Here is a 57322-nt window from a genome sequence, read left to right on the forward strand (position 1 = left end):
ATATACGGTTTACAGGATGTACGATGGTGAAGACTCAAAGGTGCTTCATATAGGAGTTTCTATAAACCGGAATGTTAAAACAAAAATATTTTCTTACGGGCATTTTTATTTTATCGGCTGAAAGACAGCCGATAAAATTGGCGTGGCGGAAAATAGTATGGTTACTTTTTATATCACCTCATCCCGATGATATTGCGTACAGTTGCTTCGGGACGATTTTTAATACCGTTTGTGACCCATCCTCCGATGTGCTCGTATCCATATTTACAAGGAGTGTTTTCCCGAAATATGATAAGAATTGTCCTTCTGAATTGGAAGATGAGTTTTCACATGAAAGAGTGCTTGAAGATCAAAACTTCTGTATGTGGATGAAATTAATCATTTTTATTGCATGTTGATTGAAGATGCGCAATGGCCGTGTTATAGGGATGTTAAAGGGGAAATTTATCTGTCAAGGGATGATTTGTATAGAGCTGTTGATTTGAACTGGGGATTGAGCAGTTATGATTCTTATGGATTGTCTCCGCTTGAGAGTTTGTCTTGCGGGGCGCTTTCTATTATTTCTGCTGCATCGGGTTCCTCGTCTCATATAAGAAAAATAAAAAATAGCGCGAAGAATATTGTGGTAATTGATTATCATTCGAATTTTTGTCGAGAATATATTTCCTTACGAAAGGAAAGTCAGGAGGAGTATGGTGCATTTATGGATAAGGTTAATCAAACTGCGGCTGGTCAAATAGCGGAACGTTTTCCTGACAATGAGGATGAACAGGATGAGTTGATTAAAAATGGAAAATATCTGTCTCGTGAGATATCGTGGGAAAATATTATGCGAAAATATTTTTATCAAGACGGACAACCTTGGCATAAAAAATATCTCATGATATTAAACAAATAATGACGAAATTATTTATGAAGAGATTGTTTCTTATCTAAAACAGGCGGGAAAAATCCCGCCTGTTTTGCGTTTTAGGAAGAAGGAAATAATGTACAAACAGGAATAAAGCGAGTGCCGGAGCTGCCTTTTAAAGCATTGCGACTGCTTTGCGTATTTGCTCTAATATGGCTGAAAGTCGATTGTCACGGCGGGCAGTTTGCATATTATATGCAGTTTGCATATTCACCCACATGTATGCTTTAGTACCGGTTGCTGCCTCTATTTTTAGTGCGTACTCTGTTGTTATCGGTCGCTTGCCGTTCAATACTTCATTCAAAACTGAATAGGACACACCTATAAGTTCGGCAAATTTACGTTGCGATATTCCGCGTGCTTGTAACTCATCTTTGAGCATTTCTCCAGGATGTATAGGTTCCGAAGGTATAAGCTCATCCGGGGCATATATTTTCTTTGTTTCCATATCTTTAAATTATTTGTAATGGTTACTTATATCCAACAATTTGCAAACTTATTATCTGTTCGTTCATCACGTCTTTAACCGTAAATTCAAGACGGTACTTGCGATTTATGCGAATTGAAGAAATACCTGATTTATCACCTTGCAGGACTTCGTAATTTAACGCGTTGTTGCAAAACAGGTCCGTGACACAATTTCCAGACAAGAGCGCAAACACAGCCTTTTGATACCCTCTTACTATCTCTGGCTGGAAACGGTGTTTCTTATCGTCTGTGCGTCCTTGTTCATAAAGTTCCCTCAGATATTCCTTATCAAATTCAATGTACATAAGTTATTGCTTTTTCATTTACAACTGTCTGTGAAGTGATTATTGATACTCAGAAAAATAGATGTAAGAGGTTCTAAAAGAAATATATTGTTGATTAATAGTCTATTATGCACTTGATCGAATAAAAAGAGCTCCGCAAGGGGCTTTTTCCTTTTCTATACGAAATAAAAGCCGCACCTTTGCATCGTTGATCAACGAAACGTGAATAAATAACTTGAATTTGAATCTTTAAAAAAACGTAGTATGAGTGTAATTTACAAAGTCATTACGCGACCGACAGATCCGCGTGTCCCTAATTCTCCCAAGAGATTTTATCCGCATCTGATTACTTTAGGCCAGTCTGTCAATTTGAGATATCTCGCAGAGAAGATGAAGGATCGTTCTTCTCTTTCTGTCGGTGATATCAAGAGTGTGATTCAGAACTTCGTGGATAAGATGAAGGAACAGTTGCTGGAAGGTAAGTCGGTGAATATCGAAGGTTTAGGAGTATTTATGTTGGCTGCCCGTTCGAAAGGTGCGGAGCTGGCAAAGGATATCACTGCTAAAAGTGTGGAGAGTGTTCGTATCTTTTTTCAAGCGAATAAGGAACTGCGTGTCACAAAGACTGCAACGCGGGCAGATGAGAAGCTGGACTTGATCAGTCTGGATGAATATCTGAAGAAAATCAGTGTTACTGTAGCACCGGAAGATCCGGATGATGGTGGTGATGAAGGTGGTGGCGACGATGGGGGAGATGACGGAGAAACACCTGACCCGGCCGCTTGATTAATTGGCAACTCACAATTGGCTGTCTGGTAGTTTGTTTAATGTTTAATTTTAAAAGTAGAATGTCTATGAAAAGAACTTGGAGTATGATTTTGAAAGTGATTATTGCTGTTGCCGGTGCGATTGCCGGAGTGATTGGTGTACAGGCGGCAACGATGTAGTAGGTATCTTGTAGTTAAGATATAATTAGGTATGAATGACAGGCGGGAAAAATCCCGCCTGTTTTGTGTTTTGATAAGAAGATAAATAATGTGTAGTTGATAAGGATCTTATTTATTTTGCGAATTTATTCTGCTGACTTATGCAAATTATTAGCTATCTTTGCAAATTACAGAGATATAGATGTAATAGATAAATGGATATGGAAATACCTGAAGATATGAAGGTCGATTTTGAAGGGGACGAAACGTTAAATCCTTCTTTGGAAACAACTGATGAAAACGTTGATGACATATATCCGGACGCTGTATTGAACATTGCCCGCGAAACGGCATCTGTCTTTCAATTGAAGCGTCGCTGGGAAAAAGAACCGTCTATGCTGGATTTGACACCTCCATTTCAACGCAATATGGTTTGGTCTCCCAAGCAGAAAAGTGAACTGATAGAATCCATCATTATGGGAATACCATTACCGGCTTTTTATGTAAAGGAGAATCCGGAGGGCGTATATGTGGTTGTAGATGGAAAACAACGTTTGGGGACGCTTTTTGATTTTATTGACAATAAATTCAAATTGGAAAAATTGTCCATATTAAAGAACCATGTCAAGCGTTATTTCTCAGATCTTTCACCTATCGAACAGAATAAAATAGAGGACTATACTTTGACAATCAATGTCATTAAGGCTCCTACAAGCGATCGGGTTACATTTGACCTTTTTGACCGTGTGAATAGGGGCGGTACGAATTTGAATAATCAAGAAATGCGGAATGCTCTATACCAAGGTACTTCTACCAGATTGATTGATGAATTGGCGGAGAATGATAATTTTTTGCGTGCCACAGAATATACGATTCCTTCCAAGCACATGAAGGACCGATATCTCGTTATTCGTTTTTTGGCTTTCTATTTATGGAACGAACATCTGTCTGTAGATATTGAAGCTGGTCAAAGTCTGGAATATAAGAGTAATTTGGAGGATTTCCTAGGCAAGACGATGTCTTTTCTCAATGGACTCAAATATCAGGACGAATTGATAGGGAGGTTGAAAGTTATATTCGATGAGTGTATGTGCCATGCGGCCGAATATGTAATACCTCTTGGCGGTTTCAGGCTTCCATCAGATGAGGGAAGGCAAAAAAGGCCTATAAATATGGCTTTTTTTGAGAGCTTTAGCTATTTGATAGCAAAAATGGACAATATAAATAAGGATGAAATCTGTAAGGCATATTCTTTGATGCTGGGTAACACTGAATATGTGGATTCACTCACATATTCAGTTGACAGCCGCAAACAGACTCATTTGCGTTACGAGATGATAAATAGTTATTTACGTAAAAACGAACAAAATGTTGAACGGGTATAAAATCAGAGACTACAAGTCATTTGAAGAGAATAATTTTGATTTAGGCAGGTTGAATCTTTATTCTGGCGCTAATTCAGCAGGAAAGTCCTCGGCCATACAGGCATTGCTGAATGCAGCAGACAATCTTCGTGAAGAACCTCAAAGCCATCGGGCGGTAGCACGTCATACTCCGGTTGTCACTTTCAATGAGACCCGCAATTTTATTACAAATGCTAAAAGTTACGAGATAGATTTCTTAGAAGAAGGAAATGAGGTTAATATAGTCTTTACACCAGGTGATGATGCGTTTAAAAGCATAAATGTCGAACAGGATAAGAAGCCGTCAGAGCGTTTATATTCAATGTTGCATAATGCTTTATTCTATTTGCCTGCTATGAGAACCGGGCGTTTGGATAATTCTACCATTAATCCGAATGCGGAACAAAATCCGCTGGGACTTAACGGTGAGTTCGTGATTGACTTTTACCAGAACAATCGGACGCAGCTCTTACCGGAATCTCTGTGGGCAGGAAAGGAAACGAAGACTTTAGAAGGGCAGGTAAATCTGTGGCTGAACAAACTGACGGGATATCGTCTAATTGTAGATTTTGAGGGTACACAATATAGAGTGAAGTTTGAGACAATCGGTGGAAAGCAACTTTTTCCATACCATGTCGGCACAGGCATCAGTTTCATAACTGAGGTTATCATTGTTTGTTTGGCTCTTCCGGAGGACAGTATTGTTATTATTGAGAATCCGGAGATTCATCTCCATCCGTCGGCACAAGCCGATTTGATTGATTTTCTGGCAATGGTAGCAAAGTCCGGTCGTCAGGTGATTGTAGAATCTCATAGTGATCATTTGTTTAATGGCATCCGTCGCTTGTTACACAAAAACGAGATTTCATTGGAGGATGTCCGTGTTTTCCATTTTATACGGGGGAAGGATGGATTGACAAAAGGGGAACGAGTGGTCCTCAGCCAACAAGGGGGAATACAGAATTATATTCCTGGCATGTTTGAGCAATTTGACAAGGATCTTGATGATATATTAAGTTGATAGGACATGGATTGTATATTGAATGAACTATCATTAAACGGGCAATATAAGGACATTGACGATTTTGAAAAGTCGGGAGTGAAGCCATTGTCTGCTGTGCTTCATGATATGTCTGTTTTGGGGATAGATCTACTTTATAAGAAGAGTGATTTTTATAATAGTAATGTAACCTCTAATGAGACTTTTTACAGTATAATATTTAGTCGGGCTGCCAAGGTAAATGACAGCATGAGGCGTATGAAAAGCCAGCTGGCAAAACTGCAGAACGAGCCATTTTGGGATGAGGATGTACAGCATGATGTGACTAAAATATATCTTTTGGTAAGGAAGGGGTCTGATGATACGGAGGTTACTTTGACATCGGTGGCGGAGGCACAAGCAAGACGGGCTTGTTTGATATCGTTTGCCAAATCTGAGTTTTTGTCTGATGAGTTTGATGTTAAGATTAAAGAAGATAATACAACGGATAGTGTTCCGAATGTGTGGGAAGGTGGCCAGCTTGGAGAGACTCTTTTGCAAAGGGGCGACATCTCATTTGAGTCTTATTGTAGTAACATAAGGTTTAGCAAACTGAATTTTGACAGTTTGGATGCAAAAAATGGATTTAATCTTGTTTCAAGTGAAAATATCGGTTTGTTTAAATCTGCTTTTAATAAATTTGAAAGTTTGTCATGGCAGCAGATAGTTACTGATGACGGACTGGATTATAAGGAATTCAGTAAGAATAAAAAAACAGGTACTTATTTCTCTGATGATGAATGGCGTGCTGGTGTTCATAAATTCCGTATTGACCAGAAAATCCGTTGCTTTGGAAATACCATAAATGGTGTTTTTTATGTTTTGCGTTTTGATCTCGATCATAAATTGAGCGATTTGGGCTGATACTGGTTTTGAATATGTTCCATTGATTTTAGAGGAATGTGGTATTTAACAAAACTGAAATAATAATCAAACTCGTTGGCTGAGTACTGGATTTTATCTACCTTTGCACCTTAATTTAATGCGTTTTTAAGCTAGAAAAAACATGATTCGAAAAATAATAAAAGCTCTTTGGATTTTATTGGCAATTGGAGTAGTGGCTGTGGTCACTATATTTGTTTCCATCTCGAAAGGTTGGATAGGATATATGCCGCCTGTCGAGGAGTTGGAGAATCCGAGTTATAAGTTTGCGACGGAGATTTTCTCTGAGGATGACAAAGTGCTGGGTACTTGGTCTTACAGTAAGGAAAATCGCGTATATACTGCTTATAAGGAACTCTCTCCAAATATAATTAATGCATTGATTGCTACGGAAGATGTTCGTTTCGTCGAACATTCGGGTATTGATGCCAAAGCATTGTTCCGTGCATTTGTAAAGCGTGGTTTGATGTTTCAGAAAAATGCGGGTGGGGGTAGTACTCTGTCTCAGCAGCTTGCCAAGCAGTTGTTTACGGAAAATGTTGCCAGGAATACTCTTCAGCGCCTTTTTCAGAAACCGATTGAATGGGTGATTGCCGTGAAACTTGAACGGTATTATACCAAAGAGGAAATTCTGAGCATGTATCTTAATAAGTTTGACTTCCTGAATAATGCTGTTGGTATCAAGACGGCTGCACACACTTACTTTGGCTGCGAACCGAAAGATTTGAAACTGGAAGAAGCGGCGACTTTGGTCGGTATGTGCAAAAATCCATCGCTTTATAATCCGGTACGCTTCAACGAACGTGCTCGCGGACGTCGTAATGTGGTGCTCGAACAGATGCGCAAAGCAGGATATATCACAGAAGCTGAACGTGATTCGTTACAGGCTCTTCCGTTGAAGTTGACTTATAATCGTGTAGACCATAAAGAGGGGTTGGCTACTTACTTCCGCGAATATCTTCGTGGTGTAATGACTGCACCAAAACCGGTAAAAAGCGATTATCGTGGTTGGCAAATGCAGAAATTCTACGAAGATTCTCTTTCTTGGGAAACAAATCCGTTGTATGGATGGTGTGCGAAAAACAAGAAGAAAGACGGAACGAACTATAATATCTATACTGATGGTTTGAAGATTTATACCACCATTAACTCACGTATGCAGCAGTATGCTGAGGATGCCGTAAAAGAGCATTTGGGGGATTATCTGCAACCGGTATTCTTCAAGGAAAAAGAGGGAAGCAAGAATGCTCCTTATGCAAGATCGTTGCCGGAGAAACGGGTGGAAGAATTACTGACTAAGGCAATGAAGCAGACTGACCGTTACCGTTTGATGAAGGAAGCGGGAGCTTCGGAACAGGAGATTCGGAAAGCATTCGACAAACCGGAAGAGATGACTGTCTTTTCATGGAAAGGGGATAAGGATACGATTATGAGCCCGATGGATTCCATCCGTTATTACAAGTCTTTCCTGCGTACAGGATTTATGTCAATGGACCCGATGAACGGACATGTGAAGGCTTATGTGGGAGGACCGAATTATGTGTATTTCCAGTATGATATGGCTATGGTAGGACGCCGTCAGGTGGGATCTACTATCAAACCTTATTTGTACACTTTGGCTATGGAGAATAATTTCTCTCCTTGCGACTTGGTGCGTCACGTAGAGCAGACATTGATTGATGAAAACGGAACTCCATGGTCACCACGTAATGCCAACAACAAGCGTTATGGAGAAATGGTAACTTTGAAATGGGGATTGGCTAATTCCGATAACTGGATTTCTGCTTACTTGATGGGTAAGCTGAATCCATATAATTTGGTGAGACTGATTCATAGTTTTGGTGTACGTAATAAAGCTATCGACCCGGTTGTTTCTCTTTGTCTCGGTCCTTGTGAAATTTCTGTCGGCGAAATGGTGAGTGCTTATACTGCTTTTGCCAATAAGGGGATTCGTGTAGCTCCGTTATTTGTCACTCGTATCGAAGACAGTGACGGGAATGTGATTTCTACATTTGCCCCCCAAATGGAAGAAGTGATCAGTGTTTCGAGTGCCTACAAAATGCTTGTTATGCTTCGTGCCGTTATCAATGAAGGAACGGGCGGACGTGTGCGTCGCTATGGTATCATTGCTGATATGGGTGGAAAGACAGGAACAACCAATGACAATTCCGATGCTTGGTTTATGGGATTCACGCCTTCGCTGGTATCCGGCTGTTGGGTAGGGGGGGATGAACGCGATATCCACTTCGGTAGAATGACATATGGTCAGGGAGCTGCTGCCGCACTGCCTATTTGGGCAATCTATATGAAGAAAGTATATGATGATCCGACTTTGGGATATGACCAGCAAGAAAAATTTAAACTTCCTGAGGGATTTGATCCTTGTGCCGGTTCGGAAACTTCAAATGGTGAAGTGGAAGAAATTGGATTGGATGATTTGTTTAACTAATCTTCGTTTCCAATCATGCATAAGTGTATTATCTGTATTGGAAGTAACTATAACCGGAAGGAAAATCTGCTTTTTGCACGGCAAAAGTTAGCGGATTTGTTTCCTTCCATTCGCTTCACGTCCGAGCAGGAAACACAACCTTTGTTTTTCAAAAGTCCGGCGTTGTTTTCCAATCAGGTAGCGCAGTTCTTTTCCGAATCAGAGGAAGAGAAAGTGAGGAAGGAACTGAAAGCGATTGAACAGTCTGCCGGCCGTCGTCCGGGAGATAAGAAAGAAGAAAAAGTTTGCCTGGATATTGATTTGCTTACTTTTGACGACCGGGTGCTGAAACCCGAAGACCTGAAAAGGGAGTATATCTTGAAGGGATTAGAAGAATTAAAATAGATTCAGATATGAAATTTCTCGGAATAATACCTGCCCGTTATGCATCCACGCGTTTCCCAGCGAAACCGTTGGCTATCCTGGGTGGGAAAACAGTGATACAACGTGTATATGAACAAGTAGCAGGTGTCTTGGATGATGCTTATGTAGCCACTGACGATGAGCGGATTGAAGCGGCAGTAAAAGCTTTCGGCGGTAAGGTAGTTATGACTTCTGTCCATCATAAAAGCGGTACGGACCGTTGTTACGAAGCCTGTACCAAGATTGGTGGTGATTTTGATGTCGTAGTCAATATACAGGGAGACGAGCCTTTTGTCCAGCCTTCGCAGTTAAATGCTGTAAAAGTTTGTTTTGAAGACCCGACTACGCAAATTGCTACATTGGTGAAACCTTTCACTGCCGATGAACCGTTTGCCGTACTCGAAAATGTGAATTCACCGAAAGTGGTAGTCAATACAAACTGGAACGCACTTTACTTCAGCCGTTCTATTATCCCTTATCAACGTAATGCTGAAAAACAGGATTGGCTGAAAGGACATACTTATTATAAACATATCGGTTTGTATGCTTATCGCACGGAGGTGTTGAAAGAGATTACCGATCTGCCGCAATCTTCTCTTGAAATAGCCGAATCATTGGAACAGCTTCGCTGGCTGGAAAACGGATACAAGATAAAGGTCGGTATCAGTGATGTGGAAACGATTGGAATTGACACTCCTCAGGACTTGGAACGTGCAGAGGAATTTTTGAAGAACAGGGGATAATCTTATGAATCGAACGATACAGCCTGAAATACAAACTCTGAAAAATTTCCGGGTACTTACTCCTGTTCGGACTTCTTTGCCGAATGGTATTCCGCTGACCGTTATCAATGCCGGTGAGCAGGATGTGGTACGTATGGACATACTTTTTGCCGGAGGTCGTTGGCAGCAGTCGCAGAAACTGCAAGCTTTGTTTACCAACCGGATGCTTCGCGAAGGTACTGTGAAATATACGGCAGCTACCATTGCCGGGAAACTGGATTATTATGGCTCGTGGCTTGAACTGTCCAGCTCTTCGGAGTATGCTTATATTACGGTTTATTCGCTGAATAAGTATTTGGCGAGAACGTTAGAAGTAGTGGAATCCATGATTAAAGAACCACTCTTTCCTGAAAAAGAACTGCGGACTATCTTGGATACGAATATCCAACAGTATCTGGTTAATACATCCAAAGTAGATTTCCTGGCGCATCGCAGTCTGTTGAAGTCTCTTTACGGGGAACATCATCCATGTGGAAAAATAGTAATGGAGAGGGATTACCATACCATTACTCCGGATGTTCTTCGTGATTTCTATGAGAGGTATTATCATTCGGGCAATTGCTCTATTTTTCTTTCCGGCAAGGTGACGGAAGATATTATCCGTCGGGTAACGGATACTTTCGGAGTTCCGTTCGGACAGCATCAATTACAGATGCCGAAAGTAAGTTTTCCTTTTGCTGCCGTTCCCGAAAAGAGGATTTTTACAGAGCGTGAAGATGCTATGCAGAGTGCGGTGAAAATGGGATGTACCACTGTCACTCGTGAACATCCGGATTATCCGAAACTGCGGGTGCTGATGACTTTGTTCGGCGGTTATTTCGGTAGCCGTCTGATGTCTAATATCCGCGAAGAAAAGGGGTATACTTATGGTATTTCGGCTGGTATCATGTTTTATCCGGATAGTGGGGTGTTGATTGTTTCGACGGAAACGGATAATGAATATGTGGAGCCGTTGATACAGGAAGTGTATCACGAGATAGACCGGTTACATCAGGAACAGGTGTCGGTTGAGGAACTGACGATGGTGCGTAACTATATGTTGGGTGAGATGTGCCGTAGCTACGAGTCGCCTTTCTCACTCTCGGACGCATGGATATTTATTGCTACTTCCGGTTTGGATGATGATTATTTCTCACGTTCTCTGCATGCGGTAAATGAGATTACACCTGCGGAAATACAGGATTTGGCACAGCGTTATTTGTGCAAAGAGACATTAAAAGAGGTCATCGCAGGTAAAAAGTTGTCATAATTTGCTTTCCGGTAGGGGGATTTATGGGAGAGAAATTGTATCTTTGTCCAAATTGTAAATCTAAAAAGAGTAACTACTAAAATAAATGAGGAAATATCTATATACTACACTTTTATTGGCTCTCCTTACACAAGCGGGAGCAATGGCACAAGAAAATGAAGGAAAAAAAGGCGGATTTTTCGGAAAAATAAAGGATACATTCTCTACTGATATAAAGATTGGCAACTATACTTTTAAGGATGGTAGCGTCTATACAGGTGAAATGAAAGGACGCAAGCCGAATGGAAAAGGAAAGACGGTCTTTAAAAACGGTGATGTCTATGAAGGAGAATATATAAAGGGAAAACGTGAAGGTTACGGTATCTATCTGTTTCCCGACGGAGAAAAATACGAAGGACAATGGTTTCAGGACCAGCAGCATGGAAAAGGTATTTATTATTTCATGAATAATAACCGTTATGACGGTATGTGGTTTCAGGACTATCAGCATGGTGAAGGTACAATGTATTATCATAATGGCGACTTGTATGTAGGTAACTGGGAGAATGATAAACGTGAAGGTAAAGGTACTTATACTTGGGCGAATGGAGCAAAATATACGGGTCACTGGAAGAACGACAAGAAAAACGGTAAAGGTACCATGAACTGGGATGATGGCTGTAAGTATGAAGGTGACTGGAAAGATGATGTCCGCCACGGCAAGGGGGTATTTGAGTATACCAACGGAGATAAATACGAGGGTGACTGGGCGGATGATATCCAACATGGCAAAGGTACGTACTTCTTCCATACGGGCGACCGTTATGAAGGGTCTTATCTTTTAGGCGAACGTACCGGCGAAGGTGTTTATTATCATGCCAACGGTGACAAATACGTGGGAAATTTCAAAGACGGTATGCAAGACGGCAAAGGTACTTTTACCTGGGCGAATGGAGCTGTGTACGAAGGTGACTGGAAAAATAACAGGCGTGACGGAAAGGGTGTCTACAAATGGAGCAATGGTGATGTTTATGAAGGTGACTGGAAGGACAACCGTCCGAATGGTCAAGGTACTTTAAAGACTGTCGCAGGTATGCAATATAAAGGTGGTTTTGTTGATGGATTGGAAGAGGGGCAGGGTGTGCAGGTCGACAAAGATGGCAACCGCTTTGACGGATTTTTCAAACAAGGAAAGAAGGACGGTCCTTTTGTAGAGACTGATAAGGACGGAAAGGTCATCAAGAAAGGAACCTATAAATTAGGAAGACTGCAATAAAAGATATAAAGTAAAGAAAACGGTGAACAAGTTGCGCTATGCAAGACTTGTTCACCGTTTTTTTATTAACGAAATTTGTTCGCTTAGATTATGTATTGTGAACTGATAGATTCGTTATTCATAACGCGTTTGATTGTTTCAGCAAACATGTCGGCAATACTCAACTGTTTTACTTTCGCGCATTTCTTAGTGTAAGGGATACTGTCGGTAAATACCATTTCCGTCAGACCGGACTCTTGCACACGGAAAGATGCCGGATCGGACATCACACAGTGGCTGGCAATGGCACGTACAGATGCTGCACCGGCTTCCATCATGATGTTGGCAGCTTTGGTGATTGTTCCTGCTGTGTCTACAATATCGTCAACCAAGACAACATTCTTGCCTTTTACATCACCAATGATTTGCATGGAAGCAACTTCATTCGCTTTCTCGCGTGATTTGTTACAGAGTACCAATGGCACACCAAGGTATTTGGAGAAAGTGCTGGCACGTTTTGAACCACCTACGTCCGGTGTGGCAATCACCAGTTCTTCCAATTGCAATGACTGGATGTAGGGGAGGAACACTGCTGATGCATACAGGTGATCTACCGGGATATTGAAGAATCCCTGAATCTGGTCTGCATGCAAATCCATGGTAATCAGTCGGTCGATACCTGCAACAGAAAGCAGGTCGGCTACCAACTTAGCTCCGATGGATACACGTGGTTTGTCTTTTCTGTCCTGACGGGCCCATCCGAAATAAGGGATTACGGCAACAACGCTCTTTGCAGATGCACGCTTTGCAGCGTCAATCATCAGGAGAAGTTCCATTAAGTTGTCTGAGTTTGGGAAAGTGGATTGAACCAAGAATACGTGTGCGCCACGAATTGACTCCTCGTATGAAACCGCAAATTCACCATCGGCAAAATGGGTTATGTTCATATTTCCCAAAGGGCAATTCAGGCTTGCGCAGATTTTTTCTGCAAGATATCTCGAGTTCGTTCCCGAGAATACCATAAAGGGTGCTTTTTCGCTCATTTTGTAATAGATGTTACCTATTTGTTAATTTGCCTGCAAAGGTAGGAATTTCTCTTATTATTTAGAAGGACTTATTGTATAAAAAATATTTTTCTCTCCAATCTTATCGGAAATATTTGTAGATTTGCAATAAATAATGGAGAATATCCATTATCCGTTGTTAATTATCCGATAATAAAATGAGTTCACGCTTTCCTTTATATATAATAGGTGTAGTGTTGTTCGCCTCTTTCTTTTCGTGCACTGATATGGTGCCGACCAAAGAAGTGCGTCTGATTGATTCACTGAACGGGAAAGCGTATGCTTTTCGTTACCGGAATCTTGATTCTTCCTATAGATATGCCGAACAGGCTTATCGTCAGGTAAACTTCTATAAATCGGGGAAAGCTGAAGCTTCAAATAACCTGGGATTCTGGGCTTATATGAACATGGATTTCGATCGTGCCGAAGCCTTGCACAAAGAGGTGTACAAACTGACTAAAAACGAACTCGAACTCCTGATTGCCGACATCGGGCTGATGAAAATTTGCCAGCGAACGGCAATGAACAAAGAATTTTATGATTACCGGAACAGTGCGTTGAAGCGTATGAAGCGTATCCGTGAGGAAAGTGACTTGTTCGCCGACAGGCATGAGAAGCTTCGCCTGGATTATGCTTTTACGGAGTTCTTCATCGTTTCTTCCATTTATTACTATTATCTTCAGCAACGACAGGAAGCGGTTGCCTCGCTCAATCGGATACCGGAAGATGAAGCGTTGGCAGACACGAACCAGTTGCTTTATTATCATTATATCAAGGGTTCGGCTTCTTTGGTGGAAGCTGACAAACCGGAAGATAGAAAACTCCGTGAGTTCGATCATCTTTATTATACGTGGCGGATGGCTGTTCAGAGCAATCATCCTTATTTTGAGGGAAATGGTCTGCAGGGGCTTGCCAACCTAATGATTTCTTCCAATAACTTCGATTTTTTTCAGACAAGACGGACACATGCGTTAGAACAGTTTGACTTTCCGATAGATTCACTTTTACCTTTACGTCTGGCACAACTTGCGCTCGAAAAATTCCGCGAATATGATGATTTATATCAGATTGCCGGGGCTTATGTGTCTATCGGAAAGTATCTGAATGTACATGGCCGGTATTCGGAAGCGCTGGATACATTGACGAAAGCATTAAATTGTGTGAACCGGCATCATATGCTCTATTATCATAACGAGACGGATACATTGGATAAGTTATATACGTTTGCCGAAGGGGATACAACTTACACGGGTGTACCGTGGATTATGCAGGAGAACGTAAAGACTGTCCCCGAATGGATTTCGAGGATCCGGGAACAACTGAGTGTGTCGTATGCAGGTTTGGGAATGAAGTATGCATCTGATTACAACCGGAATATATACTTGGATATTCTGAATTTTACCCGTCAGGACAAGGAGTTGGAAAGTCGTTATGTCTCACTGGAAGCCGGTTCACGGCAGATGACACTTGTTCTTTTTTTGGTGATTGTCGGGTTGGTGCTGGTGGTTATTCTTTGGTGGTTTTTCAATAAGCGTTCCAAAATAAGAAATCAGGTTGACGTGGAACGTTTGCAACAGATTCTGGGACTTTGCCGGGATATTACTTCTTCTATTCCGATGAATGTTCCGTTGATTCAGGAAGGGATAGACCAATTGTTCGGGAAAGGGCGGATGAGACTGGATATCCCCGAAGAGGGCAAAGCGGCGCTTGTTCCTATGCATCGGCTGAATCGCGATGAAAAGGCTTTGGTGCATGTGTTGGAACCTTATATTATTTGGGCGGTCGACAATGAACAGATGGTGGAAGCATTGAGTGACGAACGGATGAAGTTGGAAAAACAACGGTATATCTATGAGCAGCACATTGCGGGAAATAAGCGTCAGAATCTGATAAAGAAAGCTTGTATGGCTATTGTCAATGGTATCAATCCTTATATCGACCGTATTTTGAACGAGGTGCACAAGCTCACGGAGAAAGGATATATTGATGATGAAAAGATAAAGAAGGAGAAATATCAGTATATTGACGAATTGGTCACTACGATTAATGAGTATAATGATATCCTGGCTCTATGGATTAAGATGAAGCAGGGAACGTTGAGCTTGAATATCGAAACGTTCAGCCTTGACGAACTGTTTGAGTTGTTGGGAAAAGGACGGCGTTCCTTTGAGATGAAAAAGCAGACGCTGGAGATTGAGCCGACCGCCGTTATGGTGAAAGCAGACCGGGCACTGACTCTGTTTATGATTAATACGCTGGCGGAGAATGCCCGTAAATATACTCCGGAAGGAGGTATTATTAAAGTTTATGCACATACTACGGATACATATGTGGAGATTTCTGTGGAAGATAACGGAAGAGGAATTTCGGAAGAAGATGTGGCGTGTATCATAGGTGAGAAAGTATATGACTCGCGTGTGATTGGCATCAAGAATGCGGAGAATCCGGAAGAATTAAAAGAAAATAAAGGCAGTGGTTTCGGATTGATGAATTGTAAGGGAATCATTGAGAAATATAAGAAAACCAATGAACTGTTCCGGGTGTGTACTTTTAATGTGGAAAGTGAACTAGGAAAAGGAAGTCGTTTTTATTTCCGTTTGCCTTTGGGAGTGCGTAAGGTGCTCGGGATATTGCTTTGCTTGTTGCTTCCTATGGGAATGGTATCTTGCCAGCATGATCCGATTCAGCCTACGTTGCAGGGGGAAGATTCGATAGTGGTAGCTACGGACTCTATTTATGAGGATTTGCTGGATGCTGCGTCGGACTATGCCAATGCAGCGTATTTTGCCAATGTAGATGAGAATTACGAGCTTGCTTTGCAATATGTGGATTCTGCCATGTTGTTGCTGAACGAGCATTATGAGAAATATGCGCGTCCCGGACGTCCGCATCGTTATATGAAACTTGTAGGTACGGGAATACCTGCTGAAATCAGTTGGTGGAACGAATTGTTTGATTCGGATTATCATGTGATTCTGGACATAAGAAATGAAGCAGCGGTTGCTTTTTTGGCCTTGAAACAACTGGATGCATACAGTTATAATAATTCGGCTTTTACGGATTTGTATAAGTTGCAGGGAGAAGACCAGACATTGGAAGCATACTGCAGACAGTTGGAACGTTCGAACACCAATAAGACGGTAGGAATTATCTTGTGCTTTGTCTTGCTGGTTGTTTCTTTGGTCGGGTATTATTTTTTGTATATGAGGAAGCGGTTGCAGAATCGGTTGAATCTTGAGCAGGTGCTCGAAATAAATCAGAAGGTATTTGCGGCATCTTTAGTCAGGCCTCAGGAACAGGAGGATGCGGAAGCGCTTCAACGTGAGGAAAGTACACTCAAGGAAATACCGCAGCGTATTGTGGATGAAGCGTTCGGTTCCGTGAATGAATTGCTGGCAATTGACCGGATGGGAATCGCGGTATATAATGAAACGACGCATCGGTTGGAATATGCTTCGCGTCCCGGACAGGAAATGCCGGAAATGGTGCAGTTGTGTTTTGATTCCGGTGAGTATCTTGCCAATCAACATCTTCTGGCTATCCCATTGAGAGTGGAAGCGGGGGGAGAACATCAATGTGTCGGTGTGTTGTATTTGGAGCGTAGGGAAGGTTCGGAGCAGGAAACAGACCGTTTGTTGTTTGAGTTGGTGGCTCGTTATGTGGCTATTGTAGTATTTAACGCAGTAGTGAAGTTGGCTACGAAATACCGGGATATTGAGTCGGCACACGAAGAGACGCGCCGGGCTTCTTGGGAAGATAGTATGTTGCATGTACAGAATATGGTGCTCGACAACTGTTTGTCTACGATTAAACATGAGACGATTTATTATCCGAATAAAATCAAACAGATTGTAGGACGGCTGAACGTACAGAATCTTTCGGAAAAGGAAGAGCGCGAAGCGGTGGATACTATGACGGAATTGATAGAATATTATAAGGGTATCTTCACTATCCTGAGTTCGTGTGCTTCCCGTCAGTTGGAAGAGGTTACTTTCCGGCGGACGGTGATTCCGGTGCAGGAGCTTTTTGATGCTGCCGGAAAATATTTCAGGAAGGTAATGAAGAACCGGACGGAGAGGATAGAGTTGGAGATGGAGCCGGTGGAGGCAAGAGTAATAGGAGATGTGAATCAGTTGCGTTTTTTGTTGGAAAATCTGATTGACGAAGCGTTGACGGTTCGTGAAGACGGTGTGCTTCGTTTGCAGGCTCGCAGGGATGATGAGTATATTCGTTTTCTCTTTACGGATAAGAGACGTGAGAAGAGTGTAGAGGAGTTGAACCAATTGTTTTACCCGAATCTGGCACGCATGACTTCCGGTGAAAAAGGGGAGTTGCGCGGTACGGAATACCTGGTATGCAAGCAGATTATCCGTGACCATGACGAATTTGCGGGACGCAGGGGATGTCGCATTAATGCCGAGCCTGCTGCGGGTGGAGGATTCACGGTTTATTTCACTGTTCCGCGCAGATAAAAAAGAAAACACCTAAAAGTTATTAGATAAGGAAATGGAAGAACAGAAGTTTAAAGTTATTATTGTAGAGGATGTAAAACTGGAGTTAAAAGGTACAGAAGAGATATTCCGCCACGAAATACCGAATGCGGAAGTGATTGGCACTGCCATGACTGAGAGCGAATTTTGGCCGTTAATGGAGGCACAACTCCCTGATTTGGTATTGCTGGATTTGGGACTGGGTGGTTCTACTACTATCGGGGTGGATATTTGCCGGAATATATTCAAACGCTATAAAGATGTCCGTGTACTGATTTTCACCGGTGAAATTCTGAATGAGAAGTTGTGGGTGGATGTACTGAATGCCGGTGCCGACGGAATTATCCTCAAGACAGGAGAATTATTGACCAAAACAGATGTACAGGCTGTGATGGATGGTAAGAAACTGGTTTTCAACTATCCGATTTTGGAAAAGATTGTAGAGCGTTTCAAAAAGTCGGTTGCCAATGATGCGAAGCGTCAGGAAGCGGTAATCAGTTATGATATCGACGAATATGACGAGCGTTTTCTCCGCCATCTGGCATTGGGATATACGAAAGAGATGATTGCGAATCTGAAAGGTATGCCCTTCGGTGTGAAATCATTGGAAAAAAGGCAAAATGACCTTATCGGACGTCTTTTCCCAAATGGAGAACGGGTGGGAGTGAATGCTACCCGATTGGCTGTCCGTGCATTGGAATTACGTATTATTGATTTGGATAATTTGGAAGCCGACGAGGAATAGACAAAGGGAAACTGACGAAGAATAAACCTGAAAAGCGATGAAGACAAAATGGCGCATGCCCCATCCTGCTACGATGTTCATGCTGCTGACAATGGCAGTGGTCTTTCTTTCATGGATATGTGATATCTATGGATTGAAGGTGACATTGCCGCAGACCGGCGAAGATATTCGTGTACAAAGCTTGCTGAGTCCGGAAGGAATCCGCTGGTGGTTGAGGAACGCTATTAAGAACTTTACGGGATTTGCTCCGTTGGGCATGGTGATTATTGCCATGTTCGGATTAGGAGTTGCTCAGCACTCAGGTTTTATTGATGCATGTATCCGTATGGGGGTGGGTAACCGTAAGGAGAAGAGGAAAATTATCTTGTGGGTGATTGTTCTCGGATTGTTGTCGAATGCTATTGGTGACGGTGGATATATTATCTTGCTGCCTATTGCCGCCATGTTGTTTCAGTGGGTGGGACTTCATCCGATTGCGGGAATTGTGACGGCTTATGTCTCCGTGGCGTGCGGGTATAGTGCCAATATTGTGTTGAGTACGATGGATCCGCTATTGGCTCATACCACACAGGAAGCTGCGTTGGCTCAAACAGGCTACCAGGGTAATACGGAACCTCTTTGCAATTACTTCTTTATGAGTGCTTCGACGGTAGTAATTACTGCTATTGTTTATTGGGTGACCCAGAAATGGCTTCTTCCCAGGTTAGGTAAATATGAAGGAAGTGTAAAAGTGGAAGGTTATCGTCCTCTATCGCGTAAAGAGAGGCGTGCAATTATGATTTCTATCATTGTAGCAGCTATTTATGTAGTCCTTGTTTTATGGCTTACTTTTTCCTCTTATGGCATTTTGCGTGGTGTGAACGGCGGTCTGATGCATTCACCTTTCATTGCCGGTATCTTGTTCCTTCTCTCTTTGGGAGCGGGCATTACGGGGATGGCGTATGGCTTTAGTTCCGGTCGTTATCGCACGGACAATGATGTGATTGAAGGGTTGACACAGCCCATGAAACTTCTAGGCGTCTATTTCGTAATTGCTTTCTTTGCCGCTCAGATGTTCGCCTGTTTTGAGTATTCTCATTTGGACAAATGTCTTGCCATAATGGGTGCCGAGTTACTTTCTTCTTTTGAGCCGACTCCATTGACGGCTTTGGTCTTGTTTATCCTGTTTACGGCATTTATCAATCTGATTATGGTATCTGCTACTTCCAAATGGGCTTTTATGTCTTTCATCTTTATTCCTATGTTTGCGCAGATGGGAATCTCACCGGACGTAGCGCAATGTGCTTTCCGTATCGGAGATAGCTCGACAAATGCCATTACTCCTTTCTTATTTTATATGCCTTTGGTGCTGACTTATATGCGGCAGTATGATAAACAGATAACGTATGGTACATTACTTAAATATACCTGGAGATATTCACTGGCTATCTTGTTTGCCTGGACGTTACTGTTTATCATCTGGTATTTGCTGAAGATACCGGTAGGTTTATAATGCAAAGATGGATGGCAAAGTTCCGGTTTCATCAGCCGGAATTTTTTATTTCTGAATTATTTCCTATATTTGTAATCGTTCTTTTAAGAAAAACAACGAATGAATTTACCGGAAGTCTCTGAAAAGCTAATAGAACAATTAAATCATGGTAATATTAAGGCATTTGATAAAATCTATCATACGTACTATTTGTACTTGTGTGCAATAGCTGTTTATTATGTACATGACAAGCGTGTGGCAGGAGAAATAGTGAATGATGTCTTTGTCGCTTTTTGGCAGAATCGTCATCATATTACTCATCCGGTGCTTCCGTATTTGAGGCGTGCCATTCAGAATGCAAGTATCAGCTATCTTCGTTCTTCTTATTTTAATGAGAAACAGATGACGGAACAGATGGAGGAAATATGGGCTTTTCTTGAAAATCATATTCTTTCTTCTGATAATCCTCTGCAGGCTTTGGAACATAGCGAAATGAACACAATCATTATGAAGAAGGTGGAAGAACTTCCTGCCAGATGCCGTGCTATATTTAAAGCAAGCCTGTATGAAGGAAAATCGTACAGTGAAATCGCAGAGGAGCAGAATGTCAATGTTGCGACTGTTAGAGTACAGATGAAAATAGCATTGACTAAGCTGCGCGAATCACTTGGTACACCATATATGATAGCAATTTTGATGTTTCTCTAAAAAAAATCGCATTTCTTTTAAACGTATTTTTTTCTTTTGCGTATCTAGTTATATACACCCATAGAAAAAATACGCTTTATGAATAAGTTTTATGATATAGAGGAGTTGGAATTACGGATCAGCAATTATCTGTCCGGTAGTTGCACGGAGGAAGAAAAAGAAACTCTACTTGCCTTTTTGGCGTCCAATGAGGATGCTGCCAATACTTTCCGGGAAATGTCTGCCGTATGGGCTGTCTCTTCTGTTCCCGCATTCGCAAAGAATGAAGATATTAATCTATCACATATAAAAGAAGAAATTGCTGCTTCTGAAGTGAAAGCTACCCGAACACGAAAGTTGATCCCTGTTTGGCTGAAGGTGGCTGCCGCAATTATTTTGTTGTTAGGTTGCAATTATTTTTGGTACACTTATACTGAAAATCTAACGGAAGTATATACAAAAGCGGATTCTCCTTATGAAATTAAGGTGCCTGCCGGTTCGCGGACGAATATTGTGCTTCCCGATGGAACGGAAGTTTCTTTGAATGCAGGTTCTGTTTTGCGCTATTATCGGGGATTCGGCATTCGTGGACGTGATGTCACTTTAGATGGTGAAGGATATTTTAAGGTGGCAAAAAATGAGAAAATTCCTTTCTTCGTTAATACGAATGGTGTGCAAGTGCGGGTAGTGGGAACTGTGTTCAATGTCCGTGCTTATGATGACGATGACTATGTGATGGTATCACTGTTGGAAGGTCGTGTCAATTTATCCGCTTTGTCCGGTTCTGAGATGAAGTTATTCCCTAGCGAACAGGCTTTGTATAAAAAGAATACGGGACGTATGGAAAAGATGAAATCAAATGCAAGTACCGCCTGCGACTGGCTGGACGGTGGCTTGACCTTTGAGAATGTCTCGTTTGAGGATATTGCGCATCGACTGGAACGTAAATTCCAGGTGAAGATTAGAATTGAGAGTGAACGTCTGGGTGAGGAACATTTCTCAGGATGCTTCAACAGCAATCAAAGTATCGATGATATATTGGAAGAAATCAACGTTGAAAAGCAATATACATGGAAAGTGAGTGGCGACACAATCTTTATAACGGATAAAAAAAGGAGGTAAAATAAAAGAAAATATAGTATATGATTGGGAACATGACCGGTAGATATACGGGCGGTTCGTCGATATATAGAAAGATATTAGTTAACCTTTAATAGTGAAAAATATGAGATTAATAGTAAAGAAGATATTATTAATGCTTCTGCTTTTGTCTGTCGGAAACGTTTTGGCTGGCTACCAGTTGTCAGCGCAGGAACAAAGCAAGAGATTCAACGTAAAAGTAGATAACGTTACTTTAAAAGAAGCCATTGAGGTCATAAAGAAGTCCGGAAACTATTCTTTTCTGATTCGCAATAATGACATTGATTTGAATAGAAAGGTTTCTGTAGATATAAGTAACGGTACGATTAATGATGTAATGGGACAGTTGCTGACAGGTATGAATGTCAGTTATGAAGTGAACGGAAGCAGAGTAATCATGTTCCATGCAGTAACTCCTCAGAATGAACAGGAAAAATCATTTGTTTTGAAAGGTCGGATTACCGATCCTGCGGGGGAGGGAGTGATTGGCGCGAATGTGAAAGTGCTGAATTCTACAGAAGGTACGATTACGGATATGGACGGTAATTTCTCATTGATGGTTACCTTGAATGCCCGTCTGTCTGTTTCTTATATCGGATATGCTACTCAGGAAGTGACGGTGAAAGACCAGCGTCCTCTGAATGTAACCCTGAAAGAAGATACCCGTTTGATAGACGAGGTAGTGGTTGTCGGTTACGGTGTGCAAAAGAAAGCAAATCTGACAGGGGCGGTTAGTAGTGTGAAGATGGATGATGTATTGGGTGACCGTCCGGTAGTTTCCGTTAGTGATGCTTTGAAAGGGGCGATGCCCGGTTTGCAGATTACCGGTAATTCAGGAAGACCCGGTGAAGAAATGAGTTTCAATATCCGCGGTGTCAATAGCTTGGATAAGAATGGAAAACCGCTGGTGCTGGTGGATAACGTGGAGATGGATATTAATATGCTCGATCCGAACGATATCGAATCGGTAACGGTTCTGAAAGATGCAGCCTCTTCTGCTATTTATGGGGCTCGTGCAGCGTTTGGTGTGATTCTTATTACTACCAAGAAAGGCTCGGACGCCACTAAGCTTTCTATCAATTATTCAAATAACTTCTCATTTAGCAGACCTGCCAATATGCCACATAAGGCTACTCCGCTTCAAACGGTACAAGCTTATAAAGATATGGGAACAATCAATTATCAAAGCGGGCAGAATGTGGATACCTGGCTGGATTTATTGAAGGAGTATAATGCCAATCCGTCTGCTTATCCGGACGGTTATGCGATGGTAGGCGGACTCCGGTATAGCTTGGCGGAAACAAATCTTTTTGATGATATGATGGAGACAGGCTTCCAGCAAACTCACAATATCTCGGTAGGCGGTGGTACGAAAGATATTTCTTATCGTTTCTCTTTCGGTATGGTAAATGAGAATGGCGTCTTGAATTCGGATAAGGATACATATAAACGATATAATGTTTCTTCTTATCTTCGTTCGGATGTGTTCTCGTGGATTACTCCTGAGCTGGATATAAAATATACGAACTCTAACTCTTCATTACCTGAAACTTCCGGTGGATATGGCATATGGGGAGCAGCGGTAGCATTTCCTTCTTATTTTCCTACCGGAACAATGAATATTGACGGTGAAGATTTACCGATTAATACTCCCCGTAATTTGATTAATCTGGCATATCCGACAACCATTCAAAAGAATAATCTTCGTATTTTCGGAAAAGTGACGATTACTCCTATGAAGAATGTGAAGTTGATAGGTGAATATACATTCAATCATTTGAGCAACGAGAAAACGAAGTTTGATAAGAAATTCTATTATGCCCATGGTGGTAACTTTGTAAAAGAAGTTTCTACTGCAAATTCCAAGTACGAATATTCCAATGGTATTACTGATTATAATGCATTGAACTTTTATGCTAATTATAATAATTCGTGGGGCAAGCATGATGTTACTGTAATGGGAGGTTTCAATCAGGAAAGTAGTGATTACCGGTATGCTGAAATGTCGCGCATGAACATGATTAATGAGGATTTGCCTTCTATTTCACAAGCGACGGGGGATTATTTTGCTAAGGATAAATTCGAGCGTTATACAGTAAGAGGCCTGTTCTATCGTATCAACTATTCGTTCGCCGGCAAGTATTTGCTTGAAACGAACGGACGTTATGACGGTTCTTCCAAATTCCCGAAGAACAGCCGTTTTGGTTTCTTCCCTTCGGTTTCTGCCGGATGGCGTATCAGTGAAGAAGCATTTATGCAACCGCTGAACACTGTTTTGTCTAACCTGAAGTTGCGTGGTTCCTGGGGTAATATTGGAAATCAGAGTATCACTCCTTATGCATATATTCCCGGAATGGATGCCGAACAGGCTTACTGGACCGTCTCCGGTATCAAAGTGACTACTCTGAAACCAGCTTCTTTGGTGAGCAATAGCTTTACCTGGGAAAAGGTGACGACCATTGATTTTGGTTTTGACTTGGGACTATTGGATAACAGGCTGAATATGGTGTTCGACTGGTATCGCAGAGATACAAAGGGTATGCTTGCTCCGGGAGCTGAACTTCCGAGTGTATTAGGTGCAAGTGCTCCTTTACAGAATACGGCTGACCTTCGTTCCAAAGGTTGGGAAATTTCTGTAGATTGGAATGACCGGATAGGAAAAGTGAAATATAACCTGGGATTCAATCTTTATGATGCAAAGACTAAGATTACTAAATACAACAATGAAACAGGTTTGTTCGGTAAAGATAAGAATGATAAGGATACTTATCGTGTAGGAATGGAATTGGGTGAAATTTGGGGATATGTGACCGACCGCTTGTACACTGTGGATGATTTCGATGAGAGTGGAAAACTGAAACCGGGCATTGCTAAGGTAGAAGAATATAATCCGAACCCGGGAGATATATTGTATAAGGACTTGGATGGGAATGATATCATCAATAGTGGTACGAGTACAACGAAAGACCCGGGCGACCGCAAGATTATAGGTAATAGCACCCGTCGTTATCAGTATGGTATCCATGGAAGTGCCAGTTGGAACGGATTCTCACTGTCTTTCCTATTGCAGGGAGTAGGCAAACGGGATTTATGGGTTATGAATGACTTGTTCTATCCGCACTACGATGCCTGGACTACTGTCTATGACTCACAATTGAATTATTGGACCCCGGAGCATACGGATAGCTACTTCCCGCGTATTTATGAGAAAGCTGCCGGAAATACTGCCGCCAATACACGTGTTCAGACTCGTTATTTACAAGACGGATCATATTTGAGTATTCGCAATATAACGCTTTCTTATAATTTCCCGTCCAAGTGGATAAATAAGATTGGGATTAATAACCTGGCAGTGTTCTTTAGCGGTGAGAATCTTTATACATTCGACCATCTTCCGAAGGGACTCGATCCGGAACGTTCTGTTACGGATGATTTGGGACAGCGCGGCTTTACTTATCCGTATATGAGACAGTATTCGTTTGGTATAAACGTTTCATTCTGATTGTATCACAACTTAAAGAGTAATTATTATGAGTAAATATATACTATGTGTAAGCGTTAGTCTTTGTTTGTTGGTGTCATCTTGCTTGAACGACGAGTTCTTGGAAGTTTATCCGAAGGGACAGCAAACAGAAGGTTCAGTCTTCACGACTAATGATAATTTTAAAACGTATGCATGGGGACTGTATAATGTGTTTTTCGGATATACGTATGATACGGGACAGACGGATGAAATATTCCGTGGCGATTTCGAATCGGATAATATGATAAAAGGATTGGCGGGATATGAAGGACAATGGGCTTATGGAAAGGCAAAAGCTACGGATGAATCCAAAGATTGGGATTATGATTATATTCGTCGTGTCAACTTGATGCTTGACAATATTGATAATTCGGAGATGAATGAAACCGAAAAGGAGCACTGGAGAAGTGTGGGATATTTCTTCCGTTCTTATAAGTATTTTCAGATGCTTTCCAAATTTGGTGATATTCCCTGGGTAGAACATGCTCTGACGGAAGAGAGCCCGGAACTCTATGGAAAACGGGATAGCCGTGATTTGGTGGCTTCCAATATTCTTTCTAATCTGAAGTATGCGGAAAAACATATCGGCAGTGATATTCTGGTCGATGGGAAAAATACAATTAATATGTATGTAGTGAAGGCTCTAATTTCCCGTTTTGCCTTATTTGAAGGTACTTGGAGAAAATATCATGGTATGTCGGACGCGGATACTTATTTAAAAGAATGTGCCCGTGCTGCCGGAGACGTGATAGAGAAGTATCCGGATATCCATCCTCAATATGATGAATTGTTTAATTCGGAAACATTGGATGGTGTGACAGGAATTCTTTTGTATAAAGCCTATGAAACCGGACAATTGATGCATGGCCTGACTCGTATGGTGCGTACCGGTGAATCTTATATTGAAGCTACAAAAGATGCGGTAGACAGTTATTTGTGTAAGGACGGACGGCCTGTCAGTACGACAACAAGCAATTATGGAGGTGACAAGAATATCTACGGACAGTTCCGTGACCGCGATTATCGTTTGTATTTGACAATATGTCCCCCGTATATGGTAAAGAAGGACAAAGGACCGAGTACACCTGAATGGCAATATACGGATAATGAGGAAGATAGGGAATTTATCGATCTTATGGCTACGATTTCCGGTGAGACTTATCATCGTTTGCCGTCTTCCAACTTTAAAGGATTTACAGTCCAGGGACAGCCGCACTTTAAAAATATGAATTGGGGACAGGGATGGAATGCTTCTCAAATGGGATTTTGGGTTTGGAAATATTATAATACTCATACGGTGGCGACCAATGCCAATGGTGTAAATACAACAGATGCTCCATTGTTTCGTGTAGGTGAAGTGATGGTGAACTATGCCGAAGCTATGTGCGAACTGGGTAAACTTGACCAGCCTGCCGCTGACAGGTCAATCAATAAACTTCGTTCAAGAGCCGGCGTTGCTAAGATGATTGTGGATGATATTGACGATGATTTTGATACGGCTCGTGATCCTTCCGTTCCTGCTCTTTTATGGGAAGTGCGTAGGGAGAGACGTGTGGAGTTGATGGGCGAAGGTTTTCGTTTGGATGACTTGCGCAGATGGAAGAAAGGGGAGTATGTCAATAAACAACCATTAGGCGTTTATGTGACAGAAGCTTCAGCTAAGAAACTGAAAGTGACAGGCGGCATAGGTGCTGATGATGGTTATGTTTATTTCTACGATGCTCCGCTTGGATGGCAGGAACATTATTATTTGTATCCGTTGCCCTTGAAGCAATTGGCTCTGAATACGAATTTGGAACAAAATCCGGTATGGACTAAGTAATATTAAGTTAATAATATATACAAGACCTGTGATATTTTAGTATATTGCAGGTCTTTAAAATTTAAAGTGTAAAATGAAGAATAGAATCCCGGTAAAATACACGCTTCTTTGCGGAACGGCTTGTTGTTTCTCTTCTATGATGCGGGCGCAACAGAATATATCCCAAATGAATGTGCTTTTCATAATGGCCGATGATATGCGTCCTGAGTTGGGTTGTTATGGAGTGAAGGAAGTAAAGACACCCAATATGGACCGTTTGGCTGCAAGTGGTGTCTTATTTCAGAATGCATATTGTAATATACCTGTGAGCGGAGCGTCCCGTGCCAGTTTATTGACGGGGGTATATCCCCAATACCCGAACCGCTTTATCAGTTTCTCGGCTTATGCCAGCAAAGATTGTCCCGAGGCAATACCTGTTTCAGGATGGTTTACACAGAATGGCTATCATACAGTTTCGGATGGAAAAGTTTTTCATCATATGAGTGACCATGCAGATTCATGGAGCGAGCCGCCTTATCGAAATCATCCGGACGGGTATGACGTGTATTGGGCGGAATATAACAAATGGGAACTTTGGATGAATTCGGAATCAGGAAAGACTATTAATCCGAAAACGATGCGCGGACCTTTTTGTGAGTCTGCAGATGTGCCTGACACTGCCTATGATGATGGCAAACTGGCAAACCGGGCTATTCGTGACTTGAAACGTATGAAAGATATAGGCAAACCTTTTTTCCTGGCTTGTGGTTTTTGGAAACCTCATTTGCCATTCAATGCTCCGAAGAAATATTGGGATTTATATAAGCGCGAAGAAATTCCCTTGGCCGCCAATCGTTTCAGACCCGAAGGATTGCCTGAACAGGTTCGTAATTCGTCTGAAATATATGCTTATGCACGGGTTACGGATACGAGCGATATTGATCTCCAGCGAGAAGTGAAGCATGGATATTATGCTTGCCTGAGTTATGTGGATGCACAAATCGGAAAGGTGTTGGATGCGCTGGACGAACTGGGATTATCAGATAATACAATCGTTGTTTTGTTAGGGGATCATGGTTGGAATTTAGGCGAACATGATTTTGTAGGAAAACATAATCTGATGAATACTTCCACTCATGTTCCGCTGATTATCCGTGTGCCGGGAATGAAAAAGGGAAAGACAAAATCCATGGTGGAATTTGTTGATTTATACCCGACTCTATGCGAGCTCTGCAAACTTCCTATGCCTGGTGAGCAACTGAGCGGACAAAGCTTTGCCGGAGTTTTCAGAAACCTGAAAGCTAAGACTAAAGATGAAGTTTATATTCAATGGGAGGGTGGAGATAATGCTGTTGACCAGCGATATAGTTATGCCGAATGGATGAAAGGGGATGTGAAGAAAGCTGGCATGCTGTTTGACCACCGGATTGATAAAGCAGAAAATAAGAATCGGGTAAATGAGAAGAAGTATAAGGATAAAGTTGAATCGTTATCTTCTTTTATCAAAGTAAAGAAAACATCAATAAAGAAATAGTATGAGAACATGTTTTTTATTCTCCGTCCGTTTGTTGCCGGTTGTTTTATTTGTGCTTGGTAGTATGTCTACGTTTGCGCAACGGCAGGATATCCTGTTAAATGATAATTGGAAATTCCGGTTTTCGCATCAGGTGCAAAAGGGAACAGAAGTAAGAGTTGATTTGCCCCATACCTGGAATGCGCAGGATGCTTTATCCGGGAAAATAGACTATAAACGGGGTATTGGTAATTATGAAAAGAAACTATTTGTTCGTTCCGAATGGAGAGGCAAACGTCTTTTTATTCGTTTCGAGGGAGTGAATAATGTCGCTGATGTATTTATCAATCATCGTCATATAGGTGAGCATCGTGGAGGATATGGAGCTTTTATCTTTGAAATTACCGGAAAGGTTGAATATGGAAAAGAGAACGCTATATTAGTACGAGTGAATAATGGGGAACAACTGGATATCATGCCTTTAGTCGGTGACTTTAATATTTATGGCGGAATCTACCGGGATGTACATTTATTGATCACTGACGGAACGTGTATTTCTCCTTTGGATTATGCTTCTCCCGGAGTGCGTTTGATACAGGATAGTGTGAGTCATAAGTATGCGAAAGTACGTGCACTTGTTGAATTATCAAACGGGAATACTACTAATCAGGAAGTGGAACTTAATATCCGTCTTTTGGATGGGAAAAAGGTGGTGAAAGAAGAAATAAAGCAAGTAACCCTTCCTGCTATCTCAACTATCCAACAGGAACTTGTATTTGAAATAAATCAACCTCATTTGTGGAATGGCCGTCAGGATCCTTTTCTTTATCAGGCGGAAATCTCTCTTTCCCGAGGTGGTAAAATAGTGGATTGTATAACACAACCTTTGGGACTTCGTTTTTACCGGATAGACCCTGATAAAGGTTTTTTCTTGAATGGAAAACATTTACCTCTTCATGGTGTTTGCCGCCATCAGGATAGGAGTGAAGTCGGAAATGCCTTACGAACTCAGCATCATGATGAGGATGTGGCATTAATGCTGGAGATGGGAGTGAATGCGGTACGTTTGGCGCATTATCCTCAAGCTACCTATTTCTATGACCTGATGGATAAAAACGGTATCATTGTATGGGCTGAAATTCCTTTTGTCGGTCCTGGTGGATACAATGATAAGGGCTTTGTGGATTTGCCTGCCTTCCGTGCTAATGGAAAAGAGCAACTTAAGGAACTGATCCGTCAACATTATAACCATCCTTCTATTTGTGTATGGGGACTCTTTAATGAATTGACTGAATTTGGGGATAACCCGGTAGAATATATAAAAGAATTGAATATGCTGGCTCATCAAGAAGATGCGACACGGTCTACTACCTCTGCAAGTAATCAAATGGGAGATCTGAATTTCATAACGGATGCTATCGCATGGAACCGTTATGACGGATGGTATGGTGGTACTCCCGCAGATTTAGGCAAATGGTTGGATAGTATGCATAAAAAACACCCGGAGATCTGTATCGCTATAAGCGAATATGGTGCAGGTGCCAGCATCTATCATCAGCAGGATTCATTAACCAAGACTATACCTACCAGTTGGTGGCATCCGGAGAATTGGCAAACTTATTACCATATTGAAAACTGGAAAGTGATTTTTTCCCGTCCATATGTATGGGGAAGCTTCGTATGGAATATGTTTGATTTTGGCGCTGCACATCGTATGGAAGGCGATCGCTCGGGTATTAATGACAAGGGTTTGGTTACTTTTGACCGGAAGGTCCGCAAAGACGCTTTCTATTTTTATAAAGCCAACTGGAACCGGGAAGAACCAATGCTTTATTTAGCAGGCAAACGCAATATTGTACGCTCTCAACGCCTGCAAACAATTACTGCTTTCACGAATCAATTCGAAGCTGAATTGTTTGTAAACGGCAAAAGCTATGGTAGGGCGAAAGCAGACCAATACGCTATCATGGAATGGAAAAATGTAGAATTGCAACTAGGTGAGAATGAAATAAAAGTGATTTCTACTAGTAAGAAGTTGCCTTTGAGTGATAGCTTTTGGTGCAGGTTCTCCAACTGATTCCAAATAAAAAAGAGGTTGATTATTATAAATAATCAACCTCTTTAAGTGATTCCGAAGCGATTCGAACGCTTGACCCACGCCTTAGAAGGGCGTTGCTCTATCCAGCTGAGCTACGGAACCATCCTTATTTGCGGATGCAAAGGTAGTGCTTTTTATGAAATTTCAAAAACTTTTCGGCACTTTTTTATTCATATTTTTCTTCATAGCTCTGAATCAGTAATTTATGCAAGTATAATATTTTGTTCATTTATATGTTGTAGTATGGATGAAATGGTGAATCATAGTTTTTACGAAGAATAACTAACGTTATATAGCTTTCAAAAAGCTCAAAAAACTTAAATAGGGTTGTGTTTTTGTATTATAAGGCTTACTTTTGGACGATAAACAACTAAAAAACACATAAAGTTATGAAGAAATTTATTTTTTTATTTGCATTTTGTATTACAGTAACCAACCTTTTTGCGCAAACCGATCCTAACCAAATTAAAAAAGAAGGAAATGATGCATTCAATGCTAAAAATTATCCTGTAGCGTATGCTAAGTTTAGTGAATATTTGAAACAGACTAATAATCAAGATTCTGCAACAGCTTATTACTGTGGTATAGCTGCTGATGAAGTAAAGAAATATGCAGAAGCTGTTACTTTCTTTGATATTGCAATCCAAAAGAAATTCAACACGGGAAATGCGTATGCCCGTAAAGCTTTGGCTTTAGATGCTCTGAAGAAGACTGATGAATATGTAGCTACACTGGAAGAAGGATTAAAAGTTGACCCGAATAATAAGACAATGGTGAAAAATTATGGTCTTCATTATTTGAAAGCTGGACTTGCTGCTCAGAAAGCCGGCAAAGCAGAGGAAGCAGAAAATTGTTTTAAGAAAGTAATTCCTTTGAATCACAAGACTTATAAGACGAATGCTTTGTATAGCTTGGGAGTTCTTTGTTATAATGACGGAGCTAATATATTGAAGAAAGCTGCTCCTTTGGCAAATTCTGATGCTGATAAATATGCAGCAGAAAAAGAAAAAGCTGACGCTAGATTTAAAGAAGCAGTAGATTATCTGGAAGAAGCTGCCAAAGTATCACCGGAAAACGAGAACGTGAAGAAAATGCTTCCTCAAGTGAAAGCTGCAATGAAGTAATTTGAGTATTATAGAGAATATAAAGGGTTGCCGATAGACACATTTGGCAACCCTTTTTTATTATGTTTTTTCTAATCCGTACTTTTTTTATGTACTTTTGCCATTCCTAAAACAGAAGGATTTTTTATGCATTTATATACCAAGGAACAGGCTGTCAAGCGGATGAATGATTTTGGGGTAACCCGTTGCCCTTTTATCTTTATTATTAACTATCTACAAGATGCTTCTTACGTAGAGGATGTTTCATCTGTAGATTCTACAGAATTAATCTATAACTTAAATGGATTTACGAATCAATTAGTGCCGGATAGAAGCAACGAGGGAGCTTTATTTAAAGAAAAGTATATTCATTGGCAATCATTACCCGAGTCTTTTGAAGTTTACCGGCAGTCATTCAATATTGTTCAAAGAAATATTTTCGCAGGAAACAGCTTTCTCACTAATTTGACTTGCCGTACTCCGATAGAAACCAATCTTACTCTGAAAGACATTTATTCTCGTTCAAAAGCAATCTATAAGTTATGGCTCAAAGATTCATTTACGGTATTTTCTCCTGAAATATTTGTCAGAATCCGTCAGGGGAGAATTTCCTCACATCCGATGAAGGGGACTATTGATGCTTCAATTCCCAATGCTGCTCAATTATTGATGAATGACCCGAAAGAAGCGGCAGAACATGCTACTATTGTAGATTTGATACGTAATGATTTAAGTATGGTTGCCAATAAAGTGTCGGTATCCCGCTATCGGTATATTGACACATTGCAGACTAATCAAGGTTCTATCCTTCAGACAAGTTCGGAAATTCAGGGAGTTCTGCCGAATGATTATCAAGAGCACTTGGGCGATATTATTTTCAGGTTATTACCCGCAGGTTCTATAACAGGCGCTCCAAAGAAAAAAACAATGCAGATAATTAAGGAGGCAGAAACCTATCACAGAGGATTTTATACAGGTATTATGGGATATTTTGACGGTGAAAATCTGGATAGTGCCGTTATGATACGTTTTGTAGAACAGGAAGGAGATAGACTTTATTTTAAGAGTGGCGGTGGAATCACCTGTCAAAGTGATGTGGAAAGCGAATATAATGAAATGAAACAAAAAGTATATGTGCCTATTTATTGAGACTATCCGGATAGAGGATGGAGAGATTTACAATCTTGACTATCATACAGAACGTTTTAACAGAACCCGTGCAGCCTTCTGGAAAGGCACTATTCCGCTTGATTTGCGGGAGTTTGTCTTTCCGCAATCATTGATGGGAATTCATAAATGCCGGATTGTGTATGGCAGAGAAATAGAGGAAATTACCTACGCACCTTATCAGATGCGGAAAGTTTCTTCCTTATGCCTGGTTGCGTCAGATACTATTGACTATACTTATAAAAGTACGAATCGGGAAGATTTGAACATCTTGTATGCTCAAAGAAAAACGGCGGATGATGTCTTAATAGTGAAAGACGGTTATCTGACAGATACTTCTATTGCCAATGTGGCGCTTTATGACGGAAAGACATGGTGTACACCTTCTCATCCGTTACTTCAAGGTACAAAACGTGCCGAGCTTTTGGATAAGAAAATCATTGTAGAGAAAGATATTCCGCAGGCACATTTAGGAGAATATTCTAAGCTCATGTTATTCAATGCAATGATTGACTGGGAGCGTATCATACTGCCCATTGATGATAAACATTTAATTCTATAAACCATAATTAACTGAAATATACAGAGAATTGCTGAACAAAAGTCTCTTTTGTACTGTTATATTTATGTGTTTTTCATAGTATTAGATATAAGATTAATTAAAGAGATTGTACTTCACTTGTGAAAGCTAAAGTACGTCAGAGACAGAAGAGTCTGTTTTTTTGATAAATGTGTTAGAGCATCGGTTTACCAGGCCGATGCTTTTTTTTATGCCCTTTTGTTCCCTTTTGTAGTTTATATGAAATAAAATTTGTACGTTTGTGGGATAATAATAGAAAATGATAAAGATGAACATACCTGTTATCTTTCAGTTTTTAAAAGATCTTTCCGCGAATAATAATCGTGAGTGGTTTAATGAGCATAAGGCAGAATATGAGATAGCCCGTGCTGAGTTCGACAATTTTTTGGCAACAGTGATTGCCCGTATTTCTCTGTTTGATGAAACAATTCGGGGAATCCAACCAAAAGACTGTACCTATCGTATTTATCGGGATACCCGTTTCTCTACGGATAAAACACCTTATAAGATACATTTCGGTGGTTATATCAATGCAAAAGGCAAGAAGTCCGATCATTGCGGATATTATGTACATCTGCAACCGGATGGCTCCATGCTTGCCGGAGGAAGCTTGTGTCTGCCTTCTAACATCTTGAAAGCCGTCCGGCAATCTATTTATGATAATATAGAAGAATTTGTTTCTATTGTGGAAGACCCGGAATTTAAGAAATACTTTCCCGTGATAGGTGAGGATTTCCTGAAGACAGCTCCTAAAGGTTTCCCGAAAGACTTCAAGTACATTGATTATCTGAAATGCAAGGAATATGTGTGTTCCTATAATGTGCCCGACAGCTTCTTTACTCAACCGGATGCATTGGAGCAGATAGACAAAGCGTTCCGCCAGTTCAAGCGGTTTGCCGATTTTATTAATTACACGATTGATGATTTTGAATAATATACCTGAAATATAAACTTTAAAATTGAACTTATATGGTAGTAGATACTTTAGAAAACCTGGAGAAATATGCGTCTTTAAATCCTTTATTTGCACAAGCTATTGAGTTTCTGAAATCTCATGACCTCCAAGCCATGGAAATCGGGAAGACAGAATTGAAAGGAAAGGAACTGTTGGTGAATATTGCACAAACTAAGCCGAAGACCAAAGAAGAGGCCAGACTGGAAACACATAATGAATTTATAGATATTCAGATTCCGTTGTCCGGAACAGAAATTATGGGTTATACTGCTGCTAAAGACTGCGTTCCTGCAGATGCTCCTTATAATGCAGAAAAGGATATTACTTTTTTTGAAGGATTGGCTGAGACTTACGTTGCCGTGAAACCGGGAATGTTTGCTATCTTCTTTCCTCAGGACGGACATGCTCCCGGCATTACCCCGGATGGTGTGAAGAAAGTAATAGTAAAAGTAAAAGCATAATCTAAATTCGATTCTGATATGGAAAAGACACTTAATCTTATCAAAAATGATCCTTGGCTGGAACCTTTTGCCGATGCTATTGCAGGTCGTCACCAGTTTGTACTGGACAAGGAAGCCGAACTGACCAATAAGGGAAAACAGACTCTTTCGGACTTTGCATCAGGCTATCTTTATTTCGGACTGCATCGTACCGATAAGGGATGGACTTTCCGTGAATGGGCACCGAACGCTACACATATATATATGGTAGGTACGTTCAATAATTGGGAAGAAAAAGCGGCCTACAAGTTGAAAAAACAAAAGAACGGGATTTGGGAAATCAACCTGCCTGCCGATGCCATTCACCATGAAGACTTGTACAAACTGAATGTATATTGGGATGGCGGTCAAGGTGAGCGTATCCCCGCTTGGGCTACACGTGTAGTTCAGGATGAACAGACTAAAATATTCAGTACGCAAGTCTGGGCTCCGGAGAAACCCTATAAATTCAAGAAGAAAACATTTAAGCCCAGCACTAATCCTTTGCTGATTTACGAGTGTCATATCGGAATGGCCCAGCAAGAGGAAAAGGTCGGAACGTATAATGAATTCCGCGAAAAAGTACTTCCGCGTATCGCTAAAGAAGGATATAACTGTATCCAGATTATGGCTATCCAGGAACATCCTTATTATGGAAGTTTCGGATATCATGTATCCAGTTTCTTCGCTGCTTCTTCCCGTTTCGGGACACCCGATGAACTGAAAGCATTGATTGACACTGCTCATGAGATGGGAATTGCTGTGATTATGGACATCGTTCATTCACACGCTGTAAAGAACGAAGTGGAAGGATTGGGAAACTTTGCCGGTGATCCGAACCAGTATTTTTATCCGGGCGGTCGTCGCGAACATCCGGCTTGGGATTCTCTTTGTTTTGATTATGGTAAGAATGAAGTGGTTCATTTCTTGTTGTCCAACTGCAAATATTGGTTGGAAGAATATAAGTTCGACGGATTCCGTTTTGACGGAGTAACGTCTATGTTATATTACAGTCATGGATTGGGTGAGGCTTTCTGTAATTATGGAGATTACTTCAACGGCCGTCAGGACGATAATGCAATTTGTTACCTGACATTGGCTAATGAAGTGATTCATCAGGTAAATCCGAGGGCAATAACCATCGCGGAAGAAGTTTCCGGTATGCCGGGACTGGCTGCCAAAGTGGAAGACGGAGGCTACGGGTTCGATTATCGTATGGCCATGAATATTCCTGACTACTGGATTAAAACAATCAAAGAAAAGATTGACGAGGATTGGAAACCTTCCAGTATGTTTTGGGAAGTAACCAATCGTCGTCAAGATGAAAAGACCATATCCTATGCAGAAAGTCACGATCAGGCATTGGTAGGAGATAAGACAATTATCTTCCGTCTGATTGATGCTGATATGTATTGGCATATGCAAAAGGGAGATGAAAATTACATCGTCAACCGGGGCATTGCTCTACACAAGATGATTCGTTTGCTGACGGCTTCTACCATTAATGGCGGTTATCTGAACTTCATGGGAAATGAATTCGGTCATCCTGAATGGATTGACTTCCCGCGTGAGGGCAATGGATGGTCTTGTAAATATGCCCGTCGCCAATGGAATCTGGTGGATAATAAGAATCTGACTTATCACTATTTGGGCGACTTTGACGCAGAAATGCTGAAAGTAATCAAGAGCGTAAAAGACTTCCAGGCAACACCGGTTCAGGAAATATGGCATAATGACGGGGATCAGGTATTGGCATATGGCCGTAAAGATTTGATATTCGTTTTCAACTTCAACCCGAAACAGTCGTTTACTGATTATGGTTTTCTGGTAGAGCCGGGAGCATATGAAGTAATACTGAATACAGACAATGTGGCATTTGGTGGACACGGTTTGACGGATGACTCTGTGGTTCATTTTACGATTACCGACCCATTGTACAAACAGGCAAAGAAAGAGTGGCTCAAACTCTATATCCCTGCACGTACTGCCGTAGTGCTTAGAAAGAAGAAATAATTTCTTGTTTTGGAATAAAGAACCCTCGCAGATATTCAATGATTTGCGAGGGTTTTCTTTTTATATATTTCCTAGTTGCTTAAGAATGTACCCGGACCAAGTATGTCATGCATATAGCTGACATTACGTGTTTTCAGCAGTACCCCTTGTGGGGTATAAAACAACTGATATTTGATGTCTACATTATCTTGTCCCACCTTAATCACTATAATGGCTTGCCATTTAGGAAATTCTACCATAGTGACATCGTCCACCACCCAGCTTGCGTAAGAGCCGGATACAAATGCATTGTAAACAGTTGGTGAGAGTCGGTCGAGGCTGACAAGGTCGGTCTGTGTCATTGCCCATTGCCCCTGTGTATTGAACCATACATTCTTGGTAAATCCGTTCATTACAAAGTTCGCGCAATAATATCCGCCGTCCTGTGACCAAGCTGTACCATTTGCTGTCGGATACATTTTCTTGAATGTCCCCTGTACATTGCCGGGAGGGGTGCCTGCGAAAGCGGACATGGACAACAGCAAAAGCAGTAAGAATGCTCCAATATTAATATTCTTCATAAGTTTTGAGTTTAGAGGATTATTTATCTACTAAAACAGCCTTTGAGAATATTTGTTTGAGCGATATACATAAAATAACCCGGCCATTATGAGGGACCGGGTTATAATGGAATATATGAATCCAAGTCTTTTACTTAAAAAGTAATCTTCAGAATTTTCCCGTTGTAGGCTCCGACTGATACATCAGTCGGTTTATAGGGCAATAAGCAGATTGTTTCTTTTGTGCCAGTCATCAAGTCTATAGCCTCGCAAGATTCCGTTTGAGGAATCTGCAAGAAGTCGAAAGCATGCGAAGGTACGTTGATTGCCACATCCACCAGTTGACTGTCGAAATTGACAACGAAGAATAATAACTCATTTTTATATTTCCGCATAAAGGTATATTGCTTACGCTCGTTGAAGCGCCAGCCATTGATGTTGGCATACATTAAATCGAAGAATACCCCTTTGGTGATTGCCGCTTCCTCATTGCAAAGCGTCAGCACTTTCTGATAAATGTCATAGAGCCGTTTATGGTCTTCAGTAAGCATATTACCGTCGAATTTGCCACCGTTACGCCATCGGCGGATCGTGTCAACACTCCAATAGTCAAATATGGTTGTCCTTCCGTCTCTTCCGCTGAATCCTTCACTGTCCATTCCCATTTCTCCAAATTCCTGGCCGAAATAAATCATCATGGGATTCGTGTTCATACATGCCGAGACAATGAGTGCAGGAATCCCTTTGCGTGGATTGCCGGCGAAGAAATCAGAAGCGATACGTTGCTCATCGTGATTTTCGAGGAAGTTAAGCATTCTTTTCTCAATTCCGTTCAGGCTTTGCCAGCAATGCGTGATAGCAGCGGCAGATTCATATCCGCATGCTACATTACGTAATGTATCATATAAGCCTACTTTATCATACAAATAATCAAATTTACCACGCATCAGATAATTGCGGTATTCATTCGGATTGTAGACCTCTGCAATGAAAAGAATTTCAGGATAAGTCTCTTTTACTTGCGGAATAGCCCATTCCCAAAACTCTACGGGAACCATTTCGGCCATATCGCAACGGAAACCATCAATCTTTTTAGATGCCCAGAAGAGAAGGATATCCAACATTTTTATCCATGTGTCCGGAGTCGGAGAGAAATGGCATGTACCACCATTCTGATAATCTACTCCATAGTTCAATTTGACTGTTTCATACCAGTCGGTGATATTAGGGGTAGCATCAAAGCGATTATTGCCTGTCGCTTTGGCCGGAAACTCCCGATAAGGTTCTGCTGCGCCGTCTTTCATGTCAAACTGTGCATGGAGTTCCGCTTGCGGGATATAGTAGAAATTATTGTAAGGGCTGAAAGACAGACTTGAATCATCATTGGCTCCCAGTTCCGAAGTGCCGTCCGGTTGCGCGTCCGAATGATATTGGCGCGCTACATGATTAGGTACGAAGTCTATGATGACTTTCAATCCGGCACGATGGGTACGATGCACCAAGTTCTCAAACTCCTTCATGCGTCCCGGCACATCGTTTGCCAAATCCGGGTCAACATCATAATAATCTTTGATGGCATATGGCGATCCGGCTTTGCCTTTTACGATAGCAGGATGATCCGGGCTGATGTTATATCGGCGATAATCCGTTTGAGTGGCATGCTCGATAATACCTGTATACCAAATATGCGTACTGCCCAGCTTTTTGATTTCTCCAAGTGCCTTCAGAGTGAAATCGGCCATTTTACCACAACCATTGGTCGTTATGTCTCCATTATAGACACAATGGTTGTTATTATTTCCAAACAGGCGGGTGAATACCTGATAGATGATTATTTTCTTTTCGTCATTCATATCGAGTAGATTTTAATATTCGTATTCATTATTCTTTTCAAAGAGTAGTGACTATTTCCATATTTTGCCTTTTTCTTCCAGCAATTGGCTCAGCACTCCGTTGGCTATATTATAACCTTGCTCAAAGATTTCTTCCGCTTTTTCCAGTTCCGTATTACTATATCCGTACAAGTTGTAAGGTTCAATCAGTAAATCACACTTTTCCCTCTCGGGAAAAGTGTTGGCACGGAACATAAAATGAAATGAGCGCATGGCAATGCTGACAATATTCATTTTATAATCCTCTGCCATAATCGGGCTCACGTTGATTGCTACCACCTTGTCGCATATCCTGCGGAGAGTGGAAACCGGAAGGTTCATCATCAATCCACCGTCTACGTAGTTTGTCCCTTCAATGTTGACCGGTGCGAACATGACAGGCATACAACACGAAGCAGCTACCCGTTCGGCAATCGAGCCACGGTGAAAATGTACCATACGTCCGTGGTCAAGGTCGGTTGCCGTGATGATTAAGGGAATCTGGAGTTCTTCCAGATTCTTGGCTTTTACATTGGTGCGGAGAAAATCAATAAATTCGCAAAGGTCAAATAACCCTTTCTTGGGAATTACCAGTTTGGTCAGATCCTGAAATTTATGTCCGGAGAAGTAGTCCAGCACTTGGTGAGGTTCATTACCGTCTGCGTAGAAGACTCCCGCAAGAGCTCCGGCGCTAACTCCGGAGATGATATCCGGTTTGATGTCATGCTCTAAGAGAGCCTGCATTACGCCCAAATGAGCGAATCCTTTAATAAATCCTCCACTTAGAGCATAGCCTATCTGATACTTCCGGTTCGTCCAATTGTTCGTATATACCTCCATGAGTTTTGTTTCTTTCTTTAATTCGCCACGAATTTAGTGAATTTATTGAAAGTAGAAGGAATATAATGGATAGTTTTTACTGTGCCGGCCGGAAACTTTGTTCCGGCGCTCCATCGGTCAGAATCCGAAATCGTCTATTTCAACCTTGTGTTCCTCACTTTCTTTGAAAGGTTTCGCTTCCTTTTGTACCGGATTGCCTTCAATATAGATAGCGCGGAACGGACGGGCGGGGCAAACATATTCGCATCCGCCACAGCCTACGCAAATTTCTTTGTTTACATGAGGAATCGTAAGCCCGTCTTTGTAGGGCACCATTGCGACTGCTTGCGTGGGGCAGTGCTCGGAACAGGCTCCGCAACTGGTTCCGTCTGTATGGACAATACAATTTTCTTTAATAAAGACCACATATCCCATTTGAGTAAGATGTTTCTGCTCTACGCTTATCGGAAGAATAGCTCCGTTAGGGCAGACATCTCCGCAGGCAGTACAATCAAAGTTACAGAATCCTTTTTCAAAGCTGACGGTAGGCTGCATCATTCCTGCCAATCCATACTCCATAAAAGCCGGTTTCAGTACATGTGACGGGCATTTGCTGACACAAAGGTGGCACGATGTACATTGCTGCTGAAAATGTTCGCGGCTGACAGATCCCGGCGGAGTGATCGGATTCTCCTTTTTATATGCTTTTTTACCTTCCAGGCTCGCAACGGACTCTTTGGCTTGTGAAAGAAGTTTCGGAGCTGCTCCGGCAGTAAGTAGTCCTGCAATGAGAAAACGACGTTTGGATGAATCGGTATTTGGAGAGAGAGGTGCTTCCGAATCTTTTCCCGAACCTGACTGCCGTTTCTTTAAAGAAGGATTGTAGACCAATGCCTTTTGTTTACAAGCCCCCAGGCAGTCGAAGCAATCTACGCAACGGCTATAATCAACGGCATGTTCTTTGCTGTTGATGCACGCAGCCTTGCATTTGGTAGCGCAAAGCCCGCAGCCGTTACACCTGTCGGAGTCAATACGGACTTTGAACAATGAGAAACGGCTTAATAATCCTAATACTGTTCCTACGGGACAAATTGTGTTACACCAGGTTCGCCCGTGTTTCCATGCCATTATAAAAATGGCTACAAGCGTGATGACTGCAATGAGAAGGGATGAAATACTTAGAACAGAAGTATCTACCTGATAAAACGTATAATTGTCGAACTTGGAAAAAGTAGATTCCAATAGATTGTTTCCCAGCATATATACCGGCTTGAATACATGCACTGCAATCCGACCGTATGCGCTGTATGGGTCAAGCAATCCGACGATAAACGTAAATCCGCATAGAAAAGCGATGACAGTTACTCCGAACACACTCCAGCGCAAACTATTTTTGGCGGGACTGTAACTATACCTTTTTTTCTTTTTCCCTGTTGATTTTGACAGGCGTGCAATGACGTCCTGCAAAATTCCCATAGGGCAGATTATCGAACAATATACGCGCCCGAATAAAAGCGTTAATATAATGATAAATAATAAGATACCTATACTTAGTGAAAGCACGGCTGGAACAAACTGCAAGTGTGCCATCCGATGAAAACTGTTAGGTAATATTTCTGCGAAATCGAGAAAAAAGAAAGTAATCAGTACAAAAAAGAGTACTGATATTCCAATACGTAGCCTTCTTAACATGGTTGATTTACATCTTAATTCGCTTGACATTTAATTTGTCAATATTCATGGTTCCTACTTTCAATGCTTCTCCTTTGGCTAGATGCCCGACTGTATCCAACGGCATCTCACGCACTTGGTTGAAGAATTTGGCGGCGGCTGTGTCCACCGCTACAATATCCGGTGAGATAAACAATCCCTTCGCTAAAACGACATCCGAAGCAGAACGTCCGCGAGGACCGTTGGTCTTCATAATCCGGTAAGCGTCTACAACGTTCAGCACGGCCTTCTTTTGCAAGGTACAGATATCGGCAATACACTGTTGCAAGTCATTTTGGTGGAAGAATCCGCGATCCCATACAATTCCCATATGGTTTTTCATGGAGATAGTCAGATTGGCTCCGCCATGATTTTTCAGGATAGGAACATTGATCCATACGTCGCAGTTCAGGATTGCTTCGTGTACTTTTGCTTTCTTCATCTTCTTGCCGCTTGGGAGATCTACCGGTTTGTAATAAGACTCCAGATGTGCAGGCATCACCTTTGCTCCGGCATCTTTTGCTGCGGCTTCGATACCGCTGTTTTTGTAGCATTTCTGCCAGTCGTCGCAAGTATGGTCGAATACGGTCACTTCTTTTGCTCCGGCGGCAAAACATTGCTTCACGATTTCCGCCACTAATTTCGGATTCGTATTTCCTGCCAGTTCCGGCACTTTATCCCAGCCGATATTAGGCTTTACGACCACTTTCTGTCCCGGTTTGACGAATTGTTTCATACCCCCCAGTTCGCTTATGGCACGGCGGAACATGGCTTCCGGCTCTCCACCCATGACGGCTACCAGGTCAGGATTGGCTCCGTTTGCTTTATTGATAGTCTGAGTTAATATCTCCATAGCTTCCGATCGTTGTATAGTCAGAGCAGCGCCGGTTATAGCTACTGTTTTTAAAAAGTCCCTTCTATCCATTATTTCTATTTTGAGTTTAGAGTTTTGCAATCGCTTTTAACAGGGCATAACCACCAAACCACTGAATCAACATTCCCGGAATTCCGATACGGAAATCTTGTACCGCTGCATGGAAATTACCGAGAATCGCCCATTCGAAAGCAGTTCCTATGATCTGATAGGAGAGTACGACACCAAGAACGCTCAATAAAGAGACAGATTTCAGTGTTCGTGCGGCGAGAGCGGAAGCTCCGGCGAGCAAAGTGGATTTTATCAGTATAACCGGAAGCGCAGCTTCCGAAGGCATGGCAAACAACAGATAGTTAATGACGGGAGAAAGAATCGCAGTCAATAATCCTACGCGAAATCCATACTTATAGCCTGCAACCAATGTGAAAAAATAGATAGGCAGCAGGGTAGGGCCACCGTAAGGTGTAAGATGACATAGTTGTGGAAGTGCAATGTTGCCTGCAATAAACAGCAGAGCGAACAAGTAAGTTTTTACATTGCTGTAATTCAGCGAGTAGAGCTTGACAGATGTTTCCATTTTTGTTGATAACTTTTGTATTTAATAGAACGATAATATCTTAAAAATTAGACTTTCTTCTATTAAAAAGGTTTAATCCGGGAAAAGAACTATTTGCTTATTTTCTTAAAAATAGGACAGAAAAGTTTCAGACCCATTTGAAACATTTTGTTTCCCGGTGTGAAACGAATGGTTTCTCGGTGTGAAACAAAGTGTTTCAAGGCGTGAAACTTTTAGCTTCAAAGCACGAAACAGATTTTTGAACTATTTGGATGCCGTCCCTTTCTTTGGTACGAACAGGTTTGTCATATCTGCCTGTTCGAGAGTGAGTAATTCTATCTTTTTAGAAATACCGCCTGCATATCCTGTCAGGCTGCCGTTGCAACTTACAACCCGGTGGCAGGGAATGATAATGCTAATCGGATTGTGTCCCACCGCATTGCCTACCGCTTGCGTCGACATGGACGGCAGTCCGTTCCGGCGGGCTATTTCTTTGGCAATATCCTTGTACGTAATGATTTTGCCGTAAGGGATTTCCTTTAATATTTTCCATACGGAGAGACGGAAAGGGGTACCTTCCAAGTGTATCTCAGGCATGAAGCCGGGGTTCTTCCCACTAAAATAGCAATCGAGCCATTCTTTGGTTTGCTCGAATACGGGCAATGCTTTTTCTTCGTGTTTAGGAGACAACGAAGCGGCAAAATATTTCTGCCCGTCAAACCACAAACCTGTCAAGGAGTTACCGTCACTTGCGATTGTTATTCCGCCAATAGGGGACTGATATTTGTAAATGTATTGCATAACGTTATATATAATAAGGTGGTGTCTTTTACAAAAGTAGCATTTCATTTTTAAATAATATCTTTTTTGTCTCAGTTTTGGTGAGTAATTACTTATATTTGTCTTGATACAACTATAAAACATATTATAAATGAAGCATTTGCTAATATATATAGGACTGTTCTGCGCAATCCTGCAATTACGGGGACAAGAGAGGGTTGCTTCAAGAATTATCCCACCGGCAGGGTATGTCAGGGAATCTTGTGCCAATAATTCGTTTACGGGCTATTTACGTAATCTGCCTTTGCTGCCGAAAGGCAGCAAAGTGATGCTCTACAACGGAAAAGAAAAGTCGAACCAGTCTGCTGCCTATGCTGTAGTAGATATGGAGATTGGCAACCGTGACTTGCAGCAATGTGCTGATGCTGTGATGCGTTTGCGTGCGGAGTATCTGTGGGGGCAAAAGAGGTATGGAGATATAAAATTCAACTTCACAAACGGCTTTCCTGCCGAATATAAAAAATGGGCGGAAGGAAGCCGTATAAAAGTCAACGGTAATCAAGTGCAGTGGTATGCTTCGGGCAAAGGGACAGATTATTCCTATAAAACTTTCCGCAATTATCTCGATATGGTTTTTATGTATGCCGGAACGGCTTCTTTATCGAAAGAGCTCCAGATTGTGGCTTATACTTCTTTGCAACCCGGTGATGTTTTTATACAAGGCGGTTCTCCCGGTCATGCTGTCATTGTAATAGATGTCGCAGTTCATCCGGCTACGAAAAAGAAAGTATTCCTGTTGGCACAAAGCTATATGCCTGCACAGCAGATTCACATTCTTGTAAATCCTGTCAGCCGCAGCCTTTCTCCCTGGTATGAATTGACGGAAACCGATAGCGGCAAATTATATACGCCGGAATGGATTTTTGAGAAGAAAGACTTAAAACGCTTTAAGTAGGCGAACAGGCTAAATAAGCGAATAGGCAAAATAAGCAAACAGATGAAGTAGGCGGACGGATTTAAATGAAAGGTAGTAAGGAAATAATTAAATCTTTTTTATTTGGTTTTCTATCTTTTCGTTATCTTTGGCGATTAACAAACCGTTTTTTAATCATACAACAACGAAAAACAACCGATCATGAATCAAGAGTTATCAATGAATGCCAATAAATTGGTGGCATTTCTTAAGAAGCCGGCTTCTGAATTTACCAAAGCCGACATTATTTCATTTATTCAGCAAAACGACATCCGCATGGTCAATTTCATGTATCCCGCGGGAGACGGTCGTCTGAAAACTTTAAATTTTGTCATCAACAATCAAGCTTATCTGGAAGCTATCCTTACCTGTGGAGAACGGGTAGACGGTTCCAGCCTTTTCTCCTTTATCGAAGCGGGAAGTAGTGACCTGTATGTCATTCCCCGATTCAGTACGGCATTTGTCGATCCGTTTGCTGAAATACCTACGCTGTCTATTCTTTGTTCTTTTTTCAATAAGGACGGAGAACCGTTGGAAAGCTCGCCGGAATATACGCTTCATAAAGCTAGCAAAGCATTTACGGACGTGACGGGAATGGAGTTTCAGGCAATGGGTGAGTTGGAATATTATGTGATAGCACCGGATACGGGTATGTTTGAGGCAACCGACCAGCGTGGTTATCATGAATCGGGGCCTTATGCCAAATTCAATGAGTTCCGTACACAATGTATGTCTTATATCTCACAGACTGGCGGGCAAATTAAGTATGGACACTCTGAAGTGGGTAACTTTACCTTGGAAGGCTATATCTATGAGCAGAATGAGATAGAGTTTTTGCCGGTTCCTGTTGAACAGGCTGCCGACCAGTTGATGATTGCCAAATGGGTAATCCGTAACCTGGGATTCAAATATGGATATAATGTTACGTTTGCTCCTAAGATAACAGCAGGTAAAGCGGGTTCCGGTTTGCATGTCCATATGCGTATCATGCAGGACGGAAAGAATCAGATGTTGAAAGACGGTATTTTGTCGGAAACAGCCCGGAAGGCTATTGCCGGAATGATGGAGCTTGCACCTTCAATCACAGCCTTCGGAAACACGAATCCTACTTCATACTTCCGTCTTGTTCCGCATCAGGAAGCACCGACGAATGTTTGTTGGGGCGACCGTAACCGTTCCGTATTAGTACGTGTACCTTTGGGGTGGGCTGCTAAGAAGGATATGTGTACATTAGCGAATCCGTTAGAAACGGAAAGCCATTTTGATACCACTCAGAAGCAGACAGTGGAAATGCGCTCACCGGACGGTTCGGCAGATTTGTATCAACTGCTTGCCGGACTGGCTGTTGCTTGTCGTCATGGTTTTGAAATAGAGAATGCTCTGGAACTGGCTGAAAAGACGTATGTGAATGTGAATATTCACCAGAAAGAAAACGAAGATAAGTTGCAGACATTGGCTCAATTACCGGATAGCTGCGTTGCGTCGGCCGATTGCCTGGAACAACAACGGGCTATTTTCGAACAATACAATGTATTTAGTCCGGCAATGATTGACGGCATTATCCGTAAACTCCGTAGCTATGAAGATAAGACATTGCGTGCGGACTTGGACGGAAAACCGCAGGAGATGCTTGATTTGGTTCATAAGTATTTCCACTGCGGATAATGTAGTAACTGATTATATGAAGAGGCTGTCTCAAAAATTGAGTTCAGCCTCTTTTTTGTTCATCTTACATTTTGGAAATAAACCATTCAAAAGTTGCCTGCATCACAAGCATATCTTCTTTATTGAATAAAGAGACTTCTACATTTAGTAAAATCCGTCCCTTTGGGTTGATAGCTTCAATCACATTGCATTTAACCTCTAAAAATCTTGGGTATTATTCAGCCAGCCTATAACTGAATTTAATTATTACTCCGTTAGTTTCATGAATATACTTATTTGGTCAAAGTTAAAAGAAAAAAGTAGAAAACAGTCCATGAAGGAAGAAATGATTCGTTTTGTCTACTGGATATTGGGTTTGGTCTACAATTTTCCAACATAGATTGGCAATGCTCTATTTTTGCCTCATTCAAATTCAAAAAACAGATAAAAGAATGAAATCTATTTTATTAAGTGTGTTCGTCTTGCTTTTATTTTTATCGGAAAATGTACGGGCACAGGTAACTATTAAAACTGGGTATATCTCTTCTTCACAATATAAAGATGAGGAAGGGCAGAAAACAGGCGGGAGAGGAGATATGCGGTTTGTTGAAGGAAACGTCAATATACCTGTTTCGCAGAAAATGAATGAAAGAAAGCAGCCTACGGTCTGGATGATTTCAGCGGGAGCAAGCTATACAGCTCTGAATAATAAAAAACTCCAATCCTATATAGATGTAGATCAAATCATAAATACGCAGTTGAGTGTGACCAACATTCGTCCGATTAGCAAGAGATGGTTGTTGCTGACTACAATCGGCGCAGGAGTTTATACAACTTCTGATGTGAGACTGAAAAATATCCTTGGGCAAGGGGGAGTTGTTTTTATCCGGCAGTTTAAGCCCAATCTGTCTTTAGGAGCCGGACTGGCTATTAATAACACTTTTGGCTATCCGATGCTGTTTCCGGCAATTTATTTTGATTGGAGCACCGAAGGGCGTTATCAGATAAAAGTATCCATGCTCAATGCTATGGAAGTTTCGGCAGGAATGAGAATGAATAAATACCTGAACCTGAAAGTGGTCGCGGAAATGAACGGTTCGCTGGCATTATTGGAAAGAGAAGGGAAAGACGCTGTGTTTTCCCAACAATTCATTATTGCAGGTTTACAGCCGGAGTTCAATATCGGAAATTCTTTTTCCGTGACTGCTACTGCCGGTGTGTCATGCAGCCGGATAGCCTATTACACCACTCGCACTTTAAAAGCTTTCTTTAAAGATATGTCGAAAGACGCAGACCCTTATTTTAAACCGGCAGCATATGTTTCGTTGGGAATGAAGTATCAATTCTAAAAAAGTAGTAACTTTATCGCCTGATGTCAGTGAAGATACCTTTATATAGATTACTAAAACAAATAGGTATATTTTTATTAGTTGCCTTTTTAGTATTCAGAGGCACATTTGTTGAAGATAACAGTGTAGGGCTGAATCCGGTGACAGGTGTGAACTTGGTGCTTTCGTTTATACTCTGGGGAATAATAAACGTACATACTTACCGGCTGATTCCCGAATATCTGTTTCAAGGACGATATAAAGCCTATATCGGCTTTACAATTTCTCTTGTCTTATGTATGTTGATATTATTATTCATCGGTGTTTATGTCATGGGACAGTATTATCCCATGCCCGACAATATCAAAACGCTCAATTCGAGATTTTTCTTTTTTCTATTATTGAATACTCTTGCTCTTATTCTTTACTTCTTTGCTTTCTCTTTCACTATTTTCTTGCGTCGTTGGGTATCTTATCATCATCGGCTGAATGAATTGGAGAATAGCGGTCTTCAAACCGAATTGAACCATTTGAAAGAGCAATTACAACCTGATTTCCTTTCTAAAATGTTGAATAAAGCCCGGACTCTTTCTTTAGAAGATGCTGATAGAGCGTCAGCACTTATCTTTAAATTGAGCCGGTTGCTTCGGTATCAACTCTATGAAAGTGCACATAAAAAAGTATTGTTAGGTGACGATATGCGATTTATGACCGACTATCTGGAATTGGAAAAAATATGTAATCCGGCTTTTAATTATGCTTTCCGAATGGAAAGCAAAGTAACTTATATGCAAATTCCGCCTTTACTATTTATGCCAATCATCGAATATGCAATTCAGAACAGTATAGATGCGGAAAAAAATATTGCGGTCGAATTGAGGGTAGAAAAGGAGATGCTTCTTTTTACTTGTACTTATCATTTAAAAGAAAGCATATGGAGAAAGTCACTTCCCGCTTTTGAAAAACTTAAGCACCGGTTGAAACTGTTGTATCCGAAAGGAGATTATCTGTTAAAGAATCATCGTGATAACCAATTGGGATGCGTTACTGATTTAAAGATTAAATTATGAAAGATTCCAAAATCATATACAACTGGGGAAAGAGTCTGGTCGATCATCAGTTCAGGCTGTTGGGACATTTGCTATTGCTGGTTCTGATACTCTTTCTCGGTTTTCAGAATATACATGGAAGTTTTAACAGCGACGGTTTCTTGTACGCGTTTGTCGTGAGCACACTCATATTTGCTCTTCCTATTTATTTGAGTATTTATTGGCTGGTTCCCCGCTTTCTGAATAAACACCAGCTTGCACATTACTGGTTTTGGTTTTCCGTAATCATTCTTTTGAGCGTATTGTTGGGGCTTGTCTTTTTATATCCTCTTCATCAGCGATATGGGATTGATGACTTCCACTTACAGGATGGGCGACCCTTCTCTTTTTTGAGTTTTATGCATTCTGTCGTCACATTAATGTTGATAGCGAGCGGGTGTACCAGCTTCGAGCTTTTCCGGCGTTGGATAATTTCCGGCAAGGAAATTATGGAATTGGAGAAAGCTACCAAACAGACGGAGTTGCAACAACTGAAGAATCAGATTAATCCTCACTTCCTCTTCAATATGCTGAACAATGCCAATATCTTAGTGAAAGAAAATGCAGTGGAAGCATCGCAGATATTAGCGAAGCTGGATGATTTGCTATGCTATCAATTCAATGACAGCGCACGGAAGGAAGTATTTCTGCAGGCAGATATTCAGTTCCTAGTCGATTATCTTGAACTGGAGAAAGTACGGCGGGATTGTTTTGAATATCACGTAACAACGGAGGGTGAACTTGATGAGGTTTGCGTCCCCCCATTGCTTTTCATCCCTTTTGTGGAGAATGCAGTGAAACACAACCCGGATAGTAATAATCTGTCGTATGTACATCTCTATTTTAAGGTTCGTGATAATAAACTGCTGTTTCGCTGCGAGAACTCCAAACCGCCTGTCCCGGTAAAGAAAGAAGGTGGAATCGGACTGGTCAATATACGGCGCAGACTGGATTTACTTTACGGATTGAGATATGTGTTGGAAATAGAAGATAAGGAAACAACTTATAATGTCAACTTACATTTGAGCCTATGAATTGTATTATTGTCGATGACGAGCCGGTGGCTCGTAAAGGAATGAAAACATTGGTGGAGCAGATTCCTCAATTGGTATTGACCGGTAGTTTTAATAATGCCCTTGCCGCATCCGCTTTTATGAACGAACATACGGTCGATTTGGTCTTTCTCGATATTCAGATGCCGGGAATAACCGGATTGGAGTTTGCACAGAGCATTCCTAAAGATACATTGGTCATTTTTACAACGGCCTATGCGGAATACGCACTTGATAGCTACGATGTGGGTGCCATTGATTATCTGGTAAAACCCATAGAGATGAACCGTTTTCTGAAAGCGGTCAATAAAGCCGTTGCATATCATAAGTTGTTGTTGCCGGAAACACTTGAAAGGGTAGAGGAGATTCAGGAAGAATATATCTTCATCAAGTCCGAGCGACGTTATTTCAGGATAAATTTCGGTGATATCCTTTTTATTGAGGGGTTGAAGGATTATTCGATTCTTCAGTTGGAAGACTAGCGTGTGGTGACTAAGATAAATTTAAAGAATATCCACGAGCAACTCCCCGGTAGACAATTTCTTCGGGTGAACAAGTCTTATATTGTCAATGTCTCCCGGATTGACTCTTTTGATACGAATGATATTTTTATCAAGTCTTATGAAATAGCTATAGGCGGAAGTTATAAGAAACTCTTTTTTGAAGAATTTGTGATGAAGAATCTGCCGAAAGAATAGTTTTGGTGATTAGCTTGGAGAATTCCGGTGACAGGAAATACCCGGCAATAAGGGGAAATTCCGTTAAGTATTGGTCTATTTTCATAAAAAAGATGTTTTATGAAAAGAAAAAGGAGAGGATATAGTGCGATATCTGAAAATAATGCTTTCCTTTGTACCAACAACAATAAAGAGGTTTATTGCGATTTGATTATTTTACATGAATCTTCTCATTTATTTGAGCATATCCATTTCTAATTTAGCTCTTCCCAAAACTTTCTTATTGAATTATTAATTTTTTATATTTGTATTTTATGAATTTGTACATTGGAAATCTTAGCTATAATGTTAAGGAATCAGACTTGAGAAATGTAATGGAAGAGTATGGAACAGTTGCTTCAGTAAAGTTAATCACAGACCGTGAGACTAGAAGATCAAAAGGTTTTGCGTTTATCGAAATGCCGGATGATACAGAAGCAAACAATGCTATCAAACAATTGAATGGTGCTGAATATGTAGGTCGTTCAATGGTAGTAAAAGAAGCTTTGCCAAGAAACTAAGACTGGAATATATAGCCGATAATAGAGACGGGCGTGTTAGGTAAACTAGCACGCCCGTCTTCTTTTTAGTCCTTCTTTGGTATGAAGATTGAACACAAAAAAGCGTATTGGCAATTCTGCCAACACGCTGTAAACTAATAAATAGTATATTTATTGACTTTTATGCAATGCCATGAGCACTGACAGTACCGTCTATCTTTTTAATCAGACCTTGAAGCACTGCACCCGGACCGCATTCTGTGAAATCAGTAGCACCATCGGCAACCATGTTTTTCACTGATTGAGTCCAACGTACGGAAGCAGTCAACTGGGCAACCAGGTTTTTCTTGATTTCTGCAGGGTCAGTATGAGGAAGAGCATCCACATTCTGATATACCGGACATTTGGGAGTATGAATTTCTGTTGCCTTGATGGCAGCTTCCAATTCTACTTTAGCAGGATCCATCAGCGGAGAGTGGAAAGCACCACCCACTTTCAACGGAAGAGCGCGTTTTGCTCCGGCAGCCTTCATCAGTTCGCAAGCCTTTTCGATTCCCGGTATGGAACCTGAGATAACGATTTGTCCCGGACAGTTGTAGTTGGCAGGTACGCAAACTTCACCTTCCGCATTTACAGAAGTACAGATTTCTTCTACTTTTTCATCCGGCAATGCGATGATGGCAGCCATTGTGGAAGGAGTTGCCTCACAAGCTTTCTGCATAGCCATTGCACGTGCGTAAACAAGTTTCAAACCATCTTCAAAGCTCAGGGCTCCGGCAGCTACCAATGCCGAGAATTCACCGAGGGAGTGTCCTGCTGTCATTTCCGGCTGGAAGTCGTCGCCCATGCAAAGGGCAGAGATAACAGAATGAAGGAATACGGCAGGTTGAGTCACTTTTGTCTGACGAAGGTCTTCGTCTGTACCGTTGAACATGATATCTGTAATGCGATATCCGAGGATATCATTTGCTTTTTCAAACAATTCTTTTGCTAAAGCTGAGTTTTCATACAGGTCTTTACCCATTCCCACGAATTGGGCGCCTTGACCGGGAAATACAAATGCTTTCATATTTTTATTATTTAATTGATTTTTAATTGCGGGTGCAAAGTTACGTATTTTTATGATACGACCGCACAAAATGTACACATTTGTGCAATGGAGTCGGGAAAATGCCATAGCGGACCGTTGCCGTGACCGATGTGCAAATCCTTTCCTGCAATGATAGCCTGGGTGATATAAGTCTTGGCATGCTGGATGGAGTCCCGTATGGGATAACCTTTTGCCAGGCAGGTAGCAATGGCGGAGGAGAGGGTACAGCCTGTTCCGTGCAGATTGTTGCTTTCTACTTTTTTCTCCTTATATATATGGTATATAAATTCGGCTGTGTGCAGAAGGTCGAACATGACATCTCCTTCCAGATGCCCGCCTTTTACTAAAACGCTTGTATGGAAATTCTCCGTCAATATTTTGGCTGCTTCCTGCATCTCCTGGATGTTATGGATACTTTTGCCTGTGAGTACAGTCGCTTCGTCAATATTGGGCGTAATTAAAGTAGCAAGTGGCAGTAACTCCTTTTTTATTTCTTCTATGGTTTCGTCCGTCATCAGTTTTCGTCCGCTGGTAGATACCATCACTGGGTCATACACGACATATTCCGGTGTGTATTTTCGCAGGCAATCGGCAATGGCATGTACAGTCTGAATATCATGCACCATTCCTATTTTTATGGAGACAGGCTGAAGGTCTTCCATCACAGCCTCTATTTGCCCGCGGACAATTTCAGGGGACATAGCCTGCACGGCACGTACTCCCAAAGTGTTTTGTATGGTAACTGCGGTGATAGCCGATGCCGCATATCCGCCTAAGGCCGAGATTGTTTTTATATCTGCCTGGATACCTGCACCACCCGAACAATCGGAACCGGCAATAGATAAAATGACTGGATGAGATTCCATTTTAGTTTTTTTAATATTTACTCTACAAAGATAGAATAAAAAACGATAAGGTACAAAATGATATATCGTCTAAAGTACAATAAGTGCCTTTGTTGCCGTCCACTGGAACTCATATGAAAAGTACTGATAATAAAGCGCAAATATAGTTTTTGTACTTTATACAATTACTCACCCCCGAAACAGCTAAAATACATATTGTAAATCAGAAGATAACACTAAGTGTTGATATTGTATAATATATGATATGTATTTGTGTGAAAAACAATGTTTTATAGCATATATGTGAATTTTGTTTTGGTGGCATTTCCCCTCTATATTTGCATCGTCTTAAAGAAACGGATATGCAGAATATACAGAAAAATACCCCTTTGGCAAATAATCACATATCAGTAGACTGTGTGGTGATTGGTTTTGACGGAGAACAATTGAAAGTATTGCTTGTAAAGCGTGCAGGTGAAGAAAACGGCGAGGTATATCACGATATGAAACTTCCCGGAAGCCTTATATATATGGATGAAGATTTAGACGAAGCTGCGCAACGTGTATTATTTGAACTGACAGGACTTAAGAATGTGAATCTGATGCAGTTCAAAGCATTCGGCTCTAAGAACAGAACCAGCAATCCTAAAGATGTACGTTGGCTGGAACGTGCCATGCAGTCGAGGGTGGAACGTATTGTGACTATCGCTTATTTGTCAATGGTGAAGATTGACCGTACGCTGGATAAGAACCTGGATGAGCATCAGGCTTGTTGGATTGCTCTGAGAGATGTTAAAACGCTGGCTTTCGACCATAACTTGATTATCCGCGAAGCGATGACTTATATCCGCCAATTCGTGGAGTTCAATCCCTCCATATTATTCGAACTGCTTCCGCGTAAATTTACGGCTGCACAGTTGAGAACTCTTTTTGAGTTGGTATATGACAAAGCAGTGGATGTGCGCAATTTCCATAAGAAAATAGCCATGATGGAATATGTGGTTCCTTTGGAAGAAAAGCAGCAGGGAGTGGCTCATCGTGCCGCCCGTTATTATAAGTTCGATAAGAAAATATATAATAAGGTGAGACGGTAAGAAGAAGCTATATGTTATAAAACTATACCTTATATAGTTTTCGTACTAAACAGCCGTTCATTTAAATCGTAAATAGTAAATCGTTAAATCGTAAATAAAATTATGTTTCTATTAGGCTATGACATAGGTAGCTCGTCTGTAAAAGCGAGCCTGGTAAATGCTGAAACAGGCAAATGTGTATCATCGGCATTTTTCCCGAAGACGGAAGCGAATATTATCGCAGTGAATCCCGGATGGGCAGAACAAGACCCGGAGAGTTGGTGGGAGAACTTGAAGCTGGCTACGCAGGCTATTATGACTGAATCGGGCGTAAGCGCTGCCGAGATTAAAGCTATCGGTATCTCTTATCAGATGCACGGATTGGTATGCGTTGATAAGAATCAGCACGTGTTGCGTCCTGCTATTATTTGGTGTGACTCTCGTGCTGTGCCTTATGGACAGAAAGCATTTGAGACAATCGGAGAGGAGAAATGTCTTTCTCACTTGTTGAACTCGCCGGGTAACTTTACAGCGTCCAAATTGGCATGGATTAAGGCAAACGAACCTGCCATCTATGAGCAGATTTACAAAATAATGCTGCCGGGAGATTATATCGCCATGAAACTGAGCGGTGAAATCTGTACGACAGTTTCCGGACTTTCGGAAGGTATGTTCTGGGATTTCAAGAACAACCGGGTAGCTGATTTCCTAATGGATTACTACGGATTCGATTCGTCGCTGATAGCGGATATTAAACCTACTTTTGCAGAGCAGGGTCGTGTCAATGCTGCGACAGCCAAAGAGTTAGGTTTGAAAGAAGGCACTCCGATAACATACCGTGCCGGTGACCAGCCTAATAATGCCCTTTCTTTGAATGTGTTTAATCCGGGTGAGATAGCTTCTACGGCAGGAACATCGGGAGTGGTTTATGGAGTAAACGGCGAAGTAAATTATGACCCCCAATCACGTGTCAATACTTTTGCGCATGTCAATCATTCAATAGATCAGACCCGTTTGGGAGTATTGCTTTGTATCAATGGAACAGGCATTCTTAATTCGTGGGTAAAACGGAACATTGCTCCCGAAGGAATATCTTATAATGAAATGAATGTATTGGCGTCCAAAGCTCCTATCGGCAGTGCGGGAATCAGTATTCTGCCGTTTGGTAACGGTGCCGAACGTATGCTGAATAATAAGGAAATAGGTTGCAGTATTCGCGGGCTGGACTTCAATATGCATGGCAAGCATCATATTATTCGTGCGGCTCAGGAAGGTATTGTGTTCTCCTTTAAATATGGTATTGATATTATGGAACAGATGGGGATTCCTGTGAAGATGATTCATGCGGGACATGCCAATATGTTTTTGAGTCCTATTTTCCGTGATACTTTGGCGGGAGTGACAGGAGCTACTATCGAGCTTTATGATACAGACGGTTCCGTAGGTGCTGCGAAAGGTGCGGGTATTGGCGCAGGTATCTACAAAGACAATAATGAAGCATTTGCTACACTCGACAAACTGGATGTGATTGAGCCCAATGTGGCTAAACGTCAGGAATATGCGGACGCATATGCTAAATGGAAATATCGCCTTGAAAAATCAATGGCAGGCAAAATACCGGCTCCGTTTTTTTCTTCAGATAAGTAATTGACAATATAAATAATAACCATTTAAAAATAAAAAGAATTATGGCAACAAAAGAATTTTTCCCGGGAATTGAAAAGATTAAGTTCGAAGGTAAAGATAGTAAGAACCCGATGGCATTCCGTTACTACGATGCTGAAAAGGTAATTAACGGTAAGAAGATGAAAGATTGGTTGAGGTTCTCTATGGCATGGTGGCATACGTTGTGTGCAGAAGGCGGCGACCAATTCGGTGGCGGAACAAAACAATTCCCTTGGAATAGCAATGCAGACGCTATTCAGGCTGCTAAAGATAAAATGGATGCAGGTTTCGAATTCATGCAGAAAATGGGTATCGAATACTACTGTTTCCATGATGTAGACTTGGTATCCGAAGGTACAAGCATTGAAGAATACGAAGCCAACCTGAAAGAAATCGTAGCTTACGCAAAGCAGAAACAAGCTGAAACAGGTATCAAACTGTTATGGGGTACTGCCAATGTATTCGGTCATGCGCGTTATATGAACGGTGCTGCTACTAATCCTGATTTTGACGTTGTAGCCCGTGCTGCCGTTCAGATTAAGAATGCTATTGACGCTACTATCGAACTTGGTGGTCAGAATTATGTGTTTTGGGGTGGACGTGAAGGTTATATGTCTCTTTTGAACACTGACCAGAAACGTGAAAAAGAACATCTCGCTCAAATGCTGACTATCGCTCGCGACTATGCCCGTGCCCGTGGTTTCAAAGGTACTTTCCTGATTGAACCGAAACCGATGGAACCGACTAAACATCAGTATGACGTAGACACAGAAACCGTAATCGGCTTCTTGAAAGCTCATGGTCTGGATAAAGATTTCAAAGTGAATATTGAAGTAAACCATGCAACTTTGGCAGGTCATACTTTCGAACACGAACTGGCAGTAGCAGTAGACAATGGTATGTTGGGGTCTATCGACGCTAACCGTGGTGACTATCAGAATGGTTGGGATACAGACCAGTTCCCGATTGACAACTACGAACTGACTCAGGCTATGATGCAGATTATCCGCAACGGTGGATTGGGCAACGGTGGAACAAACTTCGATGCTAAGACTCGTCGTAACTCTACCGACTTGGAAGATATCTTCATCGCTCACATTGCAGGTATGGACGCCATGGCGCGTGCATTGGAAAGTGCAGCAGCTCTGTTGAACGAATCTCCATACAAGAAAATGCTAGCTGACCGTTACGCTTCATTTGATGGCGGTAAAGGTAAGGAATTTGAAGACGGCAAGTTGTCTTTGGAAGATGTGGTTGCTTATGCTAAAGCAAACGGTGAACCGAAGCAGACTAGCGGTAAACAAGAACTTTATGAAGCAATTCTGAATATGTATTGCTAATT

General features: G+C 41.4%; 46 protein-coding genes, 1 tRNA gene and 2 pseudogenes. 36 read left to right on the plus strand and 13 right to left on the minus strand.

Going from position 1 to position 57322, the window contains the following annotated elements; all coding sequences use genetic code 11:
- Window positions 1-364: 364 nt before the first annotated feature.
- Window positions 365-898: a hypothetical protein gene (locus tag RDN93_RS09165; RefSeq protein ID WP_308745228.1), complete on the plus strand. Its 534-nt coding sequence runs from the start codon at window positions 365-367 to the stop codon at window positions 896-898.
- 127 nt (window positions 899-1025) lie between these two features.
- On the opposite strand, the gene RDN93_RS09170 is transcribed toward RDN93_RS09165, so the two are convergent.
- Window positions 1026-1358 (minus strand): HigA family addiction module antitoxin, encoded by a 333-nt coding sequence (locus tag RDN93_RS09170; RefSeq protein WP_308745229.1) that lies wholly within the window; start codon window positions 1356-1358, stop codon window positions 1026-1028.
- A gap of 9 nt (window positions 1359-1367) precedes the next feature.
- Window positions 1368-1683, minus strand: a pseudogene (locus tag RDN93_RS09175) (type II toxin-antitoxin system RelE/ParE family toxin).
- 243 nt (window positions 1684-1926) lie between these two features.
- Between RDN93_RS09175 and RDN93_RS09180 the strand changes: the two are divergent.
- The 10 genes from RDN93_RS09180 (at window position 1927) to RDN93_RS09225 (ending at window position 12049) form a co-directional block, all read left to right on the plus strand.
- Window positions 1927-2448 carry an HU family DNA-binding protein gene (locus RDN93_RS09180; protein ID WP_308745230.1) on the plus strand — a complete coding sequence of 174 codons (522 nt, stop codon included), beginning with the start codon at window positions 1927-1929 and terminating at the stop codon, window positions 2446-2448.
- 68 nt (window positions 2449-2516) lie between these two features.
- Entirely contained in the window at window positions 2517-2609 is a 93-nt protein-coding gene (locus tag RDN93_RS09185) for a smalltalk protein (protein ID WP_156150203.1), read from the plus strand.
- Between the two features lie 200 nt (window positions 2610-2809).
- Window positions 2810-3973 carry a DUF262 domain-containing protein gene (locus RDN93_RS09190; protein ID WP_308745231.1) on the plus strand — a complete coding sequence of 388 codons (1164 nt, stop codon included), beginning with the start codon at window positions 2810-2812 and terminating at the stop codon, window positions 3971-3973.
- Window positions 3957-5012: a DUF3696 domain-containing protein gene (locus RDN93_RS09195; RefSeq protein ID WP_308745232.1), complete on the plus strand. Its 1056-nt coding sequence runs from the start codon at window positions 3957-3959 to the stop codon at window positions 5010-5012. Before RDN93_RS09190 ends, RDN93_RS09195 begins: the two co-directional genes overlap by 17 nt.
- A 6-nt stretch (window positions 5013-5018) precedes the next feature.
- Window positions 5019-5894 (plus strand): hypothetical protein, encoded by an 876-nt coding sequence (locus RDN93_RS09200; RefSeq protein WP_308745233.1) that lies wholly within the window; start codon window positions 5019-5021, stop codon window positions 5892-5894.
- 142 nt (window positions 5895-6036) lie between these two features.
- Window positions 6037-8361 carry a transglycosylase domain-containing protein gene (locus RDN93_RS09205; RefSeq protein ID WP_308745234.1) on the plus strand — a complete coding sequence of 775 codons (2325 nt, stop codon included), beginning with the start codon at window positions 6037-6039 and terminating at the stop codon, window positions 8359-8361.
- A 15-nt stretch (window positions 8362-8376) separates the two neighbouring features.
- A complete protein-coding gene (locus RDN93_RS09210) occupies window positions 8377-8745 on the plus strand; it encodes a 2-amino-4-hydroxy-6-hydroxymethyldihydropteridine diphosphokinase (RefSeq protein ID WP_308745235.1) in 369 nt (122 codons plus the stop codon).
- Between the two features lie 8 nt (window positions 8746-8753).
- Complete coding sequence (gene kdsB, locus RDN93_RS09215) at window positions 8754-9506, plus strand: 3-deoxy-manno-octulosonate cytidylyltransferase (protein WP_308745236.1); 753 nt, start codon at window positions 8754-8756, stop codon at window positions 9504-9506.
- 4 nt (window positions 9507-9510) lie between these two features.
- Window positions 9511-10794 carry a pitrilysin family protein gene (locus RDN93_RS09220; protein ID WP_308745237.1) on the plus strand — a complete coding sequence of 428 codons (1284 nt, stop codon included), beginning with the start codon at window positions 9511-9513 and terminating at the stop codon, window positions 10792-10794.
- 85 nt (window positions 10795-10879) lie between these two features.
- Window positions 10880-12049 (plus strand): phosphatidylinositol-4-phosphate 5-kinase, encoded by a 1170-nt coding sequence (locus RDN93_RS09225; RefSeq protein WP_308745238.1) that lies wholly within the window; start codon window positions 10880-10882, stop codon window positions 12047-12049.
- An 83-nt stretch (window positions 12050-12132) separates the two neighbouring features.
- Here RDN93_RS09225 and RDN93_RS09230 read toward each other — a convergent pair whose 3' ends face one another.
- On the minus strand, window positions 12133-13071 hold the full coding sequence (locus RDN93_RS09230) for a ribose-phosphate pyrophosphokinase (RefSeq protein WP_308745239.1): 939 nt from the start codon (window positions 13069-13071) through the stop codon (window positions 12133-12135).
- A 179-nt stretch (window positions 13072-13250) separates the two neighbouring features.
- On the opposite strand from RDN93_RS09230, the gene RDN93_RS09235 reads away from it, so the two are divergent.
- The 9 genes from RDN93_RS09235 to RDN93_RS09275 all read left to right on the plus strand — a co-directional run bounded on the left by RDN93_RS09235 (window position 13251) and on the right by RDN93_RS09275 (window position 30539).
- Complete coding sequence (locus RDN93_RS09235) at window positions 13251-17564, plus strand: DUF5113 domain-containing protein (RefSeq protein WP_308745240.1); 4314 nt, start codon at window positions 13251-13253, stop codon at window positions 17562-17564.
- A gap of 34 nt (window positions 17565-17598) precedes the next feature.
- Window positions 17599-18327 carry a DUF5932 domain-containing protein gene (locus RDN93_RS09240; RefSeq protein ID WP_308745241.1) on the plus strand — a complete coding sequence of 243 codons (729 nt, stop codon included), beginning with the start codon at window positions 17599-17601 and terminating at the stop codon, window positions 18325-18327.
- Window positions 18328-18364: 37 nt separating this feature from the next.
- Complete coding sequence (locus tag RDN93_RS09245; protein ID WP_308745242.1) at window positions 18365-19819, plus strand: AbgT family transporter; 1455 nt, start codon at window positions 18365-18367, stop codon at window positions 19817-19819.
- 99 nt (window positions 19820-19918) lie between these two features.
- Complete coding sequence (locus RDN93_RS09250) at window positions 19919-20506, plus strand: RNA polymerase sigma-70 factor (RefSeq protein WP_308745243.1); 588 nt, start codon at window positions 19919-19921, stop codon at window positions 20504-20506.
- Between the two features lie 78 nt (window positions 20507-20584).
- The gene (locus tag RDN93_RS09255) at window positions 20585-21607 is read left to right on the plus strand and encodes a FecR domain-containing protein (RefSeq protein WP_308745245.1); all 1023 of its coding nucleotides are present in this window, start codon (window positions 20585-20587) and stop codon (window positions 21605-21607) included.
- A 133-nt stretch (window positions 21608-21740) separates the two neighbouring features.
- Window positions 21741-25127 carry a TonB-dependent receptor gene (locus RDN93_RS09260; RefSeq protein WP_308745272.1) on the plus strand — a complete coding sequence of 1129 codons (3387 nt, stop codon included), beginning with the start codon at window positions 21741-21743 and terminating at the stop codon, window positions 25125-25127.
- A 28-nt stretch (window positions 25128-25155) separates the two neighbouring features.
- Window positions 25156-26970, plus strand: a complete 1815-nt coding sequence (locus RDN93_RS09265; RefSeq protein ID WP_308745246.1) for a RagB/SusD family nutrient uptake outer membrane protein — start codon at window positions 25156-25158, stop codon at window positions 26968-26970.
- A 73-nt stretch (window positions 26971-27043) separates the two neighbouring features.
- Window positions 27044-28483, plus strand: coding sequence for a sulfatase (locus RDN93_RS09270; RefSeq protein ID WP_308745247.1), 1440 nt, complete (start codon window positions 27044-27046; stop codon window positions 28481-28483).
- A 1-nt stretch (window position 28484) separates the two neighbouring features.
- The gene (locus tag RDN93_RS09275) at window positions 28485-30539 is read left to right on the plus strand and encodes a glycoside hydrolase family 2 TIM barrel-domain containing protein (protein ID WP_308745248.1); all 2055 of its coding nucleotides are present in this window, start codon (window positions 28485-28487) and stop codon (window positions 30537-30539) included.
- A 49-nt stretch (window positions 30540-30588) separates the two neighbouring features.
- Here the strand turns inward: RDN93_RS09275 and RDN93_RS09280 are convergent.
- A tRNA-Arg gene (locus RDN93_RS09280) sits at window positions 30589-30662 on the minus strand.
- Window positions 30663-30949: 287 nt separating this feature from the next.
- Between RDN93_RS09280 and RDN93_RS09285 the strand changes: the two genes are divergently transcribed.
- From RDN93_RS09285 to RDN93_RS09310, 6 genes are all read left to right on the plus strand, one after another.
- Window positions 30950-31684: a hypothetical protein gene (locus RDN93_RS09285; protein WP_308745249.1), complete on the plus strand. Its 735-nt coding sequence runs from the start codon at window positions 30950-30952 to the stop codon at window positions 31682-31684.
- A 126-nt stretch (window positions 31685-31810) separates the two neighbouring features.
- Window positions 31811-32812 (plus strand): aminodeoxychorismate synthase component I, encoded by a 1002-nt coding sequence (locus RDN93_RS09290; RefSeq protein WP_308745250.1) that lies wholly within the window; start codon window positions 31811-31813, stop codon window positions 32810-32812.
- Window positions 32796-33392: an aminotransferase class IV family protein gene (locus tag RDN93_RS09295; protein ID WP_308745251.1), complete on the plus strand. Its 597-nt coding sequence runs from the start codon at window positions 32796-32798 to the stop codon at window positions 33390-33392. Before RDN93_RS09290 ends, RDN93_RS09295 begins: the two co-directional genes overlap by 17 nt.
- Window positions 33393-33669: 277 nt before the next feature.
- Complete coding sequence (locus tag RDN93_RS09300; RefSeq protein WP_308745252.1) at window positions 33670-34344, plus strand: DUF2461 domain-containing protein; 675 nt, start codon at window positions 33670-33672, stop codon at window positions 34342-34344.
- Window positions 34345-34379: 35 nt separating this feature from the next.
- Window positions 34380-34826 carry a YhcH/YjgK/YiaL family protein gene (locus tag RDN93_RS09305; protein WP_308745253.1) on the plus strand — a complete coding sequence of 149 codons (447 nt, stop codon included), beginning with the start codon at window positions 34380-34382 and terminating at the stop codon, window positions 34824-34826.
- Between the two features lie 18 nt (window positions 34827-34844).
- Entirely contained in the window at window positions 34845-36857 is a 2013-nt protein-coding gene (locus tag RDN93_RS09310; RefSeq protein ID WP_308745254.1) for an alpha amylase C-terminal domain-containing protein, read from the plus strand.
- A 71-nt stretch (window positions 36858-36928) separates the two neighbouring features.
- On the opposite strand, the gene RDN93_RS09315 is transcribed toward RDN93_RS09310, so the two are convergent.
- From RDN93_RS09315 to RDN93_RS09345, 7 genes are all read right to left on the minus strand, one after another.
- Window positions 36929-37417, minus strand: a complete 489-nt coding sequence (locus RDN93_RS09315; RefSeq protein ID WP_308745255.1) for a PepSY-like domain-containing protein — start codon at window positions 37415-37417, stop codon at window positions 36929-36931.
- A 134-nt stretch (window positions 37418-37551) separates the two neighbouring features.
- A complete protein-coding gene (locus RDN93_RS09320; RefSeq protein ID WP_308745256.1) occupies window positions 37552-39249 on the minus strand; it encodes an alpha-amylase family protein in 1698 nt (565 codons plus the stop codon).
- Window positions 39250-39300: 51 nt separating this feature from the next.
- Window positions 39301-40107 (minus strand): patatin-like phospholipase family protein, encoded by an 807-nt coding sequence (locus tag RDN93_RS09325; RefSeq protein WP_308745257.1) that lies wholly within the window; start codon window positions 40105-40107, stop codon window positions 39301-39303.
- A gap of 117 nt (window positions 40108-40224) precedes the next feature.
- The gene (locus RDN93_RS09330) at window positions 40225-41778 is read right to left on the minus strand and encodes a 4Fe-4S dicluster domain-containing protein (RefSeq protein WP_308745258.1); all 1554 of its coding nucleotides are present in this window, start codon (window positions 41776-41778) and stop codon (window positions 40225-40227) included.
- Between the two features lie 7 nt (window positions 41779-41785).
- Window positions 41786-42721 (minus strand): DUF362 domain-containing protein, encoded by a 936-nt coding sequence (locus tag RDN93_RS09335; RefSeq protein ID WP_308745259.1) that lies wholly within the window; start codon window positions 42719-42721, stop codon window positions 41786-41788.
- A 16-nt stretch (window positions 42722-42737) separates the two neighbouring features.
- Complete coding sequence (locus tag RDN93_RS09340; RefSeq protein ID WP_308745260.1) at window positions 42738-43247, minus strand: ECF transporter S component; 510 nt, start codon at window positions 43245-43247, stop codon at window positions 42738-42740.
- A 243-nt stretch (window positions 43248-43490) separates the two neighbouring features.
- Window positions 43491-44027 carry a methylated-DNA--[protein]-cysteine S-methyltransferase gene (locus tag RDN93_RS09345; RefSeq protein WP_308745261.1) on the minus strand — a complete coding sequence of 179 codons (537 nt, stop codon included), beginning with the start codon at window positions 44025-44027 and terminating at the stop codon, window positions 43491-43493.
- Between the two features lie 130 nt (window positions 44028-44157).
- Here RDN93_RS09345 and RDN93_RS09350 point away from each other — a divergent pair, with 130 nt between their 5' ends.
- The 7 genes and pseudogenes from RDN93_RS09350 to RDN93_RS09380 all read left to right on the plus strand — a co-directional run bounded on the left by RDN93_RS09350 (window position 44158) and on the right by RDN93_RS09380 (window position 51328).
- Window positions 44158-44961 carry a DUF4846 domain-containing protein gene (locus RDN93_RS09350; RefSeq protein WP_308745262.1) on the plus strand — a complete coding sequence of 268 codons (804 nt, stop codon included), beginning with the start codon at window positions 44158-44160 and terminating at the stop codon, window positions 44959-44961.
- 180 nt (window positions 44962-45141) lie between these two features.
- Window positions 45142-46644: a glutamine synthetase family protein gene (locus RDN93_RS09355; protein ID WP_308745263.1), complete on the plus strand. Its 1503-nt coding sequence runs from the start codon at window positions 45142-45144 to the stop codon at window positions 46642-46644.
- Between the two features lie 431 nt (window positions 46645-47075).
- Complete coding sequence (locus RDN93_RS09360) at window positions 47076-47972, plus strand: DUF6268 family outer membrane beta-barrel protein (protein WP_308745264.1); 897 nt, start codon at window positions 47076-47078, stop codon at window positions 47970-47972.
- Window positions 47973-47995: 23 nt separating this feature from the next.
- The gene (locus RDN93_RS09365) at window positions 47996-49021 is read left to right on the plus strand and encodes a histidine kinase (protein ID WP_308745265.1); all 1026 of its coding nucleotides are present in this window, start codon (window positions 47996-47998) and stop codon (window positions 49019-49021) included.
- A complete protein-coding gene (locus tag RDN93_RS09370) occupies window positions 49018-50073 on the plus strand; it encodes a histidine kinase (RefSeq protein ID WP_308745266.1) in 1056 nt (351 codons plus the stop codon). Before RDN93_RS09365 ends, RDN93_RS09370 begins: the two co-directional genes overlap by 4 nt.
- Window positions 50070-50789: pseudogene (locus tag RDN93_RS09375) on the plus strand (LytR/AlgR family response regulator transcription factor). Before RDN93_RS09370 ends, RDN93_RS09375 begins: the two are co-directional and overlap by 4 nt.
- Window positions 50790-51082: 293 nt before the next feature.
- Complete coding sequence (locus RDN93_RS09380) at window positions 51083-51328, plus strand: RNA-binding protein (RefSeq protein WP_007755457.1); 246 nt, start codon at window positions 51083-51085, stop codon at window positions 51326-51328.
- Between the two features lie 160 nt (window positions 51329-51488).
- Here RDN93_RS09380 and fabD read toward each other — a convergent pair whose 3' ends face one another.
- Window positions 51489-52376 carry an ACP S-malonyltransferase gene (gene fabD / locus RDN93_RS09385; RefSeq protein WP_308745267.1) on the minus strand — a complete coding sequence of 296 codons (888 nt, stop codon included), beginning with the start codon at window positions 52374-52376 and terminating at the stop codon, window positions 51489-51491.
- A 50-nt stretch (window positions 52377-52426) separates the two neighbouring features.
- Window positions 52427-53263, minus strand: a complete 837-nt coding sequence (gene thiD, locus RDN93_RS09390; protein ID WP_308745268.1) for a bifunctional hydroxymethylpyrimidine kinase/phosphomethylpyrimidine kinase — start codon at window positions 53261-53263, stop codon at window positions 52427-52429.
- A gap of 341 nt (window positions 53264-53604) precedes the next feature.
- Here thiD and RDN93_RS09395 point away from each other — a divergent pair, with 341 nt between their 5' ends.
- The 3 genes from RDN93_RS09395 to xylA all read left to right on the plus strand — a co-directional run bounded on the left by RDN93_RS09395 (window position 53605) and on the right by xylA (window position 57320).
- Window positions 53605-54336, plus strand: coding sequence for an NUDIX domain-containing protein (locus RDN93_RS09395; protein WP_308745269.1), 732 nt, complete (start codon window positions 53605-53607; stop codon window positions 54334-54336).
- A gap of 102 nt (window positions 54337-54438) precedes the next feature.
- Complete coding sequence (locus tag RDN93_RS09400; protein WP_308745270.1) at window positions 54439-55962, plus strand: FGGY-family carbohydrate kinase; 1524 nt, start codon at window positions 54439-54441, stop codon at window positions 55960-55962.
- A gap of 41 nt (window positions 55963-56003) precedes the next feature.
- The gene (gene xylA, locus RDN93_RS09405) at window positions 56004-57320 is read left to right on the plus strand and encodes a xylose isomerase (protein WP_308745271.1); all 1317 of its coding nucleotides are present in this window, start codon (window positions 56004-56006) and stop codon (window positions 57318-57320) included.
- Window positions 57321-57322 lie beyond the last annotated feature (2 nt).

It is taken from the genome of uncultured Bacteroides sp., assembly GCF_902491285.1.
GTDB lineage: Bacteria > Bacteroidota > Bacteroidia > Bacteroidales > Bacteroidaceae > Bacteroides.

What these genes read in the sequence shown, in the direction of transcription:
- RDN93_RS09170 (WP_308745229.1), bottom strand. Translation starts at nt 1,358, where the DNA reads ATGGAAACAAAGAAAATATATGCCCCGGATGAGCTTATACCTTCGGAA.
- RDN93_RS09180 (WP_308745230.1), top strand. Translation starts at nt 1,927, where the DNA reads ATGAGTGTAATTTACAAAGTCATTACGCGACCGACAGATCCGCGTGTC.
- RDN93_RS09185 (WP_156150203.1), top strand. Translation starts at nt 2,517, where the DNA reads ATGAAAAGAACTTGGAGTATGATTTTGAAAGTGATTATTGCTGTTGCC.
- RDN93_RS09190 (WP_308745231.1), top strand. Translation starts at nt 2,810, where the DNA reads ATGGAAATACCTGAAGATATGAAGGTCGATTTTGAAGGGGACGAAACG.
- RDN93_RS09195 (WP_308745232.1), top strand. Translation starts at nt 3,957, where the DNA reads ATGTTGAACGGGTATAAAATCAGAGACTACAAGTCATTTGAAGAGAAT.
- RDN93_RS09200 (WP_308745233.1), top strand. Translation starts at nt 5,019, where the DNA reads ATGGATTGTATATTGAATGAACTATCATTAAACGGGCAATATAAGGAC.
- RDN93_RS09205 (WP_308745234.1), top strand. Translation starts at nt 6,037, where the DNA reads ATGATTCGAAAAATAATAAAAGCTCTTTGGATTTTATTGGCAATTGGA.
- RDN93_RS09210 (WP_308745235.1), top strand. Translation starts at nt 8,377, where the DNA reads ATGCATAAGTGTATTATCTGTATTGGAAGTAACTATAACCGGAAGGAA.
- kdsB (WP_308745236.1), top strand. Translation starts at nt 8,754, where the DNA reads ATGAAATTTCTCGGAATAATACCTGCCCGTTATGCATCCACGCGTTTC.
- RDN93_RS09220 (WP_308745237.1), top strand. Translation starts at nt 9,511, where the DNA reads ATGAATCGAACGATACAGCCTGAAATACAAACTCTGAAAAATTTCCGG.
- RDN93_RS09225 (WP_308745238.1), top strand. Translation starts at nt 10,880, where the DNA reads ATGAGGAAATATCTATATACTACACTTTTATTGGCTCTCCTTACACAA.
- RDN93_RS09230 (WP_308745239.1), bottom strand. Translation starts at nt 13,071, where the DNA reads ATGAGCGAAAAAGCACCCTTTATGGTATTCTCGGGAACGAACTCGAGA.
- RDN93_RS09235 (WP_308745240.1), top strand. Translation starts at nt 13,251, where the DNA reads ATGAGTTCACGCTTTCCTTTATATATAATAGGTGTAGTGTTGTTCGCC.
- RDN93_RS09240 (WP_308745241.1), top strand. Translation starts at nt 17,599, where the DNA reads ATGGAAGAACAGAAGTTTAAAGTTATTATTGTAGAGGATGTAAAACTG.
- RDN93_RS09245 (WP_308745242.1), top strand. Translation starts at nt 18,365, where the DNA reads ATGAAGACAAAATGGCGCATGCCCCATCCTGCTACGATGTTCATGCTG.
- RDN93_RS09250 (WP_308745243.1), top strand. Translation starts at nt 19,919, where the DNA reads ATGAATTTACCGGAAGTCTCTGAAAAGCTAATAGAACAATTAAATCAT.
- RDN93_RS09255 (WP_308745245.1), top strand. Translation starts at nt 20,585, where the DNA reads ATGAATAAGTTTTATGATATAGAGGAGTTGGAATTACGGATCAGCAAT.
- RDN93_RS09260 (WP_308745272.1), top strand. Translation starts at nt 21,741, where the DNA reads ATGCTTCTGCTTTTGTCTGTCGGAAACGTTTTGGCTGGCTACCAGTTG.
- RDN93_RS09265 (WP_308745246.1), top strand. Translation starts at nt 25,156, where the DNA reads ATGAGTAAATATATACTATGTGTAAGCGTTAGTCTTTGTTTGTTGGTG.
- RDN93_RS09270 (WP_308745247.1), top strand. Translation starts at nt 27,044, where the DNA reads ATGAAGAATAGAATCCCGGTAAAATACACGCTTCTTTGCGGAACGGCT.
- RDN93_RS09275 (WP_308745248.1), top strand. Translation starts at nt 28,485, where the DNA reads ATGAGAACATGTTTTTTATTCTCCGTCCGTTTGTTGCCGGTTGTTTTA.
- RDN93_RS09285 (WP_308745249.1), top strand. Translation starts at nt 30,950, where the DNA reads ATGAAGAAATTTATTTTTTTATTTGCATTTTGTATTACAGTAACCAAC.
- RDN93_RS09290 (WP_308745250.1), top strand. Translation starts at nt 31,811, where the DNA reads ATGCATTTATATACCAAGGAACAGGCTGTCAAGCGGATGAATGATTTT.
- RDN93_RS09295 (WP_308745251.1), top strand. Translation starts at nt 32,796, where the DNA reads ATGTGCCTATTTATTGAGACTATCCGGATAGAGGATGGAGAGATTTAC.
- RDN93_RS09300 (WP_308745252.1), top strand. Translation starts at nt 33,670, where the DNA reads ATGATAAAGATGAACATACCTGTTATCTTTCAGTTTTTAAAAGATCTT.
- RDN93_RS09305 (WP_308745253.1), top strand. Translation starts at nt 34,380, where the DNA reads ATGGTAGTAGATACTTTAGAAAACCTGGAGAAATATGCGTCTTTAAAT.
- RDN93_RS09310 (WP_308745254.1), top strand. Translation starts at nt 34,845, where the DNA reads ATGGAAAAGACACTTAATCTTATCAAAAATGATCCTTGGCTGGAACCT.
- RDN93_RS09315 (WP_308745255.1), bottom strand. Translation starts at nt 37,417, where the DNA reads ATGAAGAATATTAATATTGGAGCATTCTTACTGCTTTTGCTGTTGTCC.
- RDN93_RS09320 (WP_308745256.1), bottom strand. Translation starts at nt 39,249, where the DNA reads ATGAATGACGAAAAGAAAATAATCATCTATCAGGTATTCACCCGCCTG.
- RDN93_RS09325 (WP_308745257.1), bottom strand. Translation starts at nt 40,107, where the DNA reads ATGGAGGTATATACGAACAATTGGACGAACCGGAAGTATCAGATAGGC.
- RDN93_RS09330 (WP_308745258.1), bottom strand. Translation starts at nt 41,778, where the DNA reads ATGTTAAGAAGGCTACGTATTGGAATATCAGTACTCTTTTTTGTACTG.
- RDN93_RS09335 (WP_308745259.1), bottom strand. Translation starts at nt 42,721, where the DNA reads ATGGATAGAAGGGACTTTTTAAAAACAGTAGCTATAACCGGCGCTGCT.
- RDN93_RS09340 (WP_308745260.1), bottom strand. Translation starts at nt 43,247, where the DNA reads ATGGAAACATCTGTCAAGCTCTACTCGCTGAATTACAGCAATGTAAAA.
- RDN93_RS09345 (WP_308745261.1), bottom strand. Translation starts at nt 44,027, where the DNA reads ATGCAATACATTTACAAATATCAGTCCCCTATTGGCGGAATAACAATC.
- RDN93_RS09350 (WP_308745262.1), top strand. Translation starts at nt 44,158, where the DNA reads ATGAAGCATTTGCTAATATATATAGGACTGTTCTGCGCAATCCTGCAA.
- RDN93_RS09355 (WP_308745263.1), top strand. Translation starts at nt 45,142, where the DNA reads ATGAATCAAGAGTTATCAATGAATGCCAATAAATTGGTGGCATTTCTT.
- RDN93_RS09360 (WP_308745264.1), top strand. Translation starts at nt 47,076, where the DNA reads ATGAAATCTATTTTATTAAGTGTGTTCGTCTTGCTTTTATTTTTATCG.
- RDN93_RS09365 (WP_308745265.1), top strand. Translation starts at nt 47,996, where the DNA reads ATGTCAGTGAAGATACCTTTATATAGATTACTAAAACAAATAGGTATA.
- RDN93_RS09370 (WP_308745266.1), top strand. Translation starts at nt 49,018, where the DNA reads ATGAAAGATTCCAAAATCATATACAACTGGGGAAAGAGTCTGGTCGAT.
- RDN93_RS09380 (WP_007755457.1), top strand. Translation starts at nt 51,083, where the DNA reads ATGAATTTGTACATTGGAAATCTTAGCTATAATGTTAAGGAATCAGAC.
- fabD (WP_308745267.1), bottom strand. Translation starts at nt 52,376, where the DNA reads ATGAAAGCATTTGTATTTCCCGGTCAAGGCGCCCAATTCGTGGGAATG.
- thiD (WP_308745268.1), bottom strand. Translation starts at nt 53,263, where the DNA reads ATGGAATCTCATCCAGTCATTTTATCTATTGCCGGTTCCGATTGTTCG.
- RDN93_RS09395 (WP_308745269.1), top strand. Translation starts at nt 53,605, where the DNA reads ATGCAGAATATACAGAAAAATACCCCTTTGGCAAATAATCACATATCA.
- RDN93_RS09400 (WP_308745270.1), top strand. Translation starts at nt 54,439, where the DNA reads ATGTTTCTATTAGGCTATGACATAGGTAGCTCGTCTGTAAAAGCGAGC.
- xylA (WP_308745271.1), top strand. Translation starts at nt 56,004, where the DNA reads ATGGCAACAAAAGAATTTTTCCCGGGAATTGAAAAGATTAAGTTCGAA.